Here is a 57671-nt window from a genome sequence, read left to right as displayed (position 1 = left end):
GCGCGACGCGGCCAGGGCCTGCTCCGGGCATCCGGCCGTGCTGGCCTACCTGATCGGCAACGAGATCCCCAGCCACATCGTGCGCTGGCACGGGGCCCACAAGGTGGAGAAGTTCTTGGCCAAGCTGGCCAAGATCGTGCGCGAGAACGATCCCGGCGCCCTGGTCACCTACGCCAACTACCCCTCGACCGAGTACCTGAAGCTGCCCTTTTTGGACTTCCTCTCGGTCAACGTCTACCTGCACGACGAGAAGGCGTTTCGCCCCTACGTCAAGCGGTTGCAGAACATCGCCTGCGACATGCCCCTGGTGTTGTCCGAGTTCGGCATGGACTCCATGCGCCACGGCGAACAGGCCCAGGCCGATTTTCTGGACTGGCAGGTGAAGGCCGCCTTCGAAGAGGGTGTCTCCGGCACCATGGTCTTCGCCTGGACCGACGAATGGTACACCGGCGGACACCTTATCGAGGATTGGGCTTTCGGCATGGTGGACGCCGACCGCAAGCCCAAGGCGGCCTACCATGCCGTGGCCAAGGCCTACGGAGGAACCCTGCCGCCCCTGCCGGCCCGGTTGCCCATGATTTCCGTGGTGGTGTGCGCCTACAACGCCCAGTCCACCATGGAAGGCTGCCTGGCCAGCTTCCAGCATGTGGAGTACCCCAACTTCGAAGTGATCGTTGTTGACGACGGCTCCACGGACAAGACCGGAGAAATCTCGGACAAGTACGCGGCCAAGTTCCCCTTCATCCACGTGATTCATCAGCCCAACCTGGGACTGAGCGCCGCGCGCAACGTGGGCATGTACGCCTCCCAGGGCGAGATCGTGGCCTACACCGACTCGGACTGCTACGTGGATCCCCATTGGCTGACCTACATGGCCCAGGCCTTCCAGAACGAGACCTTCGCCGCCGTGGGCGGGCCCAACCTGCCCCCGCCCGAAGACAACCGCACCGCCGCCTGCGTGGCCGTGTCCCCCGGCGCGCCCACCCACGTGCTGCTCACCGACGAGATCGCCGAGCACATCCCGGGTTGCAACATGGCCTACCGCAAGGAACGCCTCATGGAGATCGGCGGCTTCGACGCCACCTATCGCGCGGCCGGCGACGACGTGGACGTGTGCTGGCGGCTCATGGACCAGGGCAACATCATCGGCTTTCACGCCGGCATGATGGTCTGGCACCACCGCCGCAACACCATCCGCGCCTACTTCAAGCAGCAGAAGGGCTACGGCTGCGCCGAAGCCCTGCTCATGCCCAAGCACCAGCACCGCTTCAACATGCTGGGCAACTCCCGCTGGGCCGGGCGCATCTACGGCGACATATCGGGCGTGCTGCTCGGCGCCAGGCCGGTGATCTACCACGGCGTGTTCGGGTCGGGGCTGTTCCAGACCCTGTACGAGCCCAAGGGAAGCCTGCTGGCCTACCTGCCGCTTTCCTTCGAATGGATGGTGTGCTCCGTGGCCATGGCCGCGTTCACCGCGCTCACGCCCTGGGCCGCCATTCCGGCCGCGCTCATGGCCATCACCACCCTGTGCTTCGTGATTCACCGCGCGGCCCAGGCCAAGCTGCCCGCGCGCCACGACACCGTGCTCGCCCGCACGACCATCGCCATCCTGACCCTGTTGCAGCCCTGGTTGCGCGGCAAGGCCCGTTACCAGACGCTCATCGCGCTGCGCCGGGCCGGACGCAAGGGCATCAAGCGCTCCAACATGGCGGTGTTGGGCCTGCCCGAAGAGGCCAACCTGCCTCGCTACGGCCTGTGGTCCAAGATCAAGGACGCCTTCTCGCTGGCCCGCCACGGCGCGACCTTCCATCGCTACTTTTGGAACTCCCGCTCGCTGGAGCGCGAAGAGGTGCTCGACCACATCCTGCGCGTGCTGCGCACCTTGAACGTGACCCACTCCACGGACAACGGGTTCGCCTCTTCCGGCAACGCCCCGTGGGACCTGCGCGTGCAGCCCGGCCTGCTCACCGCCATGCGCCTGCGCGTCACGGTCGAACACCACGGCGGGGAAAAGCGGTTCGTGCGCCTGGCCGGCTCCATTCTGCCCACCCGCGTGGCCATGGGCCTGGTGGGAGCGCTCACTGTCGCGGGTCTGGGCTGCCTGGCCTTCAAGGCCCTGATTCCGGCCGCGTGCCTGGGCGGAGCCGCCGCCTTCACCGCCCTGTGGGTCGCCCGTGAAATGGCCCAGGCCGCGTCGCTGGCCACCAGGCTGTCCCACCACATCGTGGCCTGCAAGCCCGGCTGCTCGCTCCAAGCCCCGGTCGAAGCTGAAACGGCCGAACCCGCCGAGGAAACGTCCGAAGCCGTGGCCGTAAAGACCGCCCCCGCCGCCCGCGACGAGGAAACGGCCGAAGCCGCCCTGGTTCAGGCCCCCGACCAGTCCGCCCAGGCCGAGCCGGTGCGCGCCGCCGTGGAAGCCCCTCTTCAGTAGTAAGTGACATCGCCCACGCTCTAGCGTAAGACCCCGGGCCGGGGAGATTTTCTCCCCGGCCCGGATTGCGGTCAACCCGAACCCCCCCACACCATCATGGCCGTTTTTCTGAAACTCCTCGGATACTTGCGGCCCTACACCCCGCTGTTCCTGCTCTGTCTGGCAATGGTCGGGGTGCAAAGCGCCCTCGAACTGCTCAAGCCCTGGCCCCTCAAGATCGCCGTGGACCAGGTGATAGCCAAGAAGCCCCTGGAATTTTTGGGCTTCACCTTGCCGCCCGAAGTGGTCTCCACCTCCACCGAGCTGCTCATCGTGGCCGTGTCCCTGGTGGCCATCCACTTTCTGGTGGGCTTTGTGCAACTGGCCAACAACTACCTCACCATCCGCATGGGACAGGACATGGTGCAGGATTTTCGCTGCGACCTCTTCGACCACTTGCAGCGCCAGTCCCTGTTGTTCCACCAGACCAGGCCCACGGGGGACCTCATCTTCGGACTCATGAGCAACACCTATTCGGTGCAAACCCTGCTCATGAACGGGGTGTTCTCCACGTTGACCAGCCTGGTGCTGCTGTTCGGCATGCTCGTGGTGCTTCTGGGCGTGGACCCGGTGCTTACGCTCTACGCCATGGGCGTGGTGCCCTTGCTTATCCTGGCCATTTCGGCCGTGAGCAAGAAGATCGGCATGCTGACCTACGAAAGCACCATGAAAGAGTCGCAGGTCTACGCCACGGTGGAGAACATCTTTTCGTCCATCTCCCTGGTGCAGGCCTTCGCCCGCGAGGACGAAGAGCGCAAACGCTTTGTTGACGAGTCCAAGCACAGCTTCGACCGCAAGCTGAGCCTCTATTCGCTCCAGACCGCCTACGGTTGGATCATCGGCGGCATCACCGCCGCGGGAACGGCCTTCGTGCTTTACGTGGGGGCCACCCACGTGCTGGAAGGCAAGCTCTCCACCGGCGAGCTGCTCGTGTTCCTGGGCTACCTGGCCACCCTGTATACGCCGCTCAACAATCTCTCCACCACCATGGCCGCCATCCGGGGATCGCTGGCCCAGGCCAAGCAGGTCATGGACATCATGGACCAGGACCAGTCCATGCCCGAAGCCCCGGACGCCAAACCCCTGGAGATCAAGAACGGCGAGGTGCGCTTCGAGGGCGTGACCTTCGGCTACGATCCCGCGCGCCCGGTGCTCACCAACGTCGACGTGGTGTGCCCCGGCGGCTCCACCGTCGCCGTGGTGGGGCAGACCGGCGCGGGCAAAACCTCGCTCATCAGCCTGTTGCTTCGCTTCTACGACCCCCAGAAGGGCCGCATCGTCATCGACGGGCAGGATCTCAAGAGCGTGACTCTCAAGAGCCTGCGCCAGCAGATCGCCATCGTGCTCCAGGACACCCACCTCTTTCCCATGAGCGTGCATGACAACATCGCCTATGGAAGGAAAAACGCCACCCGCGAAGAGGTGATCGAAGCCGCCAGGCAGGCCAACGCCCACGAGTTCGTCGAGACCATGCCCCAGGGCTACGACACCGTTCTCGACGAACGCGGCTCCAACCTCTCGGGCGGGCAGCGCCAGCGCCTGGCCATTGCCAGGGCGCTCCTCAAGAACGCGCCCCTGCTCATTCTCGACGAGCCCACCTCGGCCCTGGACGCCGGCACCGAGGCCCTCATCATGGAAAGTCTGGACCGGCTCATGCAAAATCGCACCACGTTCGTCATCGCCCACCGCATGTCCATGATGCGCCGGGCCGATCTCATTCTCGTGGTCAAGGACAAGACCATCTCGGAAATGGGCACCTTCCAGGAACTTCTCGACCTGGGCGGGGAATTCGCCCGGCTGCACAGTCTGCAATTCGCTCCCCTCAAGGAACGCCGGCCCAAAACGCCGGAAGTCGAAGGCGCGGCTTAGGGGAAGCGGGAGGAACACGTCGGCGGGCGCGGGTCCGCGCCTGCGGCGTCGGGGAGTTTTTGGGGCGAACGGGGCGATGTCCCCACTGTGGTTTCGACAACGAAACAGGCGGTGAGAGCATGCGCGCGAAACGATTTTCCGTACTCTTGGCTCGCTTGGTCCTGGTCGGGCTGGCGCTTCTATGTCTTGCGGCGGCGGGTTGCGCCGCGCCCAAACATGTGGTGCGGGTGGAGTCCTCGGGCCATCCGGCCAAGGTCGGAGCGAAGTTCCTGGTCGCTCCCGGGGTCATGGACGCCAAGATCGACGATCCCAAGTTCCAGGCCGTGGCCCGGCAGTTGGCCGAGTTTCTGGTGAAAAAGGGCTACGTGCAGGTGACGAGCTACGACCAGGCCGAACTCGTGGTGTACTTGGCCTACGCGGTGAAGGGGTCGGTCCGGCCAGGCCACGCCCCGGGCGGAGGATTTTTCGCTCCGATGGCCGCTCCGTCGAACCTGGAAGCGCAGACGGCCACGGGCCTGCATCTGAGCGCCGAGCACGAAATGCTGACCGCGAGCCCGCTTGGGTCCTCGCCCACGGCGGGATTCATGGGCGGGGGGATGTTCGGCATGGGCCGCGGGGGCATGGGCCCGGAAGTGCGCTACGACCTGTCGTTTCTCATCGAGGCCATGAACTTGGCCAAATACAAAAAGAACGATCCCGACTTCATCCTCTGGCAGGTGCGCGTGGCCACCTCCGGCTTGCCGGAGGACATTCCGCGCGCCATGCCCTACGTGTTGGCCGCCATTTCCGACTACATCGGCAAGAGCGCCTTCCTGACCCTGGAGGTGGACGAGAAGATGAACGTCACCGTCCAGAGAAAACCCCATCCCAAACCGTAATGCCAACGCCATGAAAAAACGCACCGTCATCGTCTCGGGCCTTGCCTGCACCTATCCCCTGGGCGGCGTCGCCTGGGACTACATCCAGTACCTGCACGGGTTTCACAAGCTCGGCCACGACGTCTACTATCTCGAAGACACGGGCGGCTGGGCCTACGATCCGGTGAACGTCACCTTCACCGAGGACTACAGTTATCACGTCCAGTATATCACGGATTACCTGGCCGCCCTGGACCCCGCCCTGGCCAAGCGCTTTTGCGTGCGCGATCCGGGCGACAACTTCCACGGGCTTTCCCGCGAGGCTCTGGCCGACGTGGTCAAGCGGGCCGACGTGGTGTTCAACATCTCCACCACGCTCTGGATGCGCGAGGAGTACCAGTCCATACCGGTCAAGGTGCTCATCGACTCGGACCCCATGTACACGCAGGCCGGCATTCCCGATTATCTGGCCGGCACGGCCACGGAAAAGGACATCAAGAACGTCGAGCACATGAAGTCGCACGACCGGTTCTTCAGCTTCGCGGAGAACTTCGGCCGGGACGACTGCCTGATTCCCAAGGGCGTGTTCGATTGGCGTCCCACCCGCCAACCCATCGTGCTGGACTGCTGGACCCCGCCCCGGCCGCCGGCTTCCCAGGCGTTCACCACCGTGCTCTCCTGGCAGCCCAAGGAGTCCGGCCCCAAGATCGACGGCGTGCAGTACGGCGGCAAGAACATGGAATTCTTGCGCTTCATCGATCTGCCGCAAAAGACCTCCGCCACGCTGGAGTTGGCCCTGGGACAGGGCCGGCCGCCGCGCGAGATGCTGGCCGAAAAGGGCTGGAAGCTGGAGGACGGTTTCGCCAAGTCGTCCACGCCCTGGCTCTACCGCGACTACATCTGGGACAGCTTCGCCGAGTTCAGCATGGCCAAGAACGCCTACGCGGCGTCGAAATCCGGATGGTTTTCCTGCCGTAGCGCCTGCTACCTGGCCGCCGGCCGCCCCTGCGTGGTGCAGGACACCGGGTTTTCGGAGTTCATGCCCACGGGCGAAGGGGTGCTCGCGTTTACGAACGAAGACCAAGCCCTGGCCGGCATCGAAGCCGTGCGCGCCGATTGGGACAAGCACGCCCGGGCCGCGCGTCGTTTCGCCGAGGACTGGTTCGATTCGGACAAGGTGTTGGCCAAGCTGCTGGCCGACGCGTTGGAGTAGCAGCCGGTCGAAAACTCCTCGCTGGCTGCGGTGCTCCAAAAAAGTCAAACCCTCACGGAGGGGAACTACCCTTCGGGCTTGGCTTTTTTTCGCGCCTTGCCAACAAGGTCTTTGAACCGGCTGCAAGAATCGATTTTTTGCGCAGTCTTGTAGGGCGGAAGAAGAATGAGGAAAGGGGAAGGAAGAGGGAAGACGGGGGGAACCTTTTGTGAACAAAAGGTTCCCCCCGGCCCCCCCTCCCAAAAACTTCAAGTTGGGTGAGGTCGGTTTGAAAGCTATTTTTGGGCGAGCCCAAAATACGGGGGACCGGGGGGGAGCTTCCTCTCCCACGGGATGCGGTGCCGGCTTGCCGGCAGCACTGCGCGAAGCGCAGCAGGGAGCAGGGCGGCCTTGCCGCCCGTCGCGGCTTTTGCAAACCCCATCTTTGGGGTTTGCCCTTTCGCTACGGCGCGGAGCCCCTGCTCTTTTTTGGGTTTGTTGCTTCCTGCTTTTGGTCTTTTCGACCGCTCCGGCCCGGGCCGAAGGCTGGTCCACGTTCGAACGGGGCGGGGTGCGCTGGCTGTCCGATCCGTCCGGTCGGCCATTCTATTCCATCGGCGCCGACACGGTGAACGGTTTCAAGAACGACGCCAAGGCCAAGGCCGGCAAGGCCTACTATTGGGGCCGGTATTATCCTTCCCTGGAAGACTGGGGTGCCGACACGCAGAAGCGGCTCGAATCCTGGGGCTTCAACACTCTGGGCGGCTGGTCCGAAGAGTCGAAGGTCATGAGCCTGCCCATCATTCCCGAGACCGATCTGGGCCGCAACTCCCGCCTGCATTGGTTCGACGCCTTCGCGCCGGAGATGGATCAGGTCGCCGTGGACACGGCCCGCCGGATACTCAAGGACCTGCCGCACGGCCCCCGGCTCATCGGCGTGTTCACGGACAACGAGGTGGGCTGGTGGAACGCGCCTCTGTTTTCCTGGCACCTGGCCCAGAACTGGGGGATCTATTCCAAGCGGGTGCTCTGGCGACTGCTCTACGACACCTATCAGGGCCGTTGGGAAGAACTCACACGGGACTTCGTTCCCGGCAAGGACGTGGACGGCTTCGAGTCGCTCAAGGCGTCCGGGGCTTCGCTCAAACTGCGCCCGGGCGGCCACGGCATCAAGGTCATCGGCCGTTTCACCTACCTGGTGGCCAGGCGCTACTACGACGTGGCCTTTCGGGCCGTGCGCAAGGCCGCTCCCGGCGTGCTGGTGGTGGGAGACCGGTTGCCGCTCTACTACTGCCAGGACGCCGTGCTGGCCCAAAAGGGCCTGGTGGACGTGCTTTCCACCAACTACAACGTGGATTGTCCCGACGGCTGGGTGGCCCCGTATTATTTCGAGGGGCTGGCCAAGCTTTCTCCCGCGCCGGTGCTCATTTCGGAATTCTTTTTCGCCGCCAGGGAAAATCGCAGCGGCAACGCCAACAACGGCCACCTCATGCATGTCGACACCCAGGAGCAGCGGGCCAGGGGAGCCGCGGCCGCCATGGCCAACTTCGCGGGCTTTCCCAACGTGGCCGGAACGCACTGGTTCCAGTATACCGACGAGCCCTCGGGGGGCCGAAACGACGGCGAGGACTTCAACATGGGCCTGGTGGACAACGACAACCGGCCCTACGAACTCTTGACCGAGACCCTGGCCAGGCAAAACCCCACCCTGGCCGGCCGGCACGCCTCCAGCCGGTGGGAGTCCGTTCCCCCGGAGAGCGCGCAAATCGTACTCCTGCGCGCCAAGGACAAGAGCCTCGGCGACGGTTCGCTCCTGGACTGGCCGCGCAAGGCCGACACCCGCCTCCTGGGCTTTCACACGCCGTCCCCCTATGTGCCCTTCGGCGACGTCCACCTGGCCTGGGGGCCGGAAGGGCTGTACTTTTTCAACATCGCCGGCAACTACGTGGACTTGAGTCTGCTGGACTATCAGGGGGAGTATCCGCTGTCCGAGACGTACCAGATCCACTTTTACGTGGACGCGGGCGCGGGGGAACGTCACTTCGCCGCGCACCTTTCGCCCCGGCCCCATTCGGTGTGGCCGGGCCGCTTCGAGTTGGTTCCCCAGCTCTGGCGCTATGAGAACGACAAACCCGTGGAACGCCTGGACACGGCCGGACGTCTGCAGGCCCTGGACAAGCCCCTGCCCCACATTCAGGTGGAAGGCCTGCTGTCCTCCGGGCTTCTGGGCGTGGACAAGCTCGAGCCCGGGCAGGTCCTCACGGTGCGCGTTCGGGTGACCAACTTCTACAACGAACTCACCATGACCTGGGATCGCAGGGGACAACCGCGCGAGGTCGTCCTGGGCCGGGCCGTGGATACCGACGGAGCCAATCCATGAGCAAAGAACGCATTCTCGTCACGGGCGGGGCGGGCTACATCGGCTCGCACACCTGCAAGGCCCTGAGCCGGGCCGGTTTCGAGCCCGTCGCCTTCGACAGCCTGGTCTACGGTCACGAGTGGGCGGTGAAGTGGGGGCCGCTGGTCAAGGGCGACATTCTGGACGGCCAGGCCCTGGACGCGGTTTTCGCCGAGTATCGGCCGGTCGCGGTCATGCACTTCGCGGCCTTCGCCTACGTGGGCGAGTCCGTGTCTGACCCGGAAAAGTACTACCGCAACAACGTGGCCGGGACCCTGTCGCTGCTTTCGGCCATGCGCCGGGCCGGGTGCGAAAACATCGTGTTCTCCAGTACTTGCGCTACCTACGGCGTGCCGCAAGAGCTGCCGCTGCGCGAGGATCATCCGCAAAAGCCCATCAATCCCTACGGCTGGACCAAGCTCATGATGGAGCAGACCCTGCGCGACTTCGATCAGGCCTATGCCATCAAGCACGCCAGCCTGCGCTATTTCAACGCCGCCGGGGCCGATCCCGACGGGGAAATCGGCGAGGACCACGACCCCGAGACCCACCTTATTCCCCTGGTGATCTACGCCACCCAGGGCCGGCGCGGCCAGGTGGAGATCTTCGGCACGGACTACGATACCCGCGACGGCACCTGCGTGCGCGACTACATTCATGTCAGCGACCTGGCCCAGGCCCACATCCTGGCCCTGGACTTCCTGCGCCGCAAACGCGAGAGCCTGACCGTGAACCTGGGGACGGGCAACGGCCAGACCGTGCGCGAGGTGATACGCGCCGTGGAAAAGGTTTCGGGCAAGACCACCCCGGTCAAGGAAGGACCGCGCCGTCCCGGGGACCCGCCGGGCCTCTACGCCCGCGCCGACCGGGCCATGGAGCTTCTGGGATGGAAACCGGCCCTGGGCGATATCGAAACCATCGTGTCCACGGCCTGGGCCTGGCACGAGAAGCATCGCTGAGCGCCTTTTCGACCAATCGAACCGGCCTCGGACGCGGCATGCACGCGTCCGAGGCCGGTTTCGCGTTTTCCGAGGGGGGGTGTCCGGTCGGCGCGCGGGGAATTTCCAGCCGAAAAGCGTTCATCCGATTGGAATCCGGGACAGAATGAACATCCCGGAGTGGGGCTGAAGGCTTAGAACGTCCGAGGAGCGCTTCTTGTTTCGGTTGGCCCTTTTCACCGAGGCCAAATATGGGTATTATAAGAAAACAACCCGCAAGGGAGGTTGTATCCGGAGGATCGATCATGCCGAAAAAACCGCCGCTGGAAATACGAGGCGTTCCCCTGGAAGGAATCAGGAACAGGAACGAATGCCGCGTGGCCAAAGTCCTCGAGCGCGTGCTCGACGAAATGGCCGAAGATTTCACTCCGGACCCCCTGGACGTGCAGGATATTTACGCCCTTACGCTCAACCTCCTGCCCTCGCGCTACGCGCAGAGGGCCACCATCATCCTCAAGGAGCCCGTCAAGGAGTGCCATATCGAAACCGCCATACGCCGCGCGATTCGGGTTGTGCGCGAACGGCCCAAGTATTAGAATAAAACCGCGACGACGCGGATAGAGGTTCCGAAGCCATGCGCCCCCTTGCGCCATGGCTTGCCCGATACGTTCACAACTTGTAGGAAGCAGCGCGCTGGTCCTGCGCCGAGCCTCCAGCGGCGAAGCGTCCGGCGTTTCGCGCTCCGGCGACCGAAGCCGCCATCCGGTTTCGCGCCGCTTGGTCGCGCGCTCTCTCCCTCTTAGGGTTCCCCCCATGGCCAACTTTGTTCACTTGCACTGCCACACCGAATATTCCCTGCTCGACGGGGCCATCCGCATCAAGGACCTGGTCAAGCGCGCCGTGGAGTTCGGCTGCCCGGCCGCCGCCATCACCGACCACGGCAACATGCACGGGGCCCTGGTCTTCTATCAGGCCTGCAAGGATGCGGGCATCAAACCCATTCTCGGCTGCGAGGTGTATGTGGCCAAGGGAAGCCGGCGCGAAAAAAACGCCCGCTCCCCGCGCGACGCCGGATACCATCTGGTGCTTCTGGCCCAGAACGAGGTCGGGTTTCGCAACCTGCTCAAGTTGACCAGCGAGGGCTATTTGACGGGGTTTCACTACAAGCCCCGCGTGGACAAGGAGCTTCTGGCCGAACACAACGAGGGCGTCATCGCCCTTTCCGCCTGCCTCAAGGGGGAAATCCACCAGGCCCTGCTCAAGGAAGGCCCGGAAGCCGGACTGGCCATGGCCCGCCGGTACATGGAACTCTTTCCCGACAGGCTCTATCTGGAGCTTCAGGCCAACGACCTGCCCGAACAGGCCGTGCTCAACGCGATGGTGGTCGAACTGGCCGACAAGACCGGCCTGCCCCTGGTGGCCACCAACGACTGCCACTATTTGAACGCCGACGACGCCTCGGCCCACGACGTGCTCCTGTGCATACAGACCCAGGCCCAGGTGGACGATGTCAAGCGCATGCGGTTCACCACCCAGCAGCTCTACTACAAGAGCCCGGACGAGATGGCCCGGGATTTTCCCGAACAGCCCCAGGCCCTGGCCAACACCTGCGCCATAGCCGACCGGGTGGACCTCAAGCTCGATCTCAAGACCTACCATTTTCCGGTCTACGAAGTGGACCCGGGCAAGTCCCTGGACGACGAGATGGCCGAGATGGCCCGCCAGGGCCTCAAGGACCGCCTGGCCAAGCGCGACCTCTCCGAGGCCGAGGCCAAGCGGTACTGGGACCGCCTGGACTACGAACTGGACGTCATCACCAAGATGGGGTTCCCCGGATACTTTCTCATCGTGCAGGACTTCATCAACTGGGCCAAGGGGCACGGCATCCCCGTGGGACCGGGACGCGGCTCGGCGGCCGGGTCCCTGGTGGCCTACAGCCTGCGCATCACCAACCTCGACCCCTTGCCCTACGATCTGCTGTTCGAACGGTTTCTCAACATCGAACGCGTGTCCATGCCCGATATCGACGTGGACTTCTGCGAACGCCGGCGAACGGAAGTGATCCGCTACGTGTCGGAAAAGTACGGTCGCGACTCCGTGGCCCAGATCACCACCTTCGGCACCATGAAGGCCAAGGCCGTGGTGCGCGACGTGGGCCGGGCGCTGGGCATGAGCTTCGCCGAGACCGACCGCATCGCCAAGCTCATCCCCGAAGACCTGAAGATGACCATCGACAAGGCCCTGGCCATGACGCCGGAACTTTCCGCCCTCATGGAGCAGGACCCCAAGATCTCCCGGCTCATCGACGTGTCGCGCCGCCTGGAGGGGTTGTCGCGCCACGCCTCCACCCACGCGGCCGGGGTGGTCATCTCCGACAAGCCCATGACCGAGTATGTGCCGCTCTACCAGGGCAAGAACCAGGAAATCGTCACCCAGTGGGACATGAAACGGGTGGAGAAGGTCGGCCTGGTCAAGTTTGACTTTCTGGGCCTCAAGACCATGACCGTGATCCAGGACGCCCTGGACATCATCCGCGAGATGGGCAAGACCCCGCCCGACCTGGACACCCTGGGCCTGGACGACCCGGCCACCTACGACCTCTTTTGCAAGGGCGACACCGACGGCATCTTCCAGGTGGAGTCCGACGGCATGCGCAAGTACCTGCGCCAGCTCAAGCCCAACTGCTTCGAGGACATCATCGCCATGCTGGCCCTGTACCGTCCGGGACCGCTGGGTTCGGGCATGGTGGAGGAGTTCATCAAGCGCAAGCACGGCCAGGTGGAGGTGTCCTATCCCCACCCGGACCTGGAGGGCGCCCTCAAGCCCACCTACGGGGTTATCGTTTATCAGGAGCAGGTCATGCAGATCGCCCAGGTGCTCTCGGGGTACTCCCTGGGCGAGGGCGACCTCCTGCGCCGGGCCATGGGCAAGAAAAACGCCGAGGAAATGGCCCAGCAGCGGGCCAGGTTCCTCTCCGGGGCCAAAGAGAAGAAGATCCCCGAGACCCAGGCCAACGAAATCTTCGACCTCATGGAGAAGTTCGCCGAGTACGGCTTCAACAAGTCGCACTCGGCGGCCTACGCCCTGATCAGCTACCACACGGCCTATCTGAAGGCCCACTTTCCCGTGGCCTTCATGGCCGCGCTCATCACGTCGGACATTGAAAACCAGGACAAGGTCCTCAAGTACATCGCCGACTGCCAGGACCGCGACATCGAGGTGCTGCCGCCGACAGTCAACTTGTCCATGCGCCACTTCAGCGTCGTGGACGACAGAATTGTCTACGGCCTGGCCGGCATCAAGAACGTGGGCGCGGAAGCCATCAACGAAATCGTGGCCGAGCGGGAAAAAAACGGCCCCTTCGAGAGCTTTTTCAACGTGGCCTGCCGGGTGAACCTGCGCAAGGTGACCAAACGGGTGTTCGAGTACCTGATCAAGGCCGGGGCCATGGACAGCTTCGACGTGCCCCGCGCCGCGCTCGTGGCCAGCATCGACAAGGTGGTGGGCCAGGCCCAGAAGCGCGCCGAAGACAAGGCCCGCGGCCAGTTGTCGCTCATGGCCCTGGCGCCGGTCCCCAAGACCAAGACCAGCGGCGTGGGGCTCTCCTGCGAGGAGGCCCAGGTGCCGGAGTGGAGCCACGAGCAGCTCATGGCCTACGAAAAGGAGGCCCTGGGCTTTTACCTGACCAGCCACCCCCTCAAGGCCTACGTGCGCGACCTGCGCCGCATGGGCGTGCGCGCCCTGCAGGACTGCCGGGGGTTTCCCGCCGGAACCGAGGTCAAGGTGGCCGCCGTCATCACCACCCGCAAGGAGATCATCACCAAGAAGGGCGACCGCATGGCCTTCATGGGCCTGGAGGATATGGGCGGCGAGGCCGAGGGCATCTTTTTCCCCGAGTCGTTTCTCAAACTGCGCGAGGTGATCGCGGGCGACCAGCCCCTGCTTATTACGGCCAAGATCAACGGGTCGCAGCAGGACCAGGCCGAGGGCGAACCCCCGGCCAAGGTCAAGCTCGACGTGCAGGACGCCAAACCCCTGGTGGAGGCCGTGCAGGCGGGCGAGGAGCCCGTGGAGGTGCGGGTGGAGGCCTCGGCCAAACCCTCCCTTGCGGCCCTTGCGGAAATATTTCATAGGTATCCCGGCCAGGCGGACGTGCACCTGCGCCTGTGTTTCGCCCGGGTGGAGTGCCTGGTGGGACTGCCCGAAGAACTGCGGGTCGCTCCCTGCCCGGACTTCTGGCGCGACGTGGACGACTATCTGGCCGGCGTGCCGGAAGCCCAGCCGGCTTAAGTTCGGTTCGTCCGCGCCGGGAAGCCGGAGGCAAGGCCTGCGCCGCAGACGGGAGACGGCTCCGGGAGCCGTTGGCCCGAAAGCGCCGCCCGGCGTCGGAGCACGCGGCCCGGGCGAAGCGGCCGGGCCGCGAGAGCCCCCGCCGCCGGAGCCGACGGCCGGGAACCGCATGCAACAACCCCTTGAAGGAGCGCCATGAACGCCACTCCAGAAGCCAAAACCGTTTCCGCCCGCCAGGGGGGACGCCGGGGCGTCTTCCGGTTGACCATTTGCGGCGAGTTTTCCTCGTCGCACTGCCTGCGAAACTACCAGGGACCGTGCGAGTCCCTGCACGGACACAATTTTCTCGTGGAGGCCGTGTTCGAGGGCGACCGCCTGACCGAAGACACCGAGATGCTCATGGATTTCAAGGAGCTCAAGGCCAAGCTGGGCCAGGTGTTGGACAAGCTCGACCACAAGCACCTCAACGACGTGCCCTATTTCACGCGCCGCAATCCCACGGCCGAGAACCTGGCCCGGTTCATCTACTGGGAGTTGGGGCGGCTGTTGGCCGGCGCTCCCGCCCAGGTGGCCGAGGTCAGCGTGTACGAAAAGCGCACCAGCAAGGCCACCTACTTCGAGGTCTCGTGAGGCTTCTGGTGCAGCGTGTGCGCCAGGGCCGGGTGGATGTGGCCGGGGAGCGCGTCGGGGCCATCGATCAGGGGCTGGTCGTTCTGGTGGGCTTTGGCGCGCACGACGACGCGGACGCGCCCCAACGTCCCTGGTGGAAGGCCATGGCCGACAAGCTGGCGGTCCTGCGTCTGTTTTCCGACGACCAGGGCCGCATGAACCTGAGCGTGGCCGACCGGGGAGGCGGATTGCTCCTGGTGCCGCAGTTCACCCTGTACGCCGACTGCCGCCGTGGCAGGAGGCCGAGTTTTGACGGGGCCGCGCCCGGTCCCGTGGCCAGGATCTTGTTCGACCGCTTCGCGGCCGACATGCGCGCCCGCCTGCCCGGACGAGTGGAGTGCGGCGTGTTCGGAGCCGATATGGACGTCACCCTCACCAACCAGGGGCCGGTCACGGTCCTTCTCGACAGCGCGGACTTTTCACGATGAGCGGCGCAAAAAACGACGTACGCATTCTGGTTGTGGACGATTCGAGCACGGTCCTGCGCCTGCTCGTCTACATTCTGGGCCAATGCTACACCCTGCAAAGCGCCACGGACGGCCTTCAGGCCATCAAGGCCCACGCCCAGTTCAAGCCCGACATCATCATCTTGGACATGAACATGCCCGTGAAGTCGGGCATCGAGGTCATGGAGCACGTGCGCCAGACCGCCCAGGACCACGAGGTGCAAATCATCGTGCTCACGGCGCAGGACAGCATGCCCCTCAAGGCCAAGGCCTTCGCCGCCGGCGCCAACGACTTCCTGGCCAAGCCGTTCGACCGGGAGGAGCTTTTGGCCCGGGTGGGCGCCGCCGCCCGCCAGGTGACGCTCACCCGCCGCCTGCGCATGGCCTACGAGCGCATAAGCCGCGAGATCGACCTGGTGGCCGGCCTGCAACGCCGGCTGTTGCCCGACTGCCAGGCCCCGGCCGGGGACACCGCCGTGGACTGCTTCTATCATCCGTCGGGCCGGGCCAGCGGCGACTACTACGATTTCTTCAACCTTCCGGGCGGCGGCGTGCGGGTGGTGATGGCCGACGTGTCCGGCCACGGGGCCAGGGCCGCCTTCCTCATGGCCGTGGTGCGCACCCTGGTGCGCGTCTCCGAGATCCACTACCTGAGCCTGGCCGAAACCTTCGGCCTGGCCAGCCATCATCTGTTGTCCTCCATCGGCGAGGAGCCGGATTTCGTGAGCATGTTCGGGGCCGATATCGCTCCCGACCTCTCCGAGATCACCTACATTAACGCCGGGCATTGTCCGGCGCTCCTCTGGCAGGGCGGCAAGGTGGAAGTCCTGGAGCCGACGGCCTCGGTGCTCGGGTTTTTCAACCAGAAGCTCAAACCGGTGACCATCGGCGTGGAAAAACCCTCCGAGCTGTTTCTCTATACGGACGGCTGGTACGAGTGGCGCACCCCGTCGGGCGGCATCTACGGGTTGGAGCGCTTCCAGGAACTGGCCCGGGAAATGATGCTCTCCGGGCGTTTCTCCCTGGCCAACCTGCTCGGCGAGCTTTCCGGCGAAGCCCAGGCCGGCCCGGTGTTTCTCGACGACGTCACCGCCCTGCGGGTGACCATCGGCAAGCCGCAGACCAGGGTGTTCAGGGCCGTGTCCTCGCCCGGACGCAGCCGCCAGTTGGCCCGCGAAGTGGTCGCCGCCATCGGCGAATGGGTGTCCGACGAGGACGTGCTGCACGATCTGGACATCATGCTCACCGAGGCCTGCGCCAACATCACCCGCCACGCCTACCAGGGCGGGGAGGGCGACATGGAGGTGCGCTTGACCGTCCGGCCCGGCCAGAGTGTGGAGTTGACCATCGTGGATTGGGGCAAGGGGTTCGAGGGCAAGGTCAATTTCGACAATCCGGGACCCGACTCCGAATGCGGACGTGGCATGTTTCTCATTCGCAAGCTTTCCGACATCTGCCGGATCTATCGGGCGGGTCGGGAAAACGTGCTGCACATCGTCAAGATCATAAGGAAGGAATCGTGGAGAACCTGATCTGGCAGCCTTTCGACGGCGCGCTGCTGTGCCGCTGCAAGGGCGAAATAACCGTGGAGATGACCCAGGGACTCAAACGCGAAGTGGAGTCCGCCCTGGAAAAGAGCGGCCACCGCGCCCTGGTGCTCGACCTTTCGGAAGTCAACTTCATGGACTCCTCGGGCATCGGCTTTCTTGTGGCCTGCAACACCCGCATGCAGAGCATGGGCAAGACCCTGGTGCTGCTACGCCCCAGCCCCCAGGTGGAAAAAACCCTGAATCTCGTGCAACTCATGAGCTATTTTACCGTGGCCAAGACCCCGGAAGAAGCCGCCTCCCTGACGGGACAATAGAGCGATGGCCGGTCCCAGGGTGCTTTTGATCACCAGCCGCTACTTTCTCTGCGGCGAGGTGATGCGCGCCTTCGACCGTTTGGGCGTGGAATACGACTATCTGGACACCGGAGGCGACGAGGTGGCCCTTGACGACCACCTGCCCCGGCTGGTGCGCTCGCTCAAGACCCTGCGTCCGCATTTCGCGCTGACCGTCAACCACCTGGGCGTTGACCACGAAGGCCTGCTCACCGGCCTCTTGTCGCGCATGGACATCCCCCTGGCCTCCTGGTTCGTGGACAACCCCTACCTGGCCTTGGCCATCTACCGGCGTCCGGCGGCCAAGCGCACGGCCATGTTCACCTGGGACGCCGACAATCTGGAACCCCTGCGCCGCAGCGGCTTCACCAACGTCTATTACCTGCCCCTGGCCACGGACGAGCAGCGCTTCGCCCCGGGCCGCCACGAAGGGCGCGACAGGCCCTGGCGGGCCAGAGTGAGCTTCGTGGGCAACTCCATGGTGATCAAGACCGCGTTGCGGCTGGAATACTCCAGACCCACTCCGGGGCTGCTCGGGGCCTTCGCCGAACTGGCCGAGGGCTTCGGCGACCACCCGGCCTGGAGCGTACGCGCCTATCTGGCCGAATACCGCCCGGACCTGACGGAAGAGTTCGCGGCCCTGGGGAATGCGTCCCGGCAACTGGCTTTCGAGACGGCGGTCATCTGGGAATCCACCCGGCGCTACCGCCGGCGCTGCCTTCGGGAGCTTATGCCCTTTTCCCCGCTCATCGTGGGCGACGAGGGGTGGCTGGCCACCTTCCAGGGACACGAAGACGAGTTCACCCGCCTGCCCGAACTGTCCTACTACGAACAGTTGCCGGATTTTTACCCCCTGAGCGACGTGAACTTCAACTGCACCAGTCTCCAGATGAAGGGTGCGGTCAACCAGCGGGTGTTCGACGTGCCGGCCTGCGGGGCCTTTCTGCTGACGGATCGGCGCGCCCAGATGGAGGCCTTGTTCGAGCCCGGAAAGGAAATGGCGGTGTACGACCATCCCGGTGAAATCGTCGATCTGACCCGCCACTACCTGGCCCACCCCGAAGAGCGGACCCGCATGGCCAAGGCCGCCAGACGTCGGGTGCTGGCCGAACACACCTACACCACGCGCATGAGCCAACTGCTGGATGTCATGCGTCGGGATTTTTCCTGACATGGCCGGGCCGGACGGTTCCGGGCATGGGTGTCACGCCCGGCCGCGCTCCGTGTCGGACACCCCGGCCCCGGGGGGCGCGGCGGATGCGACCGGGGCGCCGGCCGGGGAAGGTTCCGCCTTTTCGCGTCGCGGTTCGACCGGGGGCCAGGAAATTCCGTCTGGCGTCTGGCCCGTGGCCGTCCTGCCCGAACCGCTGCGCTCGGGGCTCCTGCACGGCTGCGAGGGGGCCGCGCACATGGCCGAATGCGCTCGCTTGGCCGGTCGCGAGGGGCTTTCGTCCTTGGCCTGGCGATTGGCCGGGTTCGCCTGGTCCTTCGACCCCCTGCGTCCGGCGTTGGCGTCCGATGTGACCGGGGCCGACCCCGTGGGTCACGCCCTGGCCCGGCATGTGCTCAAACATTTTCGGCCGCCGGCCGATCAGGCCTATTATCGGCGCTTGGCTCTGCGCCGGGAGCCGGACAAGATTTTCGCGTACCTGGCCAAACAGCGGGAAAAAGAGCCGGGCAATCCGCATTGGATCGGCCTTTCGCTTTTTCACGCCGCGGCCGAGGAGGACTGGGACTTGGCCCTCTCCCTGGCCGGCGACCTTCCCGAGCCCCTGGCCCTTCTGGTGGGAGCGGGACACGACATGCTGCGCGGCCGGCCCGAAAGCGCCCTGGACGGGTATCGCCGTCTGGCCGGGCTCTGGGAGGCCCCTGGGCTGGACTGGCGCGCCGGACTGGCCCTGGCCGCGCTGGGCGATGCGCGGGGCGCGGTCCGAAGCTTGCGCCGCGAGTTGACGGCCAATCCCTGGAACGTTTCGGCCCTGCTCGTGCTGGCCGATCTGGTGCTTGGTCGCGACCGGGCGCGGGCGTGCCTGCCGGGGAGCGTCTCCATCCTGCTCTACAGTTTTCGCAAGCCCCGCGACCTGCGCCGCACCCTGGAAAGCCTGGCGGTCAGCGACCTGGACCGGGCCGCGGCGACTTGGCGCGTCACCGTGCTCGACAACGGCTCGGGCGACGAGACCGGGCGCGTTCTTTCCGACTTCGCCGAGCGGCTGGGGACCGAGCGGTTTCACGCCGAACGTCTTCCGGTCAACGTGGGCGCTCCGGCCGCGCGCAACTGGCTGGCCTCCTTGCCGCATGTGCGGGCCAGCGACTTCGCCCTGTACCTCGACGACGACGTGGAATTGCCCCGGGACTGGCTTTCGCGGCTGGGCGCGGCCGTGGCCGCCTATCCCCGGGCCGGGGTGTGGGGCTGCCTGGTCAAGGATCACGCCCGGCCCAGTCGGATACAGTCCGCCGACGTGTTTCTTGATCCCCGGCGGGATCCGGAAGACCAGGCGCGTTTTTCTCTTTCTTCGGGTCACCACCAGACCCTGGACCAGGGCCAGTTCGCCCGCGTGCGTCCCTGCGCCACGGTCACCGGCTGCTGTCACCTCTTTCGCACCGCCGAGCTGATTGCCGGCAAGGGCTTCGATCTGCGTTACTCCCCCTCCCAGTACGACGATCTGGACCACGACATCCGGCTGTTGCTCGCCGACAAGCCCCCCGTATTCCAGGGGCACCTGGCCATCGGCCACTTCAAGAGCACCGGCGCGCAGGGACAACCCGGACAGGCCCTTTTCGACCTGGGCGCGGCCAATCAGTACAAGCTTCACCACAGCTATACGCCGGACCAGTTCGCCCGGGCCGCCCGCGTCGCCGACATGGCCGCGCTGAAGGACGGAGCGTGGAAATGGCGGGTGGTCGCGGGGGAAGACGCCGAGGGACGCGGTGAGCGGTGAAGCGGCTCCGGCGCTGGTGTTGCAAATGCAGCGCATGGGCGACATCGTGTTGTCGTTTCCGCTGTTTTTGTGGCTGGCCCGCCACTCGCCCGCCCGGCCCGTTTGGGTGGTGGCCGAACCGGTTTTTTATGAGGAGCTCAAGGGGCTTTCCCCGTCCGTGGTCTACATCCCCTGGACGGCTACGGAACATTTGGAGAGTCGTCCTTACGCCCTGATCGTCAATCTGAGTCATCGCCGCGAGGCGGCGCAGCTCGCCGGAAGGTTGGATGCGCCGAGAAAAATCGGACCCGTGATCGAGCCGGATGGCACGCTTCGGGTGCGCGGCACGGGCCAGCTCTACCGGACCTCGCTCAGCCACAACAACCGGTACAACCGCTTCCACTGGGCCGAACTCAACGCCCTGGACTGCACCGACCCCGGGGTGTACGCGGCCACGCGCTTCGACTCGCCCCGTTGGCCGGACAGACGGGAGAAGTCCGTGGGCCTGTTCCTGGGCGCCAGTCAGGAGAGCAAACGCCCGGACGTTTCGTTTTCCGCGGATCTGGTCTTCGAACTGGAGCGCCGGGGCCTCAAGGTCGCGCTCTTTGGCGGCCCCGCCGACGTGGAACTGGGCCGCGCGGTGGAGCAGGCGACCCGTGGCCGGCCCGTGAACCTGTGCGGCCGGCTCTCCTTGCGTCAGTTCATGGCTGCCGGCCAGACCCTGGATCTGCTCGTCACCCCGGACACCGGCCCCATGCACGTGGCTGCCTGGTCCGGCCTGGCCACGCTCAATCTTTCCATGGGGCCGGTGAGTCCCTGGGAGACCGGACCGTTTCCTGCGGGACATTTCGTGCTGCGCGCCGCCATGTCCTGCCTGGGCTGCTGGCGCTGCCGCTTCGACGCGCCGCGCTGTCGGGAGCGCTTTCGCCCCCGCGACGTGGCCTATCTGGTCTGGCGTCTGCTGGCCACGGGCGGCGACGCCGCGCGGCTGACCGCGCCCAAGGGGACCCGGCTCTTCCGCACCGCCCGCACCCCGGACGGCCTGTACGACCTGGAGCGGATCGGTTCGCCCCGGGTCGACGAGATCCTTTGGGATCGGGGGGGCGCCCCGAAATCCGGCTCGCCCTCCGGTTCGCGAATCGAGCGGACTCCCCGTCCGGGGCCTGACGCGGCGTTGGCCCCGACATCCGGCGCGACGGCGCCGTTGTGGCCCGGTTCGGCTGGCGATGTCCTGGGCGAGTTCTGGCGGTCGGTGTTCGCCGCGCATTTCCGGCTCGTGCCCGGGGACAGGCCGTCTCTGGCCTGGGCCGGGCTGGTTCGGACCCATCCTCGTCTGGCCTTGGCCCTGGCCAGGCATTTGGCCGATTTGGCCAGACGCGTCAGCCTGGCCCGGGCGGCAAGTCCCGTCGATCCCGGGCAAGACTTCTGGCTCGGCGCGGCCCCCCTGGTGCGCCCGCTCGCCGGGTTCATGCACATGCGGGCCCAGAACGCGGACCTGACCCCGAAGGCCTGGACCGAGGCCCTGGGACTGCTGGAAACCGTTCTGGCCGCCTGTTCCTGAGCCTTTCGCCCGCCAAGGCGGCAAATCCTTCCTCAAATACGGCAAGAAAGGCCGTTTGTTCAGGCTGGTACGGCTTTTGTACCAGTCGCGGCGCAGGAGGAAGACCATGCAGATACTTCCCGGTTTGACCGCGACATCCAAGACCCCTCTGCCGGATTATTTTTCCGGCTTGCAAAGTTCGCAAAGCGCCGGAACCCAGTTCGCCGAATTGTTCGCCAAGCGCTATCAGTCCATGCGCCAGACCCTGGCCACGCTTGGCGTGACGGATACCACGGCCTCCGACCTGTCCCAGGATTTGACCGCGCTGCAAAGTCTTAGCGCCTCGTCCGCTTCGTCGTCCGGGACCCAGTCCAGCCAGGCCTCCAAGGTCCTTTCGGACTCCGTTCAGCTCGACGCCATGCAGAACGTGAAGATGACCCAGGAAGATTTTGCCCAATTGCGTCCCAAGCTGGAGCAGGCCGGGATCGACAAGGAAACCTTGGACGACGTGCAGACCAAGGTTTCCAGCCCGGAAGGCATGACCTGGGGACAGTTCGTCTACACCCTGCGCGAGGGCGTTACCGATCAGGTCATGGGCAAGGTGCAGCTCACCGACCAGGACAAGCAGGGCCTGACCGACTTCTTCACCCGCCTGGGCTTTGATTCCGGGCAGGCCAAGAGCATGATGGAGAGCGTGGCCTCCGGCAAGGGCTCTGACGTGTGGAAGCAGGTGAACGCCAAGCTGGCTTCGCTTTCCCCGGACGATACGTTGAGCTTTTCGCCGGACGAGTTGCAGGCCCTGAGCAAGGCCATGCGCCTCACGCCCGAGTCCCAGGCCAAGCTTTCCCCGCTGTTTCAGGCCATGGAGTCGCAAAGCCTCACGGCCAAGGACGTGGCTGAGGCGCTGCGCCTGATGCACGGCGAGCAGAGCAAGCAACTCGACAAGGTGGACCAGGTCATGGGCGGCGTGCGCCAGGCGGTGGGCGATGTGCTCGCCGACTCGGCCGACCGCTACGGCCTGTCCCGAAAGACCGTGGAGAATCAGCTCGACGCCAAGAACCTCGCCACGGGCGGAAACGCCGAAAAGATCAACGCCGCCCAGTCCGCCAACAAGGAAGCGGACAAGGCCGGCGATCCCGGGCAACAGGGACATGGCAACTCCCAGAATCCGCAGAACGCCCGCAACGATCTCGCGGGTTGGAGCGGACAGCGCGGCCAGACCGGGAACGGTTCGGAGCAGCAGAAGTCCGCCCAGGACAAGGCCTGGTCCGATTTCTGGGGCAAGATGCGCACGGAGGAGGGCGGTTCCGTGGGAACCCAGTCCAGCCTGGACAAGGGATCGGCCCTGGGCGGACTTTTCGGCCAGAGCCAGTCCGGCGTCGCCGCCGGCTCCCAGACCCGGGCCGGCCAGGCCGCCACGGATCGGGCCCAGGCCCAGAGCCTTCTCGACCAGGTGGAAAACGGCGTCTTGCGGAACCTGGGCCAGGGAACCAAGCAACTCTCCCTTGAACTCAGTCCCGACAACCTGGGCAAGCTCAATGTGGTGCTCACGGTCAAGGGCAAGGAAGTGCAGGCCGTCATCAAGGCCGAAAGCCCGGAGGCCAGCAAGCTTCTGGCGGAAAATTTGGCCCAGGTGAAGGAAAGCCTGGAGCGCCAGGGGCTCACCGTTTCCAAGCTGGAGGTGCGCACCGGGCTTTCCCAGGAGCAGAACCTGGGCCAGCAATGGAGCGGCGCCGAACAGCACAACCAGGCGCAGGAACGGCGGGACGCCCTGGGACGCATGCGGGTGGGCTCGGCTTTGGGCGGCGTGGGCGAGATTTTGGCCCAGGACGTGCAGAGTCAGGTGAGGACGGCAAGTTCTTCCCAGAGCGGGCTCGATCTCATCGCCTAAGCCGTCCAGGAGAGCGACCATGAGCACCACGTACACGGATTACGCCGGAGTGAGCGCCGGAATCATCGGCAGAGCCGAGACGGAGTTTCAGACGACCACCACCTCGGGCGACTCCAGCCTGGGCAAGGACGACTTTCTGAAGCTTCTCGTCACCCAGCTCCAGGCGCAGGATCCTCTGAGCCCCATGGACGACAAGGAATTCGTGGCCGAGCTCTCCCAGTTTTCGAGTCTTGAACAGCTCACCAACATTTCCACGGGAATAAGCAGCCTGACCACTCTGGGGTCGCAGCAACTGGCCCTGGGCGCGGTGGGATTCATCGGCAAGGACGTCAAGGCCGCCGGCGACAGCCTGACCAAGTCGGGCGGCAAGGTCGGGGCCATGACCTACACGCTGAGCGACGCCGCGAGCAAGGTGAGCGTGAACATCATGGACGCCAACGGCAACATCGTGAGCACCCTGGACCTGGGGGCCAAGGCCGCCGGCGACCAGACCTTTCAGTGGAACGGCAAGAGCTCCAACGGGACGGTCATGCCGGACGGCATCTACAAGGTCGGCATCTCGGCCCAGAAGTCGGACGGCAGTTCCATGCTCGTGTCGAGCAGCGTGACCGGCACCGTGACCGGGGCCGGCAATCAGGACGGAAATTTCGTGCTCAAGCTCTCCGACGGACGCAGCGTAAAGCTCACGGACGTGCAGGAAGTGGTGACATCCGCCACGACGTCGTAGTCGGTCGGCACTCTTTTTGGAGGTGGTTTATGGGTTTGGCGACTTCCATGTGGGCTGGGGTTACGGGCCTTCTGGCGCACGGCGAAAAGATGGGCGTCATTGGCAACAACCTGGCCAACGTCAACACCGTGGGCTTCAAGAGCCAACGCATGGACTTTGAGGACCTGATGTACTCGAGCATCGGCACGGCCCAGGGTATGGGGCAGCTGGGCATGGGCGTTCGGGTCGGAGCCCTGCTTGGCGACTTTACCCAGGGCGGTTTCCAGACCTCCAACGAGAACACCGACCTGGCCATTTCCGGTGACGGTTTCTTCACCGTGAAGAACTTGAGCACCCAGGAAAATTTCTACACCCGGGCGGGCAATTTCCGCTTCGACAAGAACGGCTATCTGGTCGATCCCCACGGAATGGCCCTGCAAGGTTGGCAGGTGGATCAGGCGACCCTGCGCTACGCCAAGGCCCAAGGCCGCATCATCAACCAGGTTCCCACCAAGGGCAGCGTGACCAGCGTGCAGCTCGACTCCCTGGCTCTGGGAGCGCAGGCCACCAACAACTTGACCATGGTCACCAACCTCGATCCCCGGGAGGACTCGCGGTCTTCCGACACCACGGACCCGTTCTTCTCCATGTTCAAGAACTATCGCTACGACCCGAACCACCCGGATAATCCGGCCCTGGCGGAGACGTCGTTCTCGTTCCAGAACACGATCACGGTGTACGACCAGCGCGGCGGCTCCCACGATCTGACGGTCTACTACGACAAGGTCTCGGACGTGAGCGGCAAGGAGTACTGGGAATACATGGTCTGCTGCACCCCCGAGGAAGACGGTCGCGTCTTCAACATCGGCGGCGCGAGCAAGTCCATGAGCTCCAACGCCAAGGCCGGCGTGCTCATGATCGGCTCCCTGTCCTTCAACGACGCGGGCGGCATGGAGAACATCACCTCCTACACCCTGAACGACCTGAGCTACTCCTCCGAAGTGAGCGGGCTCAACAACTGGAGCCTGGCCAAGATATCGAGCTCGGGATACCCGGTGTTCACCGCCAACTTCCGCAGCGTTTCCGGGGCCAGCATCACCACGGCCTCCAATTCCACGAGCATCGCCCTGAACCTTGGCATTCGCAGCGGCAACACCACCTGGAACACCTCCGCCACCACGGCGGACATGCTCGGATTGTCCCACCTGACCGATCCCGCCGCGCTGCAGGGCTTCAATCCCTCGACGCTCAACGTGGCGTCGCTTTCCACCACGAACTACGAGACCTCTTCGTCGCTGCTCTACCAGTCGCAGGACGGCTACCCTCCGGGAACCCTGCAAAGCGTCTCGGTGGATGAGGACGGCGTGCTCACCGGGCGATTCTCCAACGGCCAGGTGCAGGAGCTCTACGTCATCGCCCTGGCGGACTTCGCCAGCCCCTGGGGACTCAAGCGCAACGGCGGCAACCTGTTCAGCGAAACCCGCGATTCGGGAGAAGCCCTGATCGGACGCGCCAAGACCGGACGCCTGGGCTCGGTCAGCGGCAATTCGCTGGAATCGTCCAACGTGGACATGGCCAACGAAATGGTCGAGATGATCCAGACCCAGCGCGGCTTCCAGGCCAACTCCAAGGTCATCACCACCACGGACACCATGTTGTCGGAAATCATCCAGCTCAAGCGGTAGACGCCAAAGGCGACAGAAAAAAGCAAGCGCCGGACGCACAAGCGTCCGGCGCTTTTTTTGTATGCACCGGTTCAGCCGCAAGGCGGCCAGACAGTCGGGTCAGGAGACGTCGCGCTCCTCGTCCAGGGAGAGCAGCTTGGCCTCTTGCAAGGTCTTGGCCTTTCTGGAATTGCCGAGGCGTCTGCGCGGGTTGCCGCACATGCAGCACGAGCAGGGCTTGCGCGTTCCCCCGGACTTCCCGACGGCTCGCGGCGTGCACTCCTCGGGGGAGTACTCCCACCGCTTGAGTTGGCGAAGGCCTAGACGACGACGGCGTTCAACGGCTTGTCTGGAGATCATAATGGTTGTCTCCCGCAATAGGTTGACGTTTTGGCCGAAAAAACGATCTGTCGGAACCGAACTTCTTCGTTTGCACGCGACCTGCATGGCCGCATCGCTGAACGTTCCTGGCTGTGTGTGCACCCTGCCGTTCGCTTTCGCTCTCCGGTTGGAGGTGCGGCGCAGGTGCCATCCGCGAAAGACGGCGAACGCCCGGAGCGTATTCTTTTTTTACGCCCGCCCGGCAGGGATGTCCAGAGGCGGCGTGCAAGGCGAGCGAAGACCAGGCTCAGCGGCGAGGGGCCAGTCCCGGCAGCGGGAGGTTGTCCGCGCGGACCGGGGCCATGAGGTGCGGGCCCTGGTTGGCCACGGCGTTGACCGCCGCGCTGACGGGCCAGGCGGTCATGTCCGGCCAGGGGCGCGAGGCCAGGATGTCGGCCAGTGCGGAGGGGTCGGTCAGGTCGGGGTCCAGCCAGCGGGCGTCGTCTTGCGGGCGGACGAGCACGGGCATGCGGTTGTGAATGGGCGCGACCAGGTCGTTGGCCGGGCAGGTGAGCACGGCCAGACGGGCTTCGGCCTCTCCGTCGGCCGCTCCGAACGACTCGTGGAGGGCGGCCATGGCCAGAAGTTCGCCGTTTTTCGACGTGACGAACCAGGGCCGACGCGCACCGGGCGGGCCGGACCACTCGTAGAAGCCTTGCAGGGGAACCAGGCAGCGGCTGAAGCGCAGGGCGTTGCGAAAGGTCGGCTTTTCCGCGGCGGTTTCGGCCCGGGCGTTGATGAGCGGCGCGGGTTTGGAGCCGGCCCGGCGAAAGCGCGGAACAAGCCCCCAGACGAAAAGGGCCATGCGCCGGCCCAGGTGGTCCTGGAGCACGGCTTCCACAGGCTGGCCCGGGGCTATGTTGTAGCGCTCCGGCGCGTCGGGCGCGGTTTCCAGGTCGAAGCGATGCCGGATGGCGCTTCGGGGAATGGCCAGGGCGAAACGTCCGCACATGGCGTCACCCTACACCGCAACATTTTGTTTGCCAAACGCCCACACCGGGCTTAATCGTAGGGCAGAGAAACTCTTCTTTAAACAAACCCTCCCAAGGAGACGCCGCATGGGCGCTTTTTCCATCTGGCACTGGCTGGTGGTTCTGGCTATCGTTTTGCTGGTCTTCGGTCCCGGACGCCTGGGCAACCTGGGCAAGGACCTGGGCAAGAGCATCAAGGAATTCCGCGAATCCATGAACGAAAAAAACATCACGCCCGACAGGATCGAAGACAAGCCGAACAGCTCCACGGCCCAGGCCAGCGAGACGCACAAGGACAAGGCCTAGCCGGCCGCGTCGTGCTCGGACACACCTTTCAGCATCTGCCTGGGGTCGGCCCCAAACTGGAGGCCGCCCTGTGGCAGGCGGGCGTGCGCCACTGGGACGACTTCCCCCCACAGGGGCCTTCCCGCTTGGGGCCGTCGCGCACGGCCCTGGCCCGTCAGGGGTTGGCCGAATCGGACAGGGCGCTGCGCGCCGAAGACGCGGACTGGTTCGCCGCACGCCTGGGAAGCGCCCAGACGTGGCGGCTTTTTCCCCATTTTCTGCCCGACGCCGGGTACCTCGATATCGAAACCGACGGCCTGCGCGACCCGCAGGTCACCACGGTGGCCTTGTACCACCGGGGGACCGTACGCACCTACGTGTGGGGACAAAGTCTGGACCAGTTGCAGGCCGACCTGGACGCGGTGAAGGTTCTGGTGACCTACAATGGCCGCTGCTTCGACGTGCCGGTGCTGGAAAACGTGCTGGGCCTGTCCCTGCCCAGGGCCCACGTGGACCTGCGTTTCGTGCTGGGAGCCATGGGGGTGCGCGGCGGCCTGAAGGCGTGCGAAAAGCGCTTCGGCCTGGATCGGGGGGACCTGAACGGGGTGGACGGCTACGGGGCCGTGCTGCTCTGGAAGCACTATGAAAACACCGGGGACCCGCGCGCCCTGGAAACCCTGCTCGCCTACAACGTGGCCGACGTGATCGGGTTGGAAGTCTTGCTGGTCCACGCCGTCAACGCCCTTCTGGCCGAAACCCCCTTCGCCGCCGAACTCACCCTGCGCACGCCCCGGCCTGCGGACAATCCCTTTCAACCCCATGCGGACATGGTGGCCGTGGCCAGGGGCGGGGGAGACCGGTTCTTCCGCTAGCCGAACCGCGACGGCGCGGACAACGCGCGCTACGAAGGCGAGCAACCGTTCGTCCCCGTGTATCCGTCGCCCCGGGCGACCGCCGCGCCTGGCCGGCGGGCAAAGAAGTCCTGGAGGGTCAGCGATTGTGCAGCTTTTCGAACTCGGCGAAGGCGTCGCGTTTTTGCTTGTTGCGCGCTTTGACGCCTTCGAGAAGGGCTCCGCGCAGATCTTCAAGGTCTTGGGCCGAATAGCGCGGCGGAGCGGATTTGGCCGTTTCCGCCAGTCCGAAGTCGGCGGGGTTGGGCAGGGAGGCCGACGGAGGCGAGGCGACCGCCTTGGGAGCTTCCGGCCGGACATGGTCTTCCAGCCAGGGAGACTGGACCCGGGGCCGTTCCTCCTGGACCGGGGAGTCCGGCTGGATGGGGGGCAGGGGTTGGATCGGGGCCGCTCCAGAGGCGCGCCAAGTCGCGAGCTCTTCGCGCAACTGTCTGATTTCTTGCAAAATCTCTTTGTTCGTCTCGACAAGTTCCCTGAACAGGGCTTCCATAGGGGCTCCGTGTGGCGTCCCCGCGTCCGGGGCGGGTATTGCCTTTTCAAGGCGTTCGAATAGAGTGCCAAGGCAAGAGCGCAGGTTTCTTGGACGTTCCGGAAAAGCGTCCGGGGGACCCTGCCGCGTTTGAGACTTTATCCGCCCGGCAGAGTGTAACAGGGAACAAGCGCCGTCAAGCCTGTCTTTCGGGGGAAATCATGCTTTTCGCCTTTGGCCCGTATGCAGCTCGTCAGCGTTGAGTTTGCGGTGTTCTTTCTGGCGGCGCTGGCCGCCTGTCGCGCGGCGTGGAGTCGTCCGGGCCTGCGCGTGGCCTGCCTGGTCGCGGCCTCGTACGTGTTCTACGCCAGCATGCATGTGGGCTTCGCCCTGCTGCTCCTGGCCGTGAGCCTGGCGGCCTTTGCCTCGGCGCGCCTCCTGGTCCGGCTTCGCGCCGCCCCGGCTCGGCGGGCCGTGCTGGCGGGGTTTGCGGCCCTGGTCCTGGGCGATCTGTGCTTCTTCAAATACTACGCAATGCTTTACGACCTGGCCGGATCGTACGCGGGCCTGGCCGATCTCGGCTTGGCCCTGCCCGTGGGCATCTCGTTTTTCACTTTTCAGGCCATCGGCATGGTGACGGACGCCTACCGCGACCCGGACGCCAACCGCTGGAGCCTGTCCGACACCCTGGCCTTCATGGCCTTTTTCCCCACCCTGCTTTCCGGGCCCATCCTGCGCGCCGGGGCTTTCATCCCCCAGTTGCGCGCCCCGCGTCCGGCCTGGACGGACGAGGCCCAGGCTTTCTGGCTGGTGGCCCTGGGACTTTTCAAGAAGATCACCTTGTCGAGCTATCTCACGGAACACGTCACCCGTCCCTTTTGGGCCGGGCCGGAGGCGTATTCGAGCGCCGGGGCCGTTTTGGCGGCCGTGGCCTACAGCGTCCAGATTTTTTTGGACTTTTCGGGGTACTCGGACCTGGCCCAGGGCATGGCGGGACTCTTGGGATTTCGGGTCCCGGACAACTTCCGCAGCCCCTACGCAGCCCGCAACCTGCGCCAGTTCTGGCGGGGCTGGCACATCAGCCTCTCCACCTGGCTGCGCGATTACCTCTATGTCCCCTTGGGCGGGAGCCGGGTCGGGCCGCGTCGGCGGATGGCCAACCTCATGGTCACCATGGGCCTGGGCGGGCTGTGGCACGGGGCCGGGTTCAACTATCTCGCGTGGGGGCTTTTGCACGGGGTCGGGCTGTGCGCCACCCATTGGCTGGGACCGAAACGTTCGCCCGTGTCCAGCGCGGCGCGCGCCGGCGTTCGGGGAGCGGTGTGCTGGGCGGCCACGTTCGCTTTCGTCACCCTGGCCTGGGTGTTTTTCGCCGCCCCGGACACCGCCCGGGCCCTCGACGTCTTCCTGCGCATGGCGGAATGCGATTCCCAGGGCCGCTCTCCCGGCGTTTTGGCGGTCTTGTTGTGCGTCGCGGTCCTGGCGGCCCAGGTCCTGAAGCCCGGCCTGTTGCGCCTGCGCCCGAACTGGTTCGCCAGGCTGCCGGACCCGGCCCTGGGCCTGGCCGTGGGGGCCCTGGCGGCCCTGGCCGTGCGGCTGGGACCGGACGGGGTCTTGCCGTTTATTTATTTTTCGTTTTGAGATCGCGTACTTGTTGCGGGTTTGCCGCGAGCCATGCGCCGCGAAGAGTATTTGCTTTTTCTCCTGAAGAGCGCATACGTTTTTGTGGCCGAGGAAGAAGGCGGACCGGTCGTAAGTACCGGAAAGACGAATACGAGAACGTGCTTTCGACAAGGCGGAGCCGATGGATCGACAGGGCGGACGGGTTGTGCTGGCCTACGCCGTGGGGCTGTTGTTCGGGTTGATCGTCATGTTCGACAAGGTCGGACCGTGGCTCGCGTCCGGGATCGAGGAGGACTGGCCCCGCGTGTCCCGATGGGTGGCCTCGGGCGAGCGGCTTCACGACGCCGTGGGGCTCGGGCGCGTCTTGCGCGATTTCGATTGCTCCCTGTCCGGTATTTTTGATCCCGCCTATAAAAACACCTACCGCTGTTCCGAAGCCATGCTGGCCGAGGCCCTGGGCGCGGCCCCGGAGCCGGTCTCGGAGGATGTCGTGGCGTCGCGGGAGGAGGTCTCGCCTCCGCCGGAGGAGGCCGAGGCCGTCCCGGACGAGCCGGCGGCCTCTCCCGACGCTCGGGCGTCCGAAAGCCCGGAACCCGCCGCGCTGGTCGTGCGCGGGCCCGGAAACGTGCTGGTGGTGGGCGACTCTTTGGCCATCGCCCTGGCCGGGCCCTTGGAGCGGGCCTGCAAGGGCTACGAGGGATTGACCGTGGTGGCCCAGGGCAAGGTGGCCAGCGGGCTGCAAAATCCTCGATACTACGATTGGGAAGCGTCCCTGCGCCAGCTCCTGGCCGACTCTTCCCCGGTGCTTGTGGTGGTGATGATGGGGGCCAACGACGCCAAGTACCTGACGCTTGATCCCGAAGCGCCGGAGCCGACGGCCCTGGACGACCGACGGGCCGGAATCTACAAGCGACGGTTGGACACGTTTTTGCGCCTGTTGTCGGCAAAGGCCGTTCCCGCCTGTTGGGTTGGGCTTCCGGTCATGGGGGACCCCGAACTTTCGGACAAGAGCCGTGCCCTGAACGCCCTGGCCCGCCAGGCCTGCCTGGAGCGGCCCAACGTGCGTTACCTGGACACTTGGCCCCTGCTGGCCGACTCCGAGGGGCGCTACGTCCACTATCTGGTCAACCCGAAAGGACAACGGGTGCGCGTGCGCGAGGGCGACAAGATTCATTTTTCCGCGGCGGGTGGCGAAGTCATCGTCCGTCGCCTTTTTACGGATTCGGGCCTGATCCGGGGGCTCAAGCACAAGGACGACAGAAACGTGGCCGAAGAGGGATCGCGCCAACCCCGGTCGCCCGCCCTGTGAGGCGCGGCCCGGCCTTGACGGCAAGGGCGTTTGAGGCGAAACCGAAAGCGCCATGACGCGCGTTCACTCCTCCCTGTTTCTGATGGTCGCCCTGGTCGGCTTCGGCCTGCTCTGCGGTTGCGGCCCAAGGCGTCCCTCGGCGCCGAACGGCACCGTCACGGCCGGGGCGGATCGGTCCGCCCGTCCGACCGTGAGCGACGCGGCCGGGCTCGCTCCCAAGGGCTTGTTCGTTTCCCGAGGGGCGAAACAACGGGCCTCGTCGCTGCTTGTGGCCGGGGACTCGCTTTCCATCGGCCTGGGCGAGCAGCTCGAACGCACGCTGGGGCAGGAACCGGGCCTGCGCTTCAGACGTCTGGGGCGGGTTTCTTCGGGGTTGGCCCGGCCGGACTTTTTCGACTGGGAGGCCACCATGACCGCCCTGGTCGAGCGCATGCATCCCGACGTGGCGCTCATCATGCTGGGAACCAACGACAGCAAGCTCCTGCGCACGGAAGACGGCTCGCAACTGTCGGCCGCGTTCGGCTCGCCGGAGTGGGACCGGGCCTACGCGGCCTGGGTGGAGCGCATCCTTGCCATCTGCCGCGCGGCCAACCCCGGCGTGATCATTTTCTGGGTGGGATCTCCGGTGATGGCCGATCCGGGACTCAGCCGCGAACTCAAGCATGTCAACGCGGTCATTTCCAGGGTTGTGGCCGCCCATGGCGACTGCTACTTTCTGGACACCTGGGAGCTGTTTTCCGGCCCCGACCGGCGATACGTCTCGGCCAAACCCGACCTGGCCGACGGATCGACCCTGCGCGCCCGCGACGGGGTGCACCTGACCCAGGCGGGAGCCCAGGCCCTGGCCGAATTTTGTCGCTGGGCCATGGAAAGCCGGGTGCGCTGGACCACGCTTCAGGGTCGGCGCGCCGTATTCGGCTTCGGATTGGCCGACGCATCGTGAACAACCGCCCGTTTGGGCGAAGGGGTAAAGCATGTGGCGTAGCATCCTCGTGGCGGCGCTGACCGTGGCGCTTTTCGCCGTTTCGGCGCAAGCCAGGCTCATCAAGGAAATGGAAGTCACCCGCACCGGCAAGCTGACGAGCTCCGGTGAACAGTCCGGCGGCGGATACACGCTGGTGCTCGATAACAACAAGACCATCGCCCTGGGCGACAAGGAAAGCTTTGGCCCGGCCACGCGCCAGGTGCTCGACCAGGCGGCGGCCCAGAAGCTTTCCGTCGAGATCACCGGCCATTTGCTCATCTTCAACGACCAGTCCCCGGTGTTCGCCCTGCCGCTCAAGAAGATCGACGTGAAAGGCTTCAAGCCCCAGGATCAGGCCTCGCCCGCGCAGAAGGAGCAGGCCGCCGCCCCGGCGGAGAAGGGCGATCCCGGCCCCTTCAAGGAAGCCTTCCTCAAGGGAAGCAAACGCATCAACCTGGGCCTGGCGTTGGAAGGCTACGCCTATTTCATTTCCAAGACCTGGAAGGTGACCGAACCGGGCAAGACGGCCGAATTCCGGGGCGAGATCAACATCGACGACTATTCCTCCCGCGACAGCAAATATTTTTCGCGGCTGAAGTCCAAGGACATGCGCGACATTTTCCGCTCGCTTACCTTCGTGGCCAACCTGAACCTGACCGGCAACGGCCAGGCCACGAGTTCCGACCCCTACGTGGAGGCCGTCTATCTGGACGGCGCCAAGGACAAGCTCATCTGGAAGGATCCGCCCAACTACTATTGGGATCGCATCGCGGCCAATCGGAAGATCAAGATTGATTATTTTCTCAACAAGGCGGCACAAAATCCCAAGTACGGCAAGGAGGCGTCCAACTGATGCGGGGTGCGGGCATGACGCGCAGAAATGACACGCGGGTCGCCATGGTGCGCCGGCGCGACGCGCTGGCTCTGGGCGGGGTTCTTCTGCTGCTGGGCCTGTTCCTGGGCTGGCAGGGAGCCATTCTGGCCGTCAATCAGGACGCGCTTCACTCGGGACGGGGCGGGCAGAGCGCGGCGCTGCCGCAAACGCCCTCCGACGCCGACCCCATGGGGCGCATGATGGGACAGGCCAAGCAACTTGAGGAAAAGGCCGCCAAAAATCCCGGCGACTATACGACGTGGGTTGCCTTGGGCAATCTGTATTTCGACACCGACATGCATCGGAAGTCCATTGAAGCCTATGAAAAAGCCCTGGCCATTCGCCCCGACCTTGCCGACGTCTGGACGGACCTCGGCGTCATGTACCGGGCCGAGCACGAACACGACCGGGCCGTTCAGAGCTTCGACAAGGCCCTGGGCCTCAATCCCCGCCATCAGGTGGCCCTGCTCAACAAGGGCGTGGTGCTGCTCTTCGACCTGGGCGACAAGGACGCGGCGCGTCAGGCGTTTACGGCTCTGTTGGCCGTGAACCCGGCGGCCAAGACCCCGGACGGCAAGAAGGTCTCCGACCTGGTGGAGCAGTTGTCCGGCAAACAGGGAAAGTAGGGCGGTCGGGGGAAAAGTTTTTCGGCCAGCGTGTCGTCCCCTGGCGACTGGTCGCGGTTCTCCCCGGAGTTTCCGACAAACGAAAGGCGGCGCTCCCCCTGGAGAGCGCCGCCTTGTTTCTTTTGTGGGCGACTCTTGCGCCGCGTTCTTGAAAACGTGGTGTCTTCAAGGGATACGCGCAATCCCTTCAGGGCGTTGTCCGCGAAGCGTTCGGGCGCGCCGCGTGGGCGTCGCGCGAGGTTCCGGCGCCTTTCCTGGTCGCGATCTCATTCAAAAAGGCCACGGCCGTGGGAAGAAAACGCATGGTGATCTGGCGCGCGCCTTCGGCGTTGGGATGCAGTCCGTCGGGAAGACAGAGACTGCGCTGTCCGACCACGCCTTCCAGGAAGAAGGGGTAGAAGAGCAGCTTGTGCCTGACCGCCAGGCGCTCGAAGGCCGCGGCGCATTCGGTTCCGTAGACCGGGTCCATGCCCGGCACGGTCCTGACCCCGGTGAGGACCACGGGAATGCCCTTGCGCTCGCAGGCCGAAATGATGGCTTCCAGGTTGGCCTCGATTTCGGCCGGGTCCAGTCCCATGAGGCTGTCGTTTGTCCCGAGTTCCAGGATCACGCCGTCGGGCTGGCAGCCGATGACCGGAGACAGGCGGGCCAGCCCCCCGCCGGTGGTGTCGCCGGAAACGCCGAAATTGATGATTTCCACCTCGTGCCCCAGGGCTTTCAGCTCTCGCTGGAGCACCACGGGAAAGGCGTCCTGTTCCCTGAGCATCCAGCCGGCCGTCAGGCTGTCGCCCAAAGCGGCCAAGCGCACGGGCTTGGCTTGGGCCTGTTCGTTCATGCCGGTTCCTCCCGGTAAAAGAAAAAGAAATACGGCGGCCAGAACCACCGTCAGACGCAAGCGCACGTTGCCATCCATGATGAACTCATGCAAGTAAGCCCCCGGGAATTCGGGCGCGGCCGCCGGGGCGTCACGCTACGCGCCGCCCGGATCGACCGGTGACGGACGACGCGGGCGAACCCGCGTCGCTCATACATCGTACAAAGTCCGGCCGGGCCGGTCAACGCGCGCAGCGCGCCCGAAGGCGCGGACCCCGCGCCTTTCCGCCAACGATACGCCAAACCGGCCCAACGTCCCTTTCGGACGCGTCGGCCAAGGAGACGCATGACTACAAGCGAACTGGAATCCTCCGACCGGTCCGATCCGGTCGTCATTCACACGGACGGGGCCTGCCTGGGCAACCCCGGTCCCGGGGGGTACGGGGCGATTTTGTCCTGGCAGGATCACGAAAAGGAACTTTCGCACGGCTACAAGCTCACCACCAACAACCGCATGGAAATTCTGGCGGTCATCGCCGGACTGGAAAGCCTGAAAGGGACGCGCCAGGTGGAAGTGGTGACCGACTCCATGTACGTGCGCGACGCCATCGAAAAACGCTGGCTGGCCAAGTGGAAAAAGAACGGCTGGAAAACCGCCGACCGAAAAGACGTGAAGAACAAGGACCTCTGGACTCGCCTGGACGGCCTGCTCTCGCGCCATAAGGTGAAGCTCACTTGGGTGCGCGGGCACAACGGCCATCCCATGAACGAACGCTGCGACCGACTGGCCCGGAGCGCGGCCCAAGGCCCCGGACTGGAGCCCGACACCGGCTACCCGGCCGGTTGATGTCGAGGCCGGACGCCCCGAAGTTCCGGGCGTCCGGCCTTGGACCGGGTCGGACGTTTTTCCCGCCTCGCTTTTCCTTCGCCGCCCCCTTGCGTCGTGGGCGACGCGACCTCGCGCCACGGCGATCTTTCCTTTCCGGGGCGTTTTTTCCCCCTTCTGACCAGGGTCATTCGCGCCAAGGCCGGGCGGTTGCCGCCGTTGACCGCTGAACGCGTCCGTTCGTGCGGCCTGTTCAACACAACGCGCGGTCAAGGCGCGCAAGAAAGGCAAGCCCGAAGAGCGGTTCCTCTGTGGGAGGACTTGACGTTTCCGAAACGGGCGCTGCCAGCGGCGGGATGTCGGCAGGGCATGATGCCGCGGGAGGGGACGGCCCCGGCGTATCTTCGTTGCCGTGGCACGTGCATTTTCTTGCAGTATTGTACAATTCAGGACACGAGCACAGGGAAACCTCTGTTGAAAACGCTTCGCATTTCGTACACTGTGCTTTGTGTGCTGTGCCCGCGTGGAGGCAGGGGGGAGGCGTTTCTTTCTGTTTTGTAATGGAATTTGATGATGAATATGAAATAACTTGTCGAAATATATGTATTATTTGTGTCAATATGTGTTTTTTGTAGTCATTGACAAGAATTTCACAAGCTGATAGGTGAACAGCTCTTGATAAAGCCAACCCCATCGCGAGATGGTGTGACGGAAAGCTAAGGGTCTCATGGATTGAGACAGCCTGGCCGCCAAGTGGAATGTGACATTCCCTAGGCGGCTTTTTGCTTTTCGCGCCAAGGACAATGCAGCGAAAATCACAGCCGTACAAGTTTTCGCTCTCCTTGGTTCGCAGGGATGCGGTGTTTATGGGGTGCACAAGCAGGGGAGGTCTATCGTGAAGTTTTGGGAATCGATAACATTCAAGATTCTTTCTCTGGTGTTGTCAAGCGTTCTTGTTGTTGGATTAGCGGTGATGTTTGCATGTTATTTTTCCTTGAAGGTCGGACTTGACGGGGAGTTCCGGTCTGTTCTTTCGACGTATAGAAAATCAATAGATGACTCCATCGCAAAGAAGAAAATACAGTATATGGGCTTGGCCTCCGCGCAGGCCTTGCGGCTCAATGTCATAAAGGGTGTTATCGAGGGCAATCATGATTTGCTCAAACACTTTGGAGAAGAACTGATACAAACAGGCCAGGCCGAGTTCATCGTCTTCGTAGACGCCCAGGGGAAGGTGCTTGCCCGGGGACACTCTCCCAAGTACGGCGACAGCATCGCGACCCAGGAATGCGTTCGCCAGGCGTTGGCCGGCTCCGAATCTTCGCTCATAGAACCCGGAAAAATCGTCAAGATTTCCCTGCGGGCCGCCGCTCCCGTCCGCTCCGAGGGCAAGATCGTGGGGGCCATCATCACGGGCCAAAATATCACGGGGAGCAACACCTTTGTCGACGACATCAAAAAGACCTTCGATGTCGAGGCCACGATCTTTTACGACAAGGTGCGCGAGTCCACGACCATAACCCGCAACGGGGAACGCGTGGTGGGCACGGCCCTGGACAACCAGCAGGTGCTGGACACCGTGCTGGGCCAAGGCCATGAGCAGGCCGTTGAACTGTCGCTGTTCGGCAGGCCGTACCTGTCGCTGTACTGGCCCATCAAGGACAGACTCGGAAAGCCCATCGGCATGTTGTTCATCGGCAAGGACCTGCGCGTGCTCGACCAGGTGCAATGGGACATGTTCATGCGCATTGCCGTGGTTTGCGTGGCGGCCATGGTCGTGCTGTGCATCATCGGCTACTACGTCTCGCGGCGTATCACCAGTCCCATCGCTCGGTTGCTGGGCTATGCGAAAAACGTGGCCGGAGGGGATTATTCCCAGAGCATCGCCAGGACTTCCAAGGACGAAGTGGGCCTGCTCACGGAAGCCGTCGGCTCCATGGTCGCGACGCTCAAGATCAAGCTCGGCTTTTCGGACGGCGTGGTGCGCGGCATAGCGCCGCCCACGGTCATCGTCGATCCTCAGGGGCGCATGACCTTCGTGAATCCGGCCATGTTGCGCCTCGTGGACAAGCCGGGATCGCCCGACGCCCACCTGGGGCAAAGCCTGTCCGCGTTCTTTTACGGGCAGGCCGGCAAGGAAACCATCTGCGACAAGACCATGCGCGAGAAAAAGCCCTACGACGGGGTGGACTCCGTGCTGGAAATACATAGCGGCGTCAATAAGTATCTGAAGATCTTCACTTCGCCGATCTACGATCTCGACTCCAACCTCATTGGAGCCATCGCGACCATCATCGATCTGACCGAAGCCAAGGAGCGGGAGCACAGCTGCGAACTGCAAAGCGTCAAGATCGTCAAGGCGGCCACGGTGGCCGATTCGGTGTCCAGCCAGGTTTCAGAGGCCGCGGAACAACTCTCGGCCCAGATCGAGCAGTCCACAAGCGGGGCGAAGCAGCAGGCGACGCGCATTTCCGAAACCGCCACCGCCATGGAGCAGATGGGCGCCACCGTGGTCGAGGTGGCCCAGAACGCGGCCCATGCCGCCGAAACGTCCGTGGTCACCAAGCAGAAGGCCGAGCAGGGGGCCAGTATCGTCAGCCAGGCCATAGAGGGCATCACCAACGCCCGCAACCAGGCCCACGCCCTGAAGGTTGACATGGGCGAACTGGGCGGCCAGGCCGTGGAAATCGGCAAGGTGATGAAGGTCATCCTGGATATCGCCGACCAGACCAATCTGTTGGCCTTGAACGCCGCCATCGAGGCGGCCCGCGCGGGCGAGGCCGGACGCGGTTTCGCCGTGGTGGCCGACGAGGTGCGCAAGCTGGCCGAAAAGACCATGGGCGCCACCCACGAGGTGAGCAAGGCCATTTCCGGCATCCAGGAGACGACCCGGCGCAACGTGGACAACGTGGATCAGGTCGTGCTCATCATCGAGGAGTCCTCGACCCTGGCCGGGCAGTCCGGCGACGCCCTGGGGGAAATCGTGGCCCTGGCCGACCAGACGTCCGATCAGGTGCGCTCCATCGCCACGGCTTCGGAAGAGCAGTCGGCGTCCATCGAGGAGATCAACCGGTCCATAGGCGAGATCAACGTCATCGCCTCGGAAACCTTCCAGGCCATGGACTTGGCTTCGCAGGCCGTGCAGGCCATGGCGACCCAGTCCCAGGACCTCAGGGGCCTCATATCGGACATGCAGGAAGAAGAAACCGGCCAGGCCGCCCTGGCGTAACCGTTGACGCAAGAACGTCCCTCGCGCTTCCCGGATGCGGTTTTTCGGTCCGGGGGGCGCAAGGGACATCTTCCTTCCCGGGGGACGACCTTTTTCGCCGCCGGTTTTCCGCTGGTCCTCTCCGTTTGAATCATTCCCGCAAGGTCGTATAATAATATCGTTTTTATTCCGCTGGTTGCGTCCGGGGAACGTCTTTCCCTCGCGATTCTCGCGCGGGATTGCGCGTGGGCCCGGGCCCGCCCGGGGTGTTTGTCGTTCGGCCCCGGTTGGGCTACACTGACGCCACGGTGTCGGCTCCAGCCGAAGGCGGCCGGTGGGGCGGTCCATCGGACGCACCGGAAGACCAAAACAAGGATACGTCATGAACGAAGCCGTTCTCGATGATCTGCAACGCCATGTGGGATATGCCTTCCGGCAAAGCGATCTCCTGCTCACGGCGCTTACGCATAGCTCCTACGCCAACGAAAAGTCCTGCTCGCACAACGAACGGCTGGAATTTTTGGGAGACGCGGTACTCGAACTCGTGGTTTCCGCGGAACTCTACGCCCGCTACCCGGAAGCGCCCGAAGGCGTGCTCACCAAGATGCGGGCCCGGCTGGTCAGCCTGCCCAGTCTTGCCGCCATGGCCCGGGAACTCGGGCTCGAACGCTGTCTGTTTCTGGGAAAAGGCGAGGAAAGCCAGGGCGGAAGGCTGCGGGATTCGTTGCTTTCCGACGCTTTCGAGGCCCTGCTGGGCGCGATGTTCGAAGATGGGGGATTCGAGGCGGTAAAAACGGTGGTGTTGGATCTTTTCAAGGATCGCTGGCCCAGCGAGGACGAACCGCCCAGGGCCAAGGATTTCAAAAGCCAGTTGCAGGAGCTTACCCAGCGTCACTACAAGGCCCGTCCGGTCTACCGGCTTGCGGGCAGCTTCGGCCCCGAACACGACAAACGCTTCGAAGTGAGCGTGGACCTGCCGAGCGGCATGAGCGTGAGCGCCCAGGGCGCCAGCGTGAAAAAGGCCGAACAGGCGGCAGCGCAAATGGCCCTGGAACTTCTTGCCGATCCAGAATCCGATCAACCGGGCTGAGGCGAAATTCGCGGTCCGGGCGGGCGACTGCCCGGAGCGGAAAATCCTGCCTAGGAGTCCAGGGGGAGGGCCGTTTCGACCCCCCCCTCCCTGGTCACAGCCGCGAAACGATCATGCCTAACCCTGGATGAGGGACAAGGCCATCTTGGGCAGGCTGTTGGCCTGAGACAGCATGGCCACCGCCGACTGGGTCAGGATTTGCTCCCGCACGAACTGGGTCATTTCCGTGGCCACGTCGGTGTCGGAAATCTGCGACTCGGCCGCCTGCAGGTTTTCCGCCTGGATCTGCAGGTTCTGCACGGTGTTGCTCAGGCGGTTCTGCATGGCGCCCAGGTTGGCGCGGATCTTGTCCTTGGAAATGATGGCATTGCTAATCTGCTCCAGGGCCAACTGGGCCAGCTCCTGGGTGGAGATGGAGCGGCCGGCGTTGGTGCTGGAGACGGAGGCTCCCAGGCCCAGGCCGAAGGCCGAAGCCGTGGAATTGCCGATGCTGATGAAATAGTAGTCTTCCGAACTGGAGTTGCCGGTGCCGAAGTGGATCTTGATCTTGCCGACGGAGTTGAGGCCCTTGCCGTCGTGCACGCTGCTCGACAGGTTGCCGTTGAGCAGGTGAATGCCATTGAAGTCCGTGGCGTTGGCGATACGGGTGATTTCCGAGGCCATGGCCTGATATTCGGAGTCGATGATCAGACGCTGGTCGGAGGTGTAGGTGCCCGTGGCCGCCTGGGTGGCCAGTTCCTTCATGCGGATGAGCTTTTCGTCCACCACCTGCAGAGCGCCGTCAGCGGTCTGAATCATGGAAATGGCGTCGTTGGCGTTGCGCACGCCTTGGTTGAGGGACGAAATGTCCGCGCGCATGATTTCGCGAATGGCCAAGCCCGCGGCATCGTCCGCCGCCGTTCCGACGCGAAGTCCCGAAGAAAGACGACGGGTGGAAACGGCGAGTTGTCCGTATGCGTTGTTCAAGTTTCTGGTGGCGTTCATCGCCATCATGTTATGGTTAATGACCAGGGACATGGATAACCTCCTTGTTGGGGCAACTTTCCTTGTTGTGCCCAACGCAATGCGTTATCCGTGCCAAAATTAAAAAAAGTTTATATTGTGAGGACATGAAAATGGGGGCGGGCAAAAATGCCCGCCCCCGTCGGTCGTGAAGGTCAAAGTTGCCGCGCAACGCGCGGTCCGCCCCCCGCCCGGACCGCGCTCTTCTTTAGAGAAGGACGTTTTCGGCCCGGGTCCTGTACCGGGCCAGGGCTTCGATGCTCACCACCGGGAAGCCGTGTTTCGCGCCGAACGCCCTGGCTTCGGGCAAGCGCGCCATGGTTCCGTCGGGGTTGGTCAGTTCGCAGAGCACGCCGCAGGGGGGCAGGCCGGCCAGGCGGGTCAGGTCCACCACGGCCTCGGTGTGGCCGGGACGTTCGAGCACGCCGCCGGGTTTGGCCCGCAGGGGAAACACGTGTCCGGGATGGCGCAGGTGTTCGGGCCGGGCGTTCTCGGCCGTGGCGGCCCGCACCGTGGCCACCCGGTCCGCGGCGCTCACGCCGGTGGTGACGCCCTCGGCCGCTTCTATGCTCACGGTGAAGGCGGTCTGGTAGGGACTGGTGTTGTTGTCGACCATCATGGGCAGGCCCAGGGTGTCCACTTTTTCGCCTGGCAGGCACAGGCAGACGATGCCGCTGCACTCGCGGATGAGCATGGCCATCTGGGGCTCGGTCAGGCTCTGGGCCGCGAAGATGAGGTCGGCCTCGTTTTCGCGGTCTTCGTCGTCCACCACCAGAACGCCGTTTCCAATGCGCAGGGCGTCCAGGGCGCGTTCAACCTGGTCGAGCCAGGCGTTGGGGAAGGCGTCCGCGTGGGGCGTCGTGGTGGAGGTGAAGGGGGAATTCGTGTTCGATACAGGCTGCTGATTCATGGCAACGCTCCTTGCGTCGTTGAAGTACCAGAATCAGGGCGAAAGAAACGCCGGTCGCCGCGTCCGGAAGAAACGCGCGACCGCGCGCCGGCGCGGGGGGCCGGCGGCGGGGAAATGACAATCCCGTCTGTTTCCTCTTCCATCCGGACTGTTACCGTCGGCCCTGGCTTTTCACCAGGTCTGCTGACCCCCCGGCACGGCCGGGGGCGCTCGCGGGCTCTCCGGCCGAAGCCGGAACACCGCCGGTGGGGACTTTCACCCCGCCCTGAGGAGGGCTCGTTTCTAGCGCGACCGGTCGGGTCTGGCAAGACCCGGCGCGGGCGACGGGGGAAAGAAGGAAGGAGTGGCAAAAAATTGGCGCTTCGGTCCAGGCCCTGTCGCTCGGCTCGGGCGCGGGCAAGCCTGTGCCAGGGCCCGGCCCGGTATGGCCAGGTGGTGTCGCTCGGCTCGGGCGGGCAAACCGGACGGCGCAGGCTGCGCCCGCAGGGCGGATGCGAGGCCTGGGCCAGTTTTCAGGCGCGTCGCAACCGGAAGATGGGCCGTCGCATCCAGGTGTTCCGCGTCGATTTCCCGCCGGCGCGGCCCGCCCGATGCGCCCCGGCTTTTGTCCCGCGACGTTTTCCGAAGTCGAAAAGCGGCGGAGTCGCCTTGATTTGACGGAAACAGGACGTTATGCTCAGTCAAGAATCCGAATACACATTCCCACAAAGGTTTTGTCCTCTATGAAAAGTCCCGTTTCGCCTTCGGCGCGCCGTCTGGCCGTCGCTTTGCTCGCGCTGACTCTGGCCGTTGCCGGTTGCGCGGGAACTTTGGGCCTGTTCGGCAAGGAGAATCCGCCCACCACCCCGGCCGAACTCTCCGCCCTGCAAGCCAAGGCCCAGGACGCCTGGAACTCGGGCCGTTACGAACGCTCGGCCGAACTGTACGGATTGATTCTCGCGGGCCAAGGGGTGGGGCGCGAAGCCAAGCTCCAGGCCACCGAGCGGCTGACCCGGTCCTTTTACCGACTCGGACGCTACGCGGAAGCCCTGGACGCCCTGAACAACTGGGCCACCCTGGACCCCAAGCTGAAAGGAACCTGGGAGTGGAACCGGCTCTACGTCCGCTCGCTGATCGGCGTGGGCCGGCAGCGCCAGGCCGAGGACCATCTGGCCAAGCTGGTCAACAGCCGAAGAGCCCCCTTTGAACTGACCGGACCGGCCAGCCTTGAACTTGCCGGACACTACGCCTCGCGGGGGCTTTCCAGCCAGGCGGTCCAGATCATGCGCCAACAGCACGCCAAGGCGCCCAACCGTCAGGCCCGCATCGGCTACGAATCGGACACCGCCCGCATGCTGGCCGCCCTGGACGACCAGGGTTTGAGCGCCCTGGCGAAGACCGTCACTCCGGCCTCGCGCATGGTGTTTCCCCAATGCCTCGTGGCCTTCGAGAATCTGCGCCGGGCCGCGGCTTCGGATTCCCACGCCGGCGGGCAACTCGCCGACCTGGCCCAGGAGCTGGAACGCTCCTCGAACCTGACGGACCGGCAATTGCCCGGCCGCATCCTGGCCCAGGGCCTGGACGCGGCCACCAGCGCCTCGGCTCAGGTCGGACTGTCGACGGATCTCGCGGTGGAAGGTCTCAAGCCCGGTCAGATCGGCGTGGCCTTGTTGCTGCCCCAGACCGGACAACTGCGCGCCCTGGCCGCCAAGGTGCTGGCCGGCGCCAAGGCCGCCCAGGAGCAGGCTTCCGCCGCCGGAACCCCGGTGGACCTGCGCGTCATCAACACCGACGATCCCGCCTATGTGGATCAGATCGCCGCCCTGCCGCGCGAGGTGATGCTGGTGGGCGGTCCCATGCACGCCAGCTATTTCAAGAGTCTTCCGGCCAGCGGCGAGTTGTCGCGCCGGGTGTTTCTCACCTTTTTGCCCGAAACGCCCGAGGCCGAGGAGGGCAAGCAGGTGTGGCGCTTCTTCTGGAGCTTTCAGGACGAAGTGCACGCGGTGATCAACCCGGCCATGGACGCCGGCGTGAAGCGTTTCGGCGTGCTCTATCCCGAAGATCGCATGGGCAAGCGTTTGGCCGACTTCTTTTCGTCGGCGGTCACGGCCCGGGGCGGCCAGGTGTCCATTCTTCAGCCCTATCCGCCCCGCGAACCGGGCAAGTGGAACGATTTGATGCGGGGACTTCTCAAGGCCCAGCCCTCGGGCCCCGACGGCAAGACGTTCACCATCCAGCCCGATTTCCAGGCCCTGTTCATCCCGGACAGCCTGCCCAGCGCCGATCAGATGATCAGCTATCTGCACATGTACCAGGCCAACACCATGCTGGTCCTGGGGCCCCAGGCCTGGTCCGAGAGCCTGAGCCGGTCCGGCAGGCGCACCGCGTTCAATCCGATCCATTACCGCTTCGCCTTCTGCTCCGGGGCGTGGTGGCCGGAGAATCCCGCCAAGTCCGTGGCGACGTTGCGCGCCGCCCTGGCCAAGGAAAAGCAGGGCGAACCCGACTTCTGGAGCGCCCTGGGTTACGATTTCGTTCGCCTGGCGGCCCAGGTGGGGCCGGTGCCGGCCGAACCCGCGCCCTCTCCGGCCGACGTGACGAAGCTCTTGAACAAGGCCGCCTCCCAGATGGAATGGAGCATGGCTCCGGTGAGCTGGAACGAGGCCGGACAGGCCAAGATGTCGCTGTTTTTCTTCCGGCCCTCGGTTGACGGGCTTTCACCCGTGGACAAGGAGGGCTTCGCCGAACGGGTGAACGCTTCGCTGGCTCCCAAGGCCCAGTGAGCCGGGCCGGCGCTCCCTTTCGTCCGGCCGGGGATTTCCTCGCCCTGGCCGGACGCGGATTCCCCGCCCTGGACGGCTTGCGCGGCCTGGCCTGCGTCATGATCTTCAACGTCCATTTTTTCGCCCAATTTTCCCAGGACGCCTACTTCCTCGACTCCCGAGGCCTGGCCTACCAGGCGCTTCGCACGCTCCATTCCGGGTCGCACGGGGTGGATATCTTTTTCGTGATTTCAGGCTATCTCATTTACGGCTCGCTGGCTCGCAAGGGGCGCGGTCTCGTGTCCTTCTTGACGGGGCGCTACAAACGGTTGCTGCCCGTGGCCCTGGCCGTCAACGTGCCCGCGCTGTTCTGGATCAACGCCGGCTGGCGCGACGCCATCGACAACCTTTTTTTCCTTTCGCTTTTTCCCGGCACGCGCATGGTGACTTTTGTCGCCTGGGCTTTGGTCTACGAGATGTATTTCTACATCCTGTGCGGGGTGTGGCTGCTCGTGGTCCGGCGGGGGCGCGCCGGCGCGCCGTGGGTGTCGTTTGGCGGGCTGTTGGTGCTGTATTTGGCCAACTGCCTGTTTTTCCGGCAGGGTCAGGTGCTCTCCGACTGGCGTTTCGTGGGCTTTTTCGTGGGCCTGGGGCTGGCCATGCTCCAGGAGGGACCGCGCGGACGGGCGGCGTTGGCCCGCGTGCCTCGCCAGGCGTGGCCACTGTTTCTCGGCCTTTTGCTGTTGTGTTCCTGGCTGTGGGCCGTGGACGCCGTGGGCTGGCTCTCGGCCCGCTCGCGCGCACTGGCCCTGGGGTATTTCGTCTTCCACGACCTGGCCGTGGCGGGCCTGATCGCCGCCCTGGCCAACGGCGGACCGAACATGCGCTCTCCCTTCACCTGGTTCGGTCTGCGGGCCGTAGGGGCGGTCAGTTATTCGTTTTTCATGCTGCACACCCAATGGGGACTTCCCCTGGCCGCCAGCCTCCTGGGAGCGAAGCCCCAGACCGTCGCCGGGCTCGGGCTCTTCTGGGGCTGGACCTTTGCCGTGTCGTTTGGTCTGGCGGTTTTCCTCTACGCTCACCTCGAACGATTCTATTTCACGGGGGGGCGATGAGTTTTCAGGCGTGGAAAGGGCTTTTCGCCGATCTTCCCGAAGAACGCCTCGCGGCCCTGGATGGATTGCGCGGCATTTTTGTCCTGCTGTTTTTTTTGTTTTCCTTTTTCGCCCAGTTCGACCCGGCCAAGATCGGACGCATCGCCGGAAGCCACGCCCAGACCGTTCTTGCCGCCCTGGACGTTCTCATGGCCCCGTGCCTGGCCGCGCGGGAGCTCCCCTTCGTGCTGGCCGGCTACTTTCTGGGCCGCTCGGAGCCGCCAGCGCTGGGGGCCTACGCGCGCGGCCGTTTTTTGCGTCTCGCCCCGGCGGCCCTTGCGACCATGGTCCCCATGCTGGCCTATACCGGGGCCGATCTGGGGCGCGCCCTGGGCTGCCTGGCGTTTTACGATTCCCCCGAAGGCGGACCGCGCTTTGCCGGCCTTCTGTTTCTGGTGATCTGGGGCTGCGCGGGATGGGTTGTGCTCGGCGCGCTCCTGAGGCGTCTGGGCTTCGGCGTCCGGCTCGCGCTGTATTGCGTCGGATTGTTGGCGCTATTTTCCCCGGGGGCGGATTTCGGACGCGCGATGGCCTGGGCCGGGGTGAGCGTGCCCAGCCTGGCCGACTCCGGTCCGGCCGGAGCCTGTCCCGGCCTTTTGATGCTGGGTCTGGCCGTGGGCCTGGCGGCCGGACGGTGGGGCCGGGGCCTTCCCGACGCCACGGCCCGGCCGGGAGCCTGGATGTGGTTGGGGGCATTCACGGTGTTGGCCTGGCTGGACGCGTTCGCTCCCGCCGGGGCGCTCATGCCCGCGCGCCAGGCGGTCTTGGCCTTGGCCGTGATCCGACTGGCCGACCATGCCCGGGACAAGGCCGCGCGAGTCTTGGCCGGGGGGGTGCCGCGTTTTTTCGGCGTGACGGCCTACAGCTTCTTTCTTGTCCACACCACGTGGGGCATGCGGCTTTCCCGGTCGCTTCTCCAGTCGACCATGCAGGGGGTCGCCATGATCGGGTTGCATTTCGTCCTGAGCCTGGTGTTGGCCACCGCCGCCGGGGCCTTTTTCTGGCGGCTTTTCGAACGTCCGGCATTGTTGCGAAAAGCGCCGCCAGCGGCTAAGGACGACGGGTTGCAAACGCAAGGAGCCCGCTTATGAAACTGAGCCCAGAAGAGGCGGCCAAGGTCGCCGCCCTGGCCCGGCTGCGCCTTTCCGGCGACACGCTCGAACGCTTCGCCGCCCAGATGGGCGACATTCTCGACTACATGGACACCCTGAACGCCTGTTCCACCGACGGCGTGGAGCCGCTTTACAGCCCGGTGGAGCACGACACGCCCTACCGGGCGGACGTGGCGGTCAAAACCTGCACCCGGGAAGACATTTTGCGCAACGCGCCGGAAACGGACGGACGCTTCTTCGTGGTGCCCCGCATCGTCAACGGCTAGGCCGCCGACCTCTCGAAGCGACGCGTTTTTTCAAGAGCCAAGGCCCGCCCCACCGGCGCGGGCCACATCCCCGAGGTATTTCGCATGTCCGATCTGTGCTCCCTCGACTTGACCGACCTGCGCGACCGACTGGCCGGCAAACAGGTCAGCGCCCGGGAGGCCGTCTCGGCCTGCCTGGAGCGCATCGAAAAGACCGAACCCGCCGTGCACGCGCTTCTGAACGTGCAGGCCGACGCCGCCCTGGAGACCGCTCAGGCCCTGGACCAGGCCGGTCCCGATTCGACCAAACCCCTGTGGGGCGTGCCCCTGGTCATCAAGGACGCCCTGTGCACGGCCGGCGTGCCCACCACCTGCGCCTCGAAGATTTTGGAAAACTTCACGCCCTTCTACGACGCCACGGCCGTGGCCAAGCTCAAGGCGGCCGGGGCCGTGCTGTTGGGCAAAGCCAATATGGACGAGTTCGCCATGGGGTCCTCCACCGAGAACTCCGCCTTTGGCCGCACGGCCAACCCCTGGGATCTGGGGCGCGTGCCGGGCGGCTCGAGCGGCGGGTCCGCCGCCGCGGTGGCCGCCGGCCAGGCCTTCGGGTCGCTCGGCACCGACACGGGCGGTTCCATCCGACTGCCGGCTTCGTTTTGCGGGGTGCATGGCATCAAACCCACCTACGGCCGGGTGTCGCGCTACGGCCTGGTGGCCTACGGCTCCAGCCTGGACCAGATAGGCCCCCTGTGCCGCAGCGCCAAAGACCTGGCCGCCGTGCTGGAAGTCATCAGCGGGCACGACCCCAAGGACTCCACCAGCGCCCCGCGTCCGGTCCCGGCCTTCGAGGCCGAAACCGCGGCCCGCAAGGACCTCTCCGGGCTGCGCCTGGGCATGCCCGAGGAGTACTTTGGCGAGGGACTCACCGACGAGGTGCGCGCCTGCTGCGAAAAGGCCCTGGAAGCCGCCAAGTCGCTCGGGGCCGAGATCGTGCCCGTGCGCCTGCCCCATACCCGCTACGCCATCGCCACCTACTACATTGTGGCCATGGCCGAGGCGAGCTCCAACCTGGCCCGGTTCGACGGCGTGCGCTACGGCTACCGTCACGCCGGCGCGCAGGACCTGACGGACCTCTACGAGCTCTCGCGCAGCGAAGGCTTCGGCGAAGAGGTGCAGCGCCGCATCGTGCTGGGCACCTACGTGCTCTCGGCCGGCTACTACGACGCCTACTACCGCAAGGCCGCCCAGGTGCGCCGACTCATCCGGCAGGACTTTCTCGACGCCTTCGCGGCCTGCGACGTGATCGTGGGACCGGCTTCGCCCTTCGTGGCCTTCGGCCTGGGAGAGAAGGCGGGCGATCCCCTGCAGATGTATCTCTCCGACATCTTTACCATCTCGCTCAACCTTTCGGGCCTGCCGGGACTTTCCCTTCCCGTGGGCCTGGGGGCGGACTCGGGCATGCCCGTGGGGTTGCAGATGTTCGGCCGCGCCTTTGACGAATCCACCCTCCTGGGCGCGGCGCACGCCCTTTCGGGAACGCTCGGCCCCTTGCCCGCGCCCAAGGGACTCTAGACCATGCCCGGCGGGCTCGGCATCCTCGTTTTGTTGGCCGTGGCCTGGGTTTTCAGCCGAAACCGCCGGGTTATCGCCTGGCGCATGATTCTGGGCGGGGTGGGGCTCCAGTTCGCCATCGCCGGGCTCATGTTCAAGATTCCCGTCTTTTCGGGACTGTTCATGGCGCTCAACCGCATCGTCTCGGCCATGGAAAAGGCCACTCACGCCGGAACCGCCTTTGTCTTCGGTTACGTGGGGGGCGCCGAGTTGCCCTTTGTCGAGACCAAATCCGGGCTCTCGTTCAGCCTGGCCTTCCAGGCCCTGCCCCTGGTCATCGTCATCGGCGCGCTCGCGGCCGTGCTCTACTACTGGCGCATTCTGCCCTACGTGGTGAAAGGATTCTCCTGGGTGCTCTCCAAAACCATGGGCATCGGCGGCGCGCTCGGCGTGGTGTCGGCCGGAACCGTGTTCTTCGGCATGGTGGAGGCCCCGCTGCTCATCCGACCCTACATCGTCCGCCTCACGGCCAGCGAACTCTTCGCCATGATGGCCACGGGCATGTCGTGCATCGCCGGCACCATGCTCATGCTCTACGCCATGGTCCTCAAGCCCGTCATTCCCGACTCGGTGGGCCACATTCTCACCGCCTCGGTCATTCACGCCCCGGCCGCCCTGGCCGTGGCCGCCCTCATGCTGCCGGAAACCGAAAAACCCACCCTGGGCCGGGAGATCCCCAAATCGCCCGCCAGCGGGTCCATGGACGCCGTGGCCCGAGGCACGTGGGACGGCCTGTCCCTGTGGCTCAACATCGTGGCCATGCTCATCGTGTTCATCGCCCTGGTGAAGCTCGTGAACCTCTGCCTGGGACTGGCCCCGGCCGTGGGCGGCGCGCCGCTCACGCTGGAACGCGCCCTGGGCTGGATCATGGCCCCGGCCGCCTGGCTCATCGGTATTCCCTGGAACGAGGCACAGACCGCCGGAACGCTTCTGGGCACCAAGGTCGTGCTCAACGAGTTCATCGCCTTCATCGACCTGTCCAAGCTTCCGGCCGGGACGCTGTGCGACCGCACCCGGCTCATCCTGACCTACGCCATGTGCAGCTTCGCCAACTTCGGAAGCCTGGGCATCCTTTTGGGGGGGCTGGGCGCGTTGTGTCCCGAACGGCGCACCGAAATAGCGGACCTGGGCATGCGTTCGCTCCTGGCCGGCGTGCTGGCCTCGCTTATGACCGGCTCGGTGGTGGCGACGCTCTATTGATCGTCAAACGACGGACCCGGCCTTGCGACGTGTTGTCGGGGGGCCGGGTCTTTTGTTGTTTCCGGGAATGCGAGCCGCCTCGCGCCGTGGCCGAATCGCGCGACGGGTCGGCGTGTCACACCCGCGCGATATGTCCCTTCACATCCACCCAGCGGCTGGTCAGCAGGACGCACAATCCGATTCCCATCAGGCAACAGGCGGCGTTGGACAACAGAAGGCCGGTATAGCCGATGTCGTGCATGATCTGTGCGCCGTAGATCGGGCCGACGAAGTTGCCGACCTGAAGCGACAGCATCATGAGGTTGGAGTTTATGGTCTTGAAGCGGGGCGGCGAGATGGTGAACATCAGGCCGTAGAGCGCCGGGGAGCTGACGCCGGTTCCGATTCCCATGATCAGGGAGGAAAGATACATTCCCGGAAGGGTGTAGGAATGGGCCGCCAGAAGGAAACTGGCCGAGGCCATCAGAAAGCTCAGGGCGATAAGGCGCACCTTGCGCACCTGGTCGAAAAGCCGGTTGCCGAACAGGCGCACCGCGATCATGCAGAACATTTGGATGGTGAAGTACGAGCCCACGTTGGGAAAGCCCCGCGACTGGAACAATCCCTTGGCCATGAAGAAGAACGAGGAAAAGCACACGATGTAGAAGGCGTTCAGCAGAAGCACCAGGGCGATGGGCGGAGACAGGGCGTTGCGGTACATGTCGCTCAGGGAGATGGCGGCGGGAGCGGGCGCTTCGTCCGTATGGGCGCGTTGTCTGCGGCTCAGGACGAAAATCATGACCAGTCCGGGGAGCAGCAGCAGGGACATGCCCCAGTAGCCGACCGCGAGCGATTCGAGATGGGGGACCACCGCGTCGCACACGGCCGGCACCAGGGAGTAGGGCAGCAGCAGGGCCACAGAATAGAGGCTGAAGGCCTGTCCGCTCCGCTGGGTGGGGATGCGCGAGACCATGAGGGTCATGCAGGCGGCGGAAAGCAGATACACGGCCGCGCCGTTGGCCAAGCGCACGAGGAGCAGGGTGGGCACGTCGCGGGCGTAGAGGTAGCTTACGCCGCAGGCGAGCAGGATGAGCGCGCCCAGGGTCGCCGCGGCGATGGAGTTCTTCACGGTCAGGTAGGGACTGGCGAACAGGAAAAACGCGATGGTGGCCAGCGAGGAACTGCCGATGAGAAAACCGCGCCACGCCTTGGCGATGCCGATCTGCTCCAGGAACTGGTACAGGTTGTAGAAGACGGTGATGTTGCAGTAGGTCAACAAGATCAAAAGGCAAATGAAAACGAAGTCCACCGTGAAGAGCCGATCGTGTTGTTTCATGGCGTGCGCCTTTCCCGGGGATTGAATGCGCCGGGCAAACCACCCTGGACGAAGGCGGCGATCACGCGGCTGATGCGCTCCACGTCGTCCTTGGAGTATTCGTTCTTGTTGGCGAAGTGCAAAAAGGTGTTGCGGTTGCGCTGAAACGAGCTGGCCAGGATGAACAGGGAAAAAGCCAGAATCTTGCTGTCCTCCGGGGAAGCGACGGCGCCGGTTCGCGTGTCGATCAGGGCCTGGAGCGCCTCCAGGGTGGGACGGATGGCCCTTTCATAGAGTTTCGGGAAAAACGCCGTGGGGGTGATGAACTCGCGCTGCAAGAGCAGGCTCATCCATTGCGAACGATTGGAAAGCAGCAGCTTGGAGGCGAGCATGCCCACGATGCGCACGATGCGTTGGTCGGAGTCTTCCCCCCGCTCCCGGCCCTGCCTGTCCGCCTCGTCCATGACCGTGCGGTGGAGTCCGGCCAATTCGTCGGCCACGTGTTCGATCACCGCGCCGTAGAGGCCTTCCTTCCCCGAAAAATGAAAAGCGATGGAAGCCACGTTGGTTTCGGCCGCTCCGGCCACCTCCCGAATGCCCACGGCGGCGTAGCCCTTTTCGGCGAACAGGCGCAGGGCTTCTTCCAGCAGACGCTGGCGCGTGTGTTGGCCCTTGGTCAGGCGTTTGTCCTTTGGCGTGGCGGCTTGAGGCATGGATTTTTCCACCGTGTTTCCCGTTGGGAGAGACATGCGTCCGCCTTGAAAAAATGTCAATCGTTTGATTAAAAGCTGGCGCGGAAGGAAGGCGCCCGCCAAGACGGGCGATTCCCCCGTGCGCGGGCCGTGCGTCGCCAGGACCGCGCCCCGGACCGGGGATTTTGTGTGGCGCTTGGCGACAACGCGAAACCATTCCAGTCGGTTTCCGCTTTTTCCGTGTGCTCTTGACCATGCCGCTGGTGGAACTTCCCCTTTCCGGACAAGCCCTTTTGGGACGGGGTACGAGCAAGACCCGGTTTTGAAACATAATCGCCTTCCTCGGCTCCCTTCCGGAATCGTCTTGGCGTCACAGCGTGTTGAAAAATTCTTGCTGGCTGCGTCGCTGCGAAAATTTCAAACCCGAAACGGATGCCAACCCCGCTTTGAGCTTGATTATTTCTCGCGCCTTGCCAGCAAGGTTTTTGAACAGGCTGTACGAATCGACTTTTGGGGCGGGCAGGTCAGCCGCTCTTTCCTTTCCTCTTCCCGTCGCCCGGCCTGTCGACTCGACGGGGGGCTGGGTTCCTGCTAGTCTTTCGGAAATATATTCCTTCGGCCGGGCGCGGTGTCCGGGCCGGGGGAAGGAAGCAACCTCCGCCGGGGCGGGCATCGCCGCCTGGTGGCGGACAGCCGCAAGCCCCTGGCGGGCGCAAGGACGGTGCATATGTTGCTTGGCATCGATGTGGGAGGCACGCATACCGACGCCGTGTTGGTGGACGAGACGGGGCTCAGGGCCTGGGCCAAAGCCAGGACCCGGCACGACGACCTGCTCGTCTCCATACGCGAGGTGCTCGGGCGGGTGCTGGAAGGCGCGTCCCCGGACCAGGTGATCCGACTTAATTTGAGCACGACCCTTTCCACAAACGCCATCGTGCAGGGACTCACCGAGACGGTGGGCGTGTTCGTTTCGGGCGGACCGGGCGTGGACCCCCGCGCCCACCTGGACGGACCATACGGCTTTGTGCTGCCCGGCAGCGTGGATCACAGGGGACGCGTGGTGGCCCAACTGCCGGTGGGCGCCCTGACCGACCCCCTGGCCATCTGCACGGCGGACGGTGTGCGGGTGTATGCCGCGGTGGGGAAATTTTCCACCCGCAATCCCGAGATCGAAGGCGTGATACGCGACGCCGTTTCCACCCAGGCCGACTTCGTGAGCCTGGGACACGAATTTTCCGGCCAGTTGGGCTTTCCGCGGCGCATCCACACCGCGAGCTTGAACGCCTCGGTGTGGCGGGTGTTCAACAGATTCCTGGCCGCCGTGGAAGAATGCGCCCAGGAATTGGGCCTTCGCGCCCAGGTGAACATCCTCAAGGCCGACGGCGGCACCATGCCCCTGGACGCGGCCCGGGGATTTCCCGTGGAATCCATTCTCTCCGGGCCGGCGGCTTCGGTCATGGGGATCATCGCCCTGTGCGACATCACGGAAGACTGCGTGATTTTGGACATCGGCGGCACCACCACGGACATCGCGGTGTTTGCGGAAGGCGCTCCGCTCATCGAGCCGGACGGCGCGGTCATCGCGGACCGTCCCACTCTGGTGCGGGCGCTCACATCCACCAGCATCGGCGTGGGCGGCGACTCGGCCATCGCGGTGGAAGGCGGCGAGGTGCTGGTCGGTCCCAGACGCTACGGTCCGGCCATGGCCGAGGGCGGCGACCGGCCCACGCTGGTGGACGCCCTGAACGTGGCCGGAGTCTGCGCCAGGGGCGACACGCAAGCCTCGGAGCGCGGGCTGGTCGAGCTTGCCTCGCGGACCGGGTTCGCCCCGGCCGATCTCGCCGCCCGTGCGGCCAAAGCGGCGGTGGGGTCCATACGCCAGGCGGTGGACGATCTGGTCGCGGCCATCAATCGGCGTCCGGTGTATACCATTCACGAGCTTCTGGAAGGCAAGCGGGTGGTCCCGGCCCGGTTCTACGTCATGGGCGGCCCGGCCGAGGCCATGGCCGGGCTGTTGGCCGAGGCCTTCGGCCAGGGCAAGGTGGTGGTGCCGCCCAACTTCACGGTGGCCAACGCTCTGGGCGCGGCCCTGTCGCGTCCGACCCTGGCCGCCGAGCTCTTCGCGGACACGGCCCAGGGGCGCATGCTCGTGCCGGCCTTCGGCGTGGAGGAGACCGTGGACAACAAGTACTCGCTCGACCAGGCCAAGGAAGACGCCCGGCGCATTCTGGCCGAGTACCGCGACCGCCTGGGGCTTGACGCGGACCAGGCCCCCATCGACACGGTCCAGGCCCAGTCGTTCAACATGATCGAGGGAAGTCGCATGACCGGACGCAACATCCGGGTGAAATGCCAGATCAGGCCCGGAGTGCTGCCGGGCTACGGGAGGGTGGCCTCATGAAGGCCCTGAAAGCCGCAAACAGGTTGGGCGTGGTGTTTTTTCCGGCCTTCGACTGGGCCATCAGCCCCACCCATCCCGAACGTCAGGAGCGCCTGCTCTACACGCAGGACCAACTGCGCGAGGAAGGGATCTTCGACATCGAGGGCATTACCGAATTCAAGCCCGACGTGGCCACGCCGCTCGATGTGTACCGGTCGCATTTCGTGTTTCCAAGCGTCGAACAGGTGGTCACGGACTCCCACTTCATCAGCGCCGGCGGGGCCATCAAGTCGGCCAGGCTGCTCATGGAAAAGCGGGTCGACCGGGCCTTCGCCCTGGTGCGTCCGCCGGGACACCACGCCATGCTTACGGTGCACGGCTCGCGCGGGTTCTGCACCATCAACATCGAGTCCGTGATGGTGGAATACCTGCGTGAACATTACGGCATCCGCCGGGTGGCCATCGTGGACACCGACTGTCACCACGGCGACGGCTCGCAGGACATCTACTGGCACGACCCGGACGTGCTCTACATCTCCATGCACCAGGACGGGCGCACCCTGTATCCCGGCACCGGCTTTCCCGACGAACTGGGCGGACCGGGCGCGCGCGGGGCCACGGTGAACATCCCCCTGCCGCCCGGCACCTGCGACGAGGGCTTTCTCTACGCTCTGGACAACATCGTCCTGCCGCTCTTGGACCGGTTCAAGCCCGAACTCATCATCAACTCCGCCGGTCAGGACAACCACTACTCCGATCCCATCACCACCATGAACTTTTCGGCCCAGGGCTACGCGGAACTCACCCGCCGCCTCAAGGCCGACATCGCGGTGCTGGAGGGCGGCTACTCCATCCAGGGGGCGCTGCCCTACGTGAACCTGGGGTTGTGCCTGGCCATGGCCGGCGTGGACACCAGCCAGGTGCGCGAACCGGACTACAGGCCGGAACGCTTCGTCCAGAAGCCGCGCATCACCGAATATACGCACTCCCTGGCCGAACAACTCATGGCCTTTCTGGACAACATCCCCAGCATGCCCGACGACGGCGAGGTGGACGGCGAGTGGTTCGTGCGCGAACACCGCGTGTACTACGACACGGACGGTATCTCCGAACGGCGCAAGGACAAGGTGCGCCTCTGCCCGGACTGCGCAGGAGTGCTGGTCGTGGAGTGCCGCTCCAGCCTCAATCCCCTGAGCCTGGGGGTGCGGGTGCCGTTCGGGGCCTGTCCGCGCTGCCAGGAAGAAGGCCGCAGGCTCTACGAGGTGGCCGCGCGCAAGGGATCGCCCTACCGGTACGTCCAGATCATTGACCGGGTGAACAAGGTCTACGAGCACTGGGGGGACTAGCTGCCCGAAGCCCGGAAAAACGGACCGAGCCAACCACAACGCTTTCACGCCGGACGGTGCGCCCTTGAGGCGGGCCGTCCGGCGTTTCGCCTTTGGCGGGAGGGGCTTGGAGGGACTGTGGATTTTGCTTGCGTAATGGCGTAGAGCCCGGCCATGGCAGCCAGGAAACCCCGCAAGAGCACCAAGAGCGCCAAGAGCAAGTCCAAACGTCCGGCGAAAAACTCCAACGGCAACGTGGCGTTGGCGTTTCTGCTGGGCGTTGCGGCCGCCTTGGTCCTGCTTTTCGTGGCCCAGAAGTACTTGCCCTCGTACAAATCCCTCACCGCGCTGTTGGGAGACCAGACGTCCACGGTCGCTTCGACCAAGCAGCGGCCCGCTGTTTCGCCTGCCCCCCCGCAGCCCGCCGCCCAGCCGCAGCCCGCGCGGGCGTCCCAGGAAACGCCCCCGTCGCCGGCCGATCCTGCCGGCCAGGACGCGGGCAAGCCCCAACCCGAGCCGCCTTCCCAGGACCATGCGGGCAAGGGCAAGGTCCTGCTGGCCATCGTCATCGACGACCTGGGGGCGAACCTCTCCCAGGTCGAGGCCGTGGCGGATCTGCGCATGCCGCTCACCGGCTCGGTGCTGCCGGGCCTGACCCATACGCGCGAGACGGACGCCCAACTGGCCAAGTCCGGCCTGGAGGTGCTGCTGCACCAGCCCATGGAGGCCTGGAACGCCCCGCCCCGGGCCATGGGGCCCGGAGGCCTGCGCGTGGGTATGTCGGCCAAGGACGTGAAGCGCGTCGTGGACGGCAACCTCGCCCAGACGCCGCACGCCGTGGGCATGAACAACCACATGGGATCGCGGGCCAGCGAAGACGCGGCCCTCATGGACGCGGTAATGGCCGTGCTCAAGGCCAGGGGGCTTTTTTTCCTCGACTCCAAGACCTCGGAGGGGTCCGTGGCCGAGAAGCGGGCCGCCAAGGCCGGCGTGCCCGTTTTGGCGCGGGCCATTTTTCTCGACAACGAGCGGGGACAGCAGTCGGCCATTCTCATGCTCAAGGAGGCCGAGCGCCTGGCCCTGATGAAGGGACGCGCCGTGGCCATCGGCCATCCCCATCCCGAGACCCTGGCCGCCCTGGCCGCTTGGAACATTCGACGCGACCAACGCGTGCGCCTGGTCCCGCTCTCGCGCCTGCTCAAGGCCAACTGAGCGTCCGACGCGGCCCGCAATCGGGCGAGCGGCCGCGCGTTTTCAAGCGCCCGGAAGTGTCGCGGGAGCCGCGGGCGAGACGATCCGCTCCCCGGCCGGGCGCACATTCACCACGGGAGGACCCGCCATGCAACGCACCCTCTGCCTCGTCAAACCCGACGCCGTGAACCGCAATCTGGTGGGACGGATTCTGTCCATGATCGAGGCCGGCGGCCTGCGCATCATCGCCCTCAAACGCGTTCGCCTGACCCTGGCCCAGGCCCGGGGGTTCTATCAGGTGCACGCCGAGCGTCCCTTTTTCGACGAACTCACCCGGTACATGTGCTCCGGTCCTCTGGTGGCCGCCGTGCTGGAGGGCGAGAACGCCATAGCCGACTACCGCGCCCTCATGGGCGCCACCGACCCGGCCGAGGCCGCCGAAGGCACCATCCGCAAGCGCTTCGCCCTGAACAAAGAACAAAACGCGGCGCACGGGTCCGACGCGCCCGAGACCGCGGCCTTCGAGATCGGGTATTTCTTCAACCGCCTTGAATTGGAAGGGTGATTTATGAACGCGACAATTTCCTTTATCGGCACGGGCAATATGGGCCAAGCCCTGATGCGGTCCCTGGTGGACATGCCGGTGCCGGGCGTGACGCTTGCGGCCTACGACGTGGATCAGGCCAAACTCAACGACTTCTGCGCCGCGACCGGGGTCAAGGCCGCGGCCAGCC

47 protein-coding genes and 2 riboswitches (2 of these 49 only partly in view) are annotated in these 57671 nt (G+C 65.0%); of the genes, 39 read left to right on the top strand and 8 right to left on the bottom strand.

The window, feature by feature from the left end:
* The 18 genes from ACYQ01_RS04935 to ACYQ01_RS04850 all read left to right on the top strand — a co-directional run.
* On the top strand, nucleotides 1–2431 hold the 3' portion of the coding sequence (locus ACYQ01_RS04935) for a glycosyltransferase family 2 protein (protein ID WP_459932716.1). It extends 353 nt beyond the left edge of the window; only the last 2431 of its 2784 coding nucleotides appear in the window; its start codon lies beyond the left edge, outside the window; it ends in the stop codon at nucleotides 2429–2431.
* A gap of 96 nt (nucleotides 2432–2527) precedes the next feature.
* Nucleotides 2528–4339 (top strand): ABC transporter ATP-binding protein, encoded by a 1812-nt coding sequence (locus ACYQ01_RS04930; protein WP_459932715.1) that lies wholly within the window; start codon nucleotides 2528–2530, stop codon nucleotides 4337–4339.
* 119 nt (nucleotides 4340–4458) lie between these two features.
* On the top strand, nucleotides 4459–5217 hold the full coding sequence (locus ACYQ01_RS04925; protein ID WP_459932714.1) for a hypothetical protein: 759 nt from the start codon (nucleotides 4459–4461) through the stop codon (nucleotides 5215–5217).
* Between the two features lie 10 nt (nucleotides 5218–5227).
* Nucleotides 5228–6409: a glycosyltransferase gene (locus tag ACYQ01_RS04920; RefSeq protein WP_459932713.1), complete on the top strand. Its 1182-nt coding sequence runs from the start codon at nucleotides 5228–5230 to the stop codon at nucleotides 6407–6409.
* Between the two features lie 490 nt (nucleotides 6410–6899).
* Nucleotides 6900–8768 carry a hypothetical protein gene (locus tag ACYQ01_RS04915; RefSeq protein ID WP_459932712.1) on the top strand — a complete coding sequence of 623 codons (1869 nt, stop codon included), beginning with the start codon at nucleotides 6900–6902 and terminating at the stop codon, nucleotides 8766–8768.
* Nucleotides 8765–9745: a UDP-glucose 4-epimerase GalE gene (gene galE, locus ACYQ01_RS04910; RefSeq protein WP_459932711.1), complete on the top strand. Its 981-nt coding sequence runs from the start codon at nucleotides 8765–8767 to the stop codon at nucleotides 9743–9745. The genes ACYQ01_RS04915 and galE overlap by 4 nt, the downstream gene beginning before the upstream one ends.
* Nucleotides 9746–9975: 230 nt before the next feature.
* Nucleotides 9976–10320 carry a late competence development ComFB family protein gene (locus ACYQ01_RS04905; protein WP_459932710.1) on the top strand — a complete coding sequence of 115 codons (345 nt, stop codon included), beginning with the start codon at nucleotides 9976–9978 and terminating at the stop codon, nucleotides 10318–10320.
* 217 nt (nucleotides 10321–10537) lie between these two features.
* Nucleotides 10538–14014, top strand: coding sequence for a DNA polymerase III subunit alpha (gene dnaE / locus ACYQ01_RS04900; RefSeq protein ID WP_459932709.1), 3477 nt, complete (start codon nucleotides 10538–10540; stop codon nucleotides 14012–14014).
* Nucleotides 14015–14209: 195 nt separating this feature from the next.
* Nucleotides 14210–14644, top strand: coding sequence for a 6-carboxytetrahydropterin synthase QueD (gene queD / locus ACYQ01_RS04895; RefSeq protein WP_459932708.1), 435 nt, complete (start codon nucleotides 14210–14212; stop codon nucleotides 14642–14644).
* Entirely contained in the window at nucleotides 14641–15111 is a 471-nt protein-coding gene (dtd, locus tag ACYQ01_RS04890; RefSeq protein ID WP_459932707.1) for a D-aminoacyl-tRNA deacylase, read from the top strand. The genes queD and dtd overlap by 4 nt, the downstream gene beginning before the upstream one ends.
* Nucleotides 15108–16661, top strand: coding sequence for a SpoIIE family protein phosphatase (locus ACYQ01_RS04885; RefSeq protein WP_459932706.1), 1554 nt, complete (start codon nucleotides 15108–15110; stop codon nucleotides 16659–16661). The genes dtd and ACYQ01_RS04885 overlap by 4 nt, the downstream gene beginning before the upstream one ends.
* Entirely contained in the window at nucleotides 16649–16993 is a 345-nt protein-coding gene (locus ACYQ01_RS04880; protein WP_459932705.1) for an STAS domain-containing protein, read from the top strand. The genes ACYQ01_RS04885 and ACYQ01_RS04880 overlap by 13 nt, the downstream gene beginning before the upstream one ends.
* 4 nt (nucleotides 16994–16997) lie before the next feature.
* Complete coding sequence (locus tag ACYQ01_RS04875) at nucleotides 16998–18182, top strand: CgeB family protein (RefSeq protein WP_459932704.1); 1185 nt, start codon at nucleotides 16998–17000, stop codon at nucleotides 18180–18182.
* A gap of 175 nt (nucleotides 18183–18357) precedes the next feature.
* Nucleotides 18358–19950, top strand: a complete 1593-nt coding sequence (locus ACYQ01_RS04870; RefSeq protein WP_459932703.1) for a glycosyltransferase family 2 protein — start codon at nucleotides 18358–18360, stop codon at nucleotides 19948–19950.
* Nucleotides 19940–21490: a glycosyltransferase family 9 protein gene (locus tag ACYQ01_RS04865; protein WP_459932702.1), complete on the top strand. Its 1551-nt coding sequence runs from the start codon at nucleotides 19940–19942 to the stop codon at nucleotides 21488–21490. Before ACYQ01_RS04870 ends, ACYQ01_RS04865 begins: the two co-directional genes overlap by 11 nt.
* A gap of 106 nt (nucleotides 21491–21596) precedes the next feature.
* Complete coding sequence (locus tag ACYQ01_RS04860) at nucleotides 21597–23360, top strand: flagellar hook-length control protein FliK (protein WP_459932701.1); 1764 nt, start codon at nucleotides 21597–21599, stop codon at nucleotides 23358–23360.
* Between the two features lie 19 nt (nucleotides 23361–23379).
* Nucleotides 23380–24087, top strand: coding sequence for a flagellar hook assembly protein FlgD (locus ACYQ01_RS04855; RefSeq protein ID WP_459932700.1), 708 nt, complete (start codon nucleotides 23380–23382; stop codon nucleotides 24085–24087).
* Nucleotides 24088–24116: 29 nt separating this feature from the next.
* Nucleotides 24117–25751: a flagellar hook protein FlgE gene (locus tag ACYQ01_RS04850; RefSeq protein WP_459932699.1), complete on the top strand. Its 1635-nt coding sequence runs from the start codon at nucleotides 24117–24119 to the stop codon at nucleotides 25749–25751.
* Between the two features lie 99 nt (nucleotides 25752–25850).
* On the opposite strand, the gene ACYQ01_RS04845 is transcribed toward ACYQ01_RS04850, so the two are convergent.
* Both ACYQ01_RS04845 and ACYQ01_RS04840 read right to left on the bottom strand, forming a co-directional pair.
* Nucleotides 25851–26090 carry a hypothetical protein gene (locus tag ACYQ01_RS04845; protein WP_459932698.1) on the bottom strand — a complete coding sequence of 80 codons (240 nt, stop codon included), beginning with the start codon at nucleotides 26088–26090 and terminating at the stop codon, nucleotides 25851–25853.
* Nucleotides 26091–26358: 268 nt separating this feature from the next.
* On the bottom strand, nucleotides 26359–27063 hold the full coding sequence (locus ACYQ01_RS04840) for an SOS response-associated peptidase (protein WP_459932697.1): 705 nt from the start codon (nucleotides 27061–27063) through the stop codon (nucleotides 26359–26361).
* A gap of 106 nt (nucleotides 27064–27169) precedes the next feature.
* Between ACYQ01_RS04840 and tatA the strand changes: the two genes are divergently transcribed.
* Both tatA and ACYQ01_RS04830 read left to right on the top strand, forming a co-directional pair.
* Nucleotides 27170–27388 carry a twin-arginine translocase TatA/TatE family subunit gene (gene tatA, locus ACYQ01_RS04835; protein ID WP_459932696.1) on the top strand — a complete coding sequence of 73 codons (219 nt, stop codon included), beginning with the start codon at nucleotides 27170–27172 and terminating at the stop codon, nucleotides 27386–27388.
* Nucleotides 27389–27399: 11 nt separating this feature from the next.
* Complete coding sequence (locus tag ACYQ01_RS04830; RefSeq protein WP_459932695.1) at nucleotides 27400–28239, top strand: ribonuclease H-like domain-containing protein; 840 nt, start codon at nucleotides 27400–27402, stop codon at nucleotides 28237–28239.
* 118 nt (nucleotides 28240–28357) lie between these two features.
* Here the strand turns inward: ACYQ01_RS04830 and ACYQ01_RS04825 are convergent, their stop codons facing one another.
* Entirely contained in the window at nucleotides 28358–28768 is a 411-nt protein-coding gene (locus ACYQ01_RS04825; RefSeq protein ID WP_459932694.1) for a hypothetical protein, read from the bottom strand.
* Between the two features lie 222 nt (nucleotides 28769–28990).
* Between ACYQ01_RS04825 and ACYQ01_RS04820 the strand changes: the two genes are divergently transcribed.
* The 5 genes from ACYQ01_RS04820 to ACYQ01_RS04800 all read left to right on the top strand — a co-directional run bounded on the left by ACYQ01_RS04820 (nucleotide 28991) and on the right by ACYQ01_RS04800 (nucleotide 34143).
* Complete coding sequence (locus ACYQ01_RS04820) at nucleotides 28991–30388, top strand: MBOAT family O-acyltransferase (protein WP_459932693.1); 1398 nt, start codon at nucleotides 28991–28993, stop codon at nucleotides 30386–30388.
* Nucleotides 30389–30551: 163 nt separating this feature from the next.
* Nucleotides 30552–31679, top strand: a complete 1128-nt coding sequence (locus ACYQ01_RS04815) for an SGNH/GDSL hydrolase family protein (RefSeq protein ID WP_459932692.1) — start codon at nucleotides 30552–30554, stop codon at nucleotides 31677–31679.
* A 52-nt stretch (nucleotides 31680–31731) separates the two neighbouring features.
* The gene (locus ACYQ01_RS04810; protein WP_459932691.1) at nucleotides 31732–32622 is read left to right on the top strand and encodes an SGNH/GDSL hydrolase family protein; all 891 of its coding nucleotides are present in this window, start codon (nucleotides 31732–31734) and stop codon (nucleotides 32620–32622) included.
* A 31-nt stretch (nucleotides 32623–32653) separates the two neighbouring features.
* The gene (locus ACYQ01_RS04805; RefSeq protein WP_459932690.1) at nucleotides 32654–33496 is read left to right on the top strand and encodes a hypothetical protein; all 843 of its coding nucleotides are present in this window, start codon (nucleotides 32654–32656) and stop codon (nucleotides 33494–33496) included.
* Nucleotides 33497–33510: 14 nt separating this feature from the next.
* Nucleotides 33511–34143, top strand: a complete 633-nt coding sequence (locus ACYQ01_RS04800; RefSeq protein ID WP_459932689.1) for a tetratricopeptide repeat protein — start codon at nucleotides 33511–33513, stop codon at nucleotides 34141–34143.
* A gap of 187 nt (nucleotides 34144–34330) precedes the next feature.
* Here the strand turns inward: ACYQ01_RS04800 and ACYQ01_RS04795 are convergent, their stop codons facing one another.
* Nucleotides 34331–35056, bottom strand: a complete 726-nt coding sequence (locus tag ACYQ01_RS04795; RefSeq protein ID WP_459932688.1) for an arylesterase — start codon at nucleotides 35054–35056, stop codon at nucleotides 34331–34333.
* Between the two features lie 246 nt (nucleotides 35057–35302).
* Here ACYQ01_RS04795 and rnhA point away from each other — a divergent pair, with 246 nt between their 5' ends.
* From rnhA to rnc, 3 genes are all read left to right on the top strand, one after another.
* Complete coding sequence (gene rnhA, locus ACYQ01_RS04790; protein ID WP_459932687.1) at nucleotides 35303–35803, top strand: ribonuclease HI; 501 nt, start codon at nucleotides 35303–35305, stop codon at nucleotides 35801–35803.
* A gap of 652 nt (nucleotides 35804–36455) precedes the next feature.
* Nucleotides 36456–36536, top strand: a riboswitch (cyclic di-GMP riboswitch).
* A 219-nt stretch (nucleotides 36537–36755) separates the two neighbouring features.
* A complete protein-coding gene (locus ACYQ01_RS04785) occupies nucleotides 36756–39011 on the top strand; it encodes a methyl-accepting chemotaxis protein (protein WP_459933889.1) in 2256 nt (751 codons plus the stop codon).
* A gap of 361 nt (nucleotides 39012–39372) precedes the next feature.
* Nucleotides 39373–40080, top strand: a complete 708-nt coding sequence (gene rnc, locus ACYQ01_RS04780; RefSeq protein WP_459932686.1) for a ribonuclease III — start codon at nucleotides 39373–39375, stop codon at nucleotides 40078–40080.
* Nucleotides 40081–40197: 117 nt separating this feature from the next.
* Here rnc and ACYQ01_RS04775 read toward each other — a convergent pair whose 3' ends face one another.
* Nucleotides 40198–41097, bottom strand: coding sequence for a flagellin N-terminal helical domain-containing protein (locus ACYQ01_RS04775; RefSeq protein ID WP_459932685.1), 900 nt, complete (start codon nucleotides 41095–41097; stop codon nucleotides 40198–40200).
* A 193-nt stretch (nucleotides 41098–41290) separates the two neighbouring features.
* Nucleotides 41291–41992 carry a 3,4-dihydroxy-2-butanone-4-phosphate synthase gene (gene ribB / locus ACYQ01_RS04770; RefSeq protein ID WP_459932684.1) on the bottom strand — a complete coding sequence of 234 codons (702 nt, stop codon included), beginning with the start codon at nucleotides 41990–41992 and terminating at the stop codon, nucleotides 41291–41293.
* A 127-nt stretch (nucleotides 41993–42119) separates the two neighbouring features.
* Nucleotides 42120–42269: riboswitch (FMN riboswitch) on the bottom strand.
* 445 nt (nucleotides 42270–42714) lie between these two features.
* Here ribB and ACYQ01_RS04765 point away from each other — a divergent pair.
* From ACYQ01_RS04765 to ACYQ01_RS04740, 6 genes are all read left to right on the top strand, one after another.
* Complete coding sequence (locus ACYQ01_RS04765; RefSeq protein ID WP_459932683.1) at nucleotides 42715–44754, top strand: penicillin-binding protein activator; 2040 nt, start codon at nucleotides 42715–42717, stop codon at nucleotides 44752–44754.
* Entirely contained in the window at nucleotides 44751–45848 is a 1098-nt protein-coding gene (locus tag ACYQ01_RS04760; protein ID WP_459932682.1) for an acyltransferase family protein, read from the top strand. Before ACYQ01_RS04765 ends, ACYQ01_RS04760 begins: the two co-directional genes overlap by 4 nt.
* Nucleotides 45845–46978 (top strand): hypothetical protein, encoded by a 1134-nt coding sequence (locus tag ACYQ01_RS04755; protein WP_459932681.1) that lies wholly within the window; start codon nucleotides 45845–45847, stop codon nucleotides 46976–46978. The genes ACYQ01_RS04760 and ACYQ01_RS04755 overlap by 4 nt, the downstream gene beginning before the upstream one ends.
* A complete protein-coding gene (gene gatC / locus ACYQ01_RS04750) occupies nucleotides 46975–47265 on the top strand; it encodes an Asp-tRNA(Asn)/Glu-tRNA(Gln) amidotransferase subunit GatC (protein ID WP_459932680.1) in 291 nt (96 codons plus the stop codon). The genes ACYQ01_RS04755 and gatC overlap by 4 nt, the downstream gene beginning before the upstream one ends.
* Nucleotides 47266–47349: 84 nt before the next feature.
* Nucleotides 47350–48816, top strand: coding sequence for an Asp-tRNA(Asn)/Glu-tRNA(Gln) amidotransferase subunit GatA (gene gatA, locus ACYQ01_RS04745; RefSeq protein WP_459932679.1), 1467 nt, complete (start codon nucleotides 47350–47352; stop codon nucleotides 48814–48816).
* A gap of 3 nt (nucleotides 48817–48819) precedes the next feature.
* Nucleotides 48820–50055: a NupC/NupG family nucleoside CNT transporter gene (locus ACYQ01_RS04740; RefSeq protein WP_459932678.1), complete on the top strand. Its 1236-nt coding sequence runs from the start codon at nucleotides 48820–48822 to the stop codon at nucleotides 50053–50055.
* Between the two features lie 115 nt (nucleotides 50056–50170).
* On the opposite strand, the gene ACYQ01_RS04735 is transcribed toward ACYQ01_RS04740, so the two are convergent.
* Nucleotides 50171–51370 (bottom strand): MFS transporter, encoded by a 1200-nt coding sequence (locus tag ACYQ01_RS04735; RefSeq protein ID WP_459932677.1) that lies wholly within the window; start codon nucleotides 51368–51370, stop codon nucleotides 50171–50173.
* Nucleotides 51367–52062: a CerR family C-terminal domain-containing protein gene (locus ACYQ01_RS04730; RefSeq protein WP_459932676.1), complete on the bottom strand. Its 696-nt coding sequence runs from the start codon at nucleotides 52060–52062 to the stop codon at nucleotides 51367–51369. The genes ACYQ01_RS04735 and ACYQ01_RS04730 overlap by 4 nt, the downstream gene beginning before the upstream one ends.
* Before the next feature lie 706 nt (nucleotides 52063–52768).
* Between ACYQ01_RS04730 and ACYQ01_RS04725 the strand changes: the two genes are divergently transcribed.
* The 5 genes from ACYQ01_RS04725 to proC all read left to right on the top strand — a co-directional run.
* On the top strand, nucleotides 52769–54442 hold the full coding sequence (locus tag ACYQ01_RS04725; protein ID WP_459932675.1) for a hydantoinase/oxoprolinase family protein: 1674 nt from the start codon (nucleotides 52769–52771) through the stop codon (nucleotides 54440–54442).
* On the top strand, nucleotides 54439–55767 hold the full coding sequence (locus ACYQ01_RS04720) for a histone deacetylase family protein (protein WP_459932674.1): 1329 nt from the start codon (nucleotides 54439–54441) through the stop codon (nucleotides 55765–55767). The genes ACYQ01_RS04725 and ACYQ01_RS04720 overlap by 4 nt, the downstream gene beginning before the upstream one ends.
* 153 nt (nucleotides 55768–55920) lie before the next feature.
* Complete coding sequence (locus ACYQ01_RS04715; RefSeq protein WP_459932673.1) at nucleotides 55921–56958, top strand: divergent polysaccharide deacetylase family protein; 1038 nt, start codon at nucleotides 55921–55923, stop codon at nucleotides 56956–56958.
* 127 nt (nucleotides 56959–57085) lie between these two features.
* The gene (gene ndk / locus ACYQ01_RS04710; RefSeq protein ID WP_459932672.1) at nucleotides 57086–57502 is read left to right on the top strand and encodes a nucleoside-diphosphate kinase; all 417 of its coding nucleotides are present in this window, start codon (nucleotides 57086–57088) and stop codon (nucleotides 57500–57502) included.
* A gap of 3 nt (nucleotides 57503–57505) precedes the next feature.
* On the top strand, nucleotides 57506–57671 hold the 5' portion of the coding sequence (gene proC, locus ACYQ01_RS04705) for a pyrroline-5-carboxylate reductase (RefSeq protein WP_459932671.1). 641 nt of this gene lie beyond the right edge of the window; the window shows 166 of its 807 coding nt (coding positions 1–166); its start codon is at nucleotides 57506–57508; the stop codon falls past the right edge of the window.

It is taken from the genome of Fundidesulfovibrio butyratiphilus, from assembly GCF_054657235.1.
Note: the sequence above shows the minus strand (reverse complement) of the source record. Positions and strands in the feature narration are given on the sequence as shown.

Coding starts and splice junctions, on each gene's coding strand:
- galE (WP_459932711.1), top strand. CDS start 8,765: ATGAGCAAAGAACGCATTCTCGTCACGGGCGGGGCGGGCTACATCGGC.
- ACYQ01_RS04855 (WP_459932700.1), top strand. CDS start 23,380: ATGAGCACCACGTACACGGATTACGCCGGAGTGAGCGCCGGAATCATC.
- rnhA (WP_459932687.1), top strand. CDS start 35,303: ATGACTACAAGCGAACTGGAATCCTCCGACCGGTCCGATCCGGTCGTC.
- ACYQ01_RS04810 (WP_459932691.1), top strand. CDS start 31,732: ATGACGCGCGTTCACTCCTCCCTGTTTCTGATGGTCGCCCTGGTCGGC.
- ribB (WP_459932684.1), bottom strand. CDS start 41,992: ATGAATCAGCAGCCTGTATCGAACACGAATTCCCCCTTCACCTCCACC.
- ACYQ01_RS04875 (WP_459932704.1), top strand. CDS start 16,998: ATGGCCGGTCCCAGGGTGCTTTTGATCACCAGCCGCTACTTTCTCTGC.
- dnaE (WP_459932709.1), top strand. CDS start 10,538: ATGGCCAACTTTGTTCACTTGCACTGCCACACCGAATATTCCCTGCTC.
- tatA (WP_459932696.1), top strand. CDS start 27,170: ATGGGCGCTTTTTCCATCTGGCACTGGCTGGTGGTTCTGGCTATCGTT.
- ACYQ01_RS04930 (WP_459932715.1), top strand. CDS start 2,528: ATGGCCGTTTTTCTGAAACTCCTCGGATACTTGCGGCCCTACACCCCG.
- gatC (WP_459932680.1), top strand. CDS start 46,975: ATGAAACTGAGCCCAGAAGAGGCGGCCAAGGTCGCCGCCCTGGCCCGG.
- ACYQ01_RS04765 (WP_459932683.1), top strand. CDS start 42,715: ATGAAAAGTCCCGTTTCGCCTTCGGCGCGCCGTCTGGCCGTCGCTTTG.
- ACYQ01_RS04885 (WP_459932706.1), top strand. CDS start 15,108: ATGAGCGGCGCAAAAAACGACGTACGCATTCTGGTTGTGGACGATTCG.
- ACYQ01_RS04725 (WP_459932675.1), top strand. CDS start 52,769: ATGTTGCTTGGCATCGATGTGGGAGGCACGCATACCGACGCCGTGTTG.
- ACYQ01_RS04755 (WP_459932681.1), top strand. CDS start 45,845: ATGAGTTTTCAGGCGTGGAAAGGGCTTTTCGCCGATCTTCCCGAAGAA.
- ACYQ01_RS04850 (WP_459932699.1), top strand. CDS start 24,117: ATGGGTTTGGCGACTTCCATGTGGGCTGGGGTTACGGGCCTTCTGGCG.
- ACYQ01_RS04795 (WP_459932688.1), bottom strand. CDS start 35,056: ATGGATGGCAACGTGCGCTTGCGTCTGACGGTGGTTCTGGCCGCCGTA.
- queD (WP_459932708.1), top strand. CDS start 14,210: ATGAACGCCACTCCAGAAGCCAAAACCGTTTCCGCCCGCCAGGGGGGA.
- ACYQ01_RS04775 (WP_459932685.1), bottom strand. CDS start 41,097: ATGTCCCTGGTCATTAACCATAACATGATGGCGATGAACGCCACCAGA.
- ACYQ01_RS04825 (WP_459932694.1), bottom strand. CDS start 28,768: ATGGAAGCCCTGTTCAGGGAACTTGTCGAGACGAACAAAGAGATTTTG.
- ACYQ01_RS04840 (WP_459932697.1), bottom strand. CDS start 27,063: ATGTGCGGACGTTTCGCCCTGGCCATTCCCCGAAGCGCCATCCGGCAT.
- gatA (WP_459932679.1), top strand. CDS start 47,350: ATGTCCGATCTGTGCTCCCTCGACTTGACCGACCTGCGCGACCGACTG.
- ACYQ01_RS04860 (WP_459932701.1), top strand. CDS start 21,597: ATGCAGATACTTCCCGGTTTGACCGCGACATCCAAGACCCCTCTGCCG.
- ACYQ01_RS04785 (WP_459933889.1), top strand. CDS start 36,756: ATGTTTGCATGTTATTTTTCCTTGAAGGTCGGACTTGACGGGGAGTTC.
- rnc (WP_459932686.1), top strand. CDS start 39,373: ATGAACGAAGCCGTTCTCGATGATCTGCAACGCCATGTGGGATATGCC.
- ACYQ01_RS04920 (WP_459932713.1), top strand. CDS start 5,228: ATGAAAAAACGCACCGTCATCGTCTCGGGCCTTGCCTGCACCTATCCC.
- ACYQ01_RS04740 (WP_459932678.1), top strand. CDS start 48,820: ATGCCCGGCGGGCTCGGCATCCTCGTTTTGTTGGCCGTGGCCTGGGTT.
- ACYQ01_RS04715 (WP_459932673.1), top strand. CDS start 55,921: ATGGCAGCCAGGAAACCCCGCAAGAGCACCAAGAGCGCCAAGAGCAAG.
- ACYQ01_RS04820 (WP_459932693.1), top strand. CDS start 28,991: ATGCAGCTCGTCAGCGTTGAGTTTGCGGTGTTCTTTCTGGCGGCGCTG.
- ACYQ01_RS04730 (WP_459932676.1), bottom strand. CDS start 52,062: ATGCCTCAAGCCGCCACGCCAAAGGACAAACGCCTGACCAAGGGCCAA.
- ACYQ01_RS04815 (WP_459932692.1), top strand. CDS start 30,552: ATGGATCGACAGGGCGGACGGGTTGTGCTGGCCTACGCCGTGGGGCTG.
- ACYQ01_RS04905 (WP_459932710.1), top strand. CDS start 9,976: ATGGGTATTATAAGAAAACAACCCGCAAGGGAGGTTGTATCCGGAGGA.
- ACYQ01_RS04720 (WP_459932674.1), top strand. CDS start 54,439: ATGAAGGCCCTGAAAGCCGCAAACAGGTTGGGCGTGGTGTTTTTTCCG.
- ACYQ01_RS04735 (WP_459932677.1), bottom strand. CDS start 51,370: ATGAAACAACACGATCGGCTCTTCACGGTGGACTTCGTTTTCATTTGC.
- ndk (WP_459932672.1), top strand. CDS start 57,086: ATGCAACGCACCCTCTGCCTCGTCAAACCCGACGCCGTGAACCGCAAT.
- ACYQ01_RS04800 (WP_459932689.1), top strand. CDS start 33,511: ATGACGCGCAGAAATGACACGCGGGTCGCCATGGTGCGCCGGCGCGAC.
- ACYQ01_RS04845 (WP_459932698.1), bottom strand. CDS start 26,090: ATGATCTCCAGACAAGCCGTTGAACGCCGTCGTCGTCTAGGCCTTCGC.
- ACYQ01_RS04925 (WP_459932714.1), top strand. CDS start 4,459: ATGCGCGCGAAACGATTTTCCGTACTCTTGGCTCGCTTGGTCCTGGTC.
- ACYQ01_RS04805 (WP_459932690.1), top strand. CDS start 32,654: ATGTGGCGTAGCATCCTCGTGGCGGCGCTGACCGTGGCGCTTTTCGCC.